At 63.9% G+C, this 56,003-nt stretch carries 53 protein-coding genes and 5 pseudogenes (2 of these 58 only partly in view); 23 read left to right on the top strand and 35 right to left on the bottom strand.

Going from position 1 to position 56,003, the window contains the following annotated elements; genetic code table 11:
- Positions 1-379: the 3' portion of an MAPEG family protein gene (locus AB3L03_RS21770; RefSeq protein ID WP_085361220.1), read on the top strand. Its footprint begins 20 nt before the window's first position; 379 of the gene's 399 nt are visible here — the last part of the coding sequence; its start codon lies beyond the left edge, outside the window; it ends in the stop codon at positions 377-379.
- Positions 380-532: 153 nt separating this feature from the next.
- On the opposite strand, the gene AB3L03_RS21765 is transcribed toward AB3L03_RS21770, so the two are convergent.
- The 3 genes from AB3L03_RS21765 to AB3L03_RS21755 are packed head-to-tail and all read right to left on the bottom strand — an operon-like array spanning position 533 to position 4,334.
- Positions 533-1,624: a nickel/cobalt transporter gene (locus AB3L03_RS21765; RefSeq protein WP_368507021.1), complete on the bottom strand. Its 1,092-nt coding sequence runs from the start codon at positions 1,622-1,624 to the stop codon at positions 533-535.
- Positions 1,615-2,253 (bottom strand): DUF1007 family protein, encoded by a 639-nt coding sequence (locus tag AB3L03_RS21760; protein ID WP_085350701.1) that lies wholly within the window; start codon positions 2,251-2,253, stop codon positions 1,615-1,617. Before AB3L03_RS21760 ends, AB3L03_RS21765 begins: the two co-directional genes overlap by 10 nt.
- Positions 2,253-4,334, bottom strand: coding sequence for a M3 family metallopeptidase (locus AB3L03_RS21755; protein ID WP_018453323.1), 2,082 nt, complete (start codon positions 4,332-4,334; stop codon positions 2,253-2,255). Before AB3L03_RS21755 ends, AB3L03_RS21760 begins: the two co-directional genes overlap by 1 nt.
- A gap of 135 nt (positions 4,335-4,469) precedes the next feature.
- Here AB3L03_RS21755 and AB3L03_RS21750 point away from each other — a divergent pair, with 135 nt between their 5' ends.
- The 5 genes from AB3L03_RS21750 to AB3L03_RS21730 all read left to right on the top strand — a co-directional run bounded on the left by AB3L03_RS21750 (position 4,470) and on the right by AB3L03_RS21730 (position 9,284).
- On the top strand, positions 4,470-4,724 hold the full coding sequence (locus tag AB3L03_RS21750) for a hypothetical protein (protein ID WP_018453322.1): 255 nt from the start codon (positions 4,470-4,472) through the stop codon (positions 4,722-4,724).
- Positions 4,725-5,396: 672 nt separating this feature from the next.
- Complete coding sequence (locus AB3L03_RS21745) at positions 5,397-6,539, top strand: type III PLP-dependent enzyme (RefSeq protein WP_018453321.1); 1,143 nt, start codon at positions 5,397-5,399, stop codon at positions 6,537-6,539.
- Positions 6,540-6,671: 132 nt separating this feature from the next.
- The gene (locus tag AB3L03_RS21740; RefSeq protein ID WP_026232510.1) at positions 6,672-7,259 is read left to right on the top strand and encodes a GNAT family N-acetyltransferase; all 588 of its coding nucleotides are present in this window, start codon (positions 6,672-6,674) and stop codon (positions 7,257-7,259) included.
- A gap of 144 nt (positions 7,260-7,403) precedes the next feature.
- Positions 7,404-7,793 carry a RidA family protein gene (locus AB3L03_RS21735; RefSeq protein ID WP_368507020.1) on the top strand — a complete coding sequence of 130 codons (390 nt, stop codon included), beginning with the start codon at positions 7,404-7,406 and terminating at the stop codon, positions 7,791-7,793.
- A gap of 48 nt (positions 7,794-7,841) precedes the next feature.
- Positions 7,842-9,284 carry a homospermidine synthase gene (locus AB3L03_RS21730; RefSeq protein ID WP_368507019.1) on the top strand — a complete coding sequence of 481 codons (1,443 nt, stop codon included), beginning with the start codon at positions 7,842-7,844 and terminating at the stop codon, positions 9,282-9,284.
- 207 nt (positions 9,285-9,491) lie between these two features.
- On the opposite strand, the gene AB3L03_RS21725 is transcribed toward AB3L03_RS21730, so the two are convergent.
- The 10 genes and pseudogenes from AB3L03_RS21725 to AB3L03_RS21680 form a co-directional block, all read right to left on the bottom strand.
- A complete protein-coding gene (locus AB3L03_RS21725; RefSeq protein WP_026232509.1) occupies positions 9,492-9,827 on the bottom strand; it encodes a hypothetical protein in 336 nt (111 codons plus the stop codon).
- 122 nt (positions 9,828-9,949) lie between these two features.
- A complete protein-coding gene (locus AB3L03_RS21720; RefSeq protein WP_368509065.1) occupies positions 9,950-10,969 on the bottom strand; it encodes a WD40 repeat domain-containing protein in 1,020 nt (339 codons plus the stop codon).
- On the bottom strand, positions 10,969-12,012 hold the full coding sequence (locus AB3L03_RS21715; RefSeq protein ID WP_368507018.1) for a GTP-binding protein: 1,044 nt from the start codon (positions 12,010-12,012) through the stop codon (positions 10,969-10,971). The genes AB3L03_RS21720 and AB3L03_RS21715 overlap by 1 nt, the downstream gene beginning before the upstream one ends.
- A 54-nt stretch (positions 12,013-12,066) precedes the next feature.
- On the bottom strand, positions 12,067-12,930 hold the full coding sequence (locus AB3L03_RS21710; RefSeq protein ID WP_368507017.1) for a metal ABC transporter substrate-binding protein: 864 nt from the start codon (positions 12,928-12,930) through the stop codon (positions 12,067-12,069).
- A 5-nt stretch (positions 12,931-12,935) separates the two neighbouring features.
- Positions 12,936-13,805 carry a metal ABC transporter permease gene (locus AB3L03_RS21705; RefSeq protein WP_007597190.1) on the bottom strand — a complete coding sequence of 290 codons (870 nt, stop codon included), beginning with the start codon at positions 13,803-13,805 and terminating at the stop codon, positions 12,936-12,938.
- Positions 13,806-13,811: 6 nt separating this feature from the next.
- Positions 13,812-14,567, bottom strand: a complete 756-nt coding sequence (locus AB3L03_RS21700) for a metal ABC transporter ATP-binding protein (protein WP_247284733.1) — start codon at positions 14,565-14,567, stop codon at positions 13,812-13,814.
- A 2-nt stretch (positions 14,568-14,569) separates the two neighbouring features.
- Positions 14,570-14,806: a hypothetical protein gene (locus tag AB3L03_RS21695; RefSeq protein WP_039798633.1), complete on the bottom strand. Its 237-nt coding sequence runs from the start codon at positions 14,804-14,806 to the stop codon at positions 14,570-14,572.
- Between the two features lie 43 nt (positions 14,807-14,849).
- Positions 14,850-15,350: a hypothetical protein gene (locus AB3L03_RS21690; RefSeq protein WP_368507016.1), complete on the bottom strand. Its 501-nt coding sequence runs from the start codon at positions 15,348-15,350 to the stop codon at positions 14,850-14,852.
- Positions 15,347-15,956, bottom strand: a pseudogene (locus AB3L03_RS21685) (permease). Before AB3L03_RS21685 ends, AB3L03_RS21690 begins: the two are co-directional and overlap by 4 nt.
- A 228-nt stretch (positions 15,957-16,184) precedes the next feature.
- On the bottom strand, positions 16,185-16,781 hold the full coding sequence (locus AB3L03_RS21680; RefSeq protein WP_007615200.1) for a superoxide dismutase: 597 nt from the start codon (positions 16,779-16,781) through the stop codon (positions 16,185-16,187).
- Positions 16,782-17,019: 238 nt separating this feature from the next.
- On the opposite strand from AB3L03_RS21680, the gene AB3L03_RS21675 reads away from it, so the two are divergent.
- From AB3L03_RS21675 to AB3L03_RS21665, 3 genes and pseudogenes are all read left to right on the top strand, one after another.
- The gene (locus tag AB3L03_RS21675) at positions 17,020-17,547 is read left to right on the top strand and encodes a GNAT family N-acetyltransferase (protein WP_085350708.1); all 528 of its coding nucleotides are present in this window, start codon (positions 17,020-17,022) and stop codon (positions 17,545-17,547) included.
- Positions 17,548-17,629: 82 nt separating this feature from the next.
- A complete protein-coding gene (locus AB3L03_RS21670) occupies positions 17,630-19,015 on the top strand; it encodes an MATE family efflux transporter (protein ID WP_368507015.1) in 1,386 nt (461 codons plus the stop codon).
- Between the two features lie 51 nt (positions 19,016-19,066).
- A pseudogene (locus AB3L03_RS21665) lies at positions 19,067-19,138 on the top strand (DUF2147 domain-containing protein); the annotation flags it as partial.
- A gap of 4 nt (positions 19,139-19,142) precedes the next feature.
- Here AB3L03_RS21665 and AB3L03_RS21660 read toward each other — a convergent pair.
- A complete protein-coding gene (locus AB3L03_RS21660) occupies positions 19,143-20,282 on the bottom strand; it encodes a DUF3095 domain-containing protein (protein WP_368507014.1) in 1,140 nt (379 codons plus the stop codon).
- A gap of 166 nt (positions 20,283-20,448) precedes the next feature.
- Here AB3L03_RS21660 and AB3L03_RS21655 point away from each other — a divergent pair.
- Positions 20,449-20,875: pseudogene (locus tag AB3L03_RS21655) on the top strand (hypothetical protein).
- 4 nt (positions 20,876-20,879) lie between these two features.
- Here AB3L03_RS21655 and AB3L03_RS21650 read toward each other — a convergent pair.
- From AB3L03_RS21650 to AB3L03_RS21630, 5 genes are all read right to left on the bottom strand, one after another.
- Positions 20,880-21,095, bottom strand: a complete 216-nt coding sequence (locus AB3L03_RS21650) for a hypothetical protein (protein WP_085350818.1) — start codon at positions 21,093-21,095, stop codon at positions 20,880-20,882.
- 125 nt (positions 21,096-21,220) lie between these two features.
- Positions 21,221-21,943, bottom strand: a complete 723-nt coding sequence (locus tag AB3L03_RS21645; protein ID WP_085350711.1) for an SDR family NAD(P)-dependent oxidoreductase — start codon at positions 21,941-21,943, stop codon at positions 21,221-21,223.
- Positions 21,936-23,318: a class I adenylate-forming enzyme family protein gene (locus AB3L03_RS21640; RefSeq protein ID WP_368507013.1), complete on the bottom strand. Its 1,383-nt coding sequence runs from the start codon at positions 23,316-23,318 to the stop codon at positions 21,936-21,938. The genes AB3L03_RS21645 and AB3L03_RS21640 overlap by 8 nt, the downstream gene beginning before the upstream one ends.
- A complete protein-coding gene (locus AB3L03_RS21635) occupies positions 23,305-23,550 on the bottom strand; it encodes an acyl carrier protein (RefSeq protein ID WP_018453301.1) in 246 nt (81 codons plus the stop codon). The genes AB3L03_RS21640 and AB3L03_RS21635 overlap by 14 nt, the downstream gene beginning before the upstream one ends.
- A 141-nt stretch (positions 23,551-23,691) precedes the next feature.
- Positions 23,692-25,506: a long-chain-acyl-CoA synthetase gene (locus AB3L03_RS21630; RefSeq protein ID WP_204512449.1), complete on the bottom strand. Its 1,815-nt coding sequence runs from the start codon at positions 25,504-25,506 to the stop codon at positions 23,692-23,694.
- Between the two features lie 257 nt (positions 25,507-25,763).
- Between AB3L03_RS21630 and AB3L03_RS21625 the strand changes: the two genes are divergently transcribed.
- Positions 25,764-26,477 carry an SGNH/GDSL hydrolase family protein gene (locus AB3L03_RS21625; RefSeq protein WP_204512450.1) on the top strand — a complete coding sequence of 238 codons (714 nt, stop codon included), beginning with the start codon at positions 25,764-25,766 and terminating at the stop codon, positions 26,475-26,477.
- A 44-nt stretch (positions 26,478-26,521) separates the two neighbouring features.
- Here AB3L03_RS21625 and AB3L03_RS21620 read toward each other — a convergent pair whose 3' ends face one another.
- The 6 genes and pseudogenes from AB3L03_RS21620 to AB3L03_RS21595 all read right to left on the bottom strand — a co-directional run bounded on the left by AB3L03_RS21620 (position 26,522) and on the right by AB3L03_RS21595 (position 31,476).
- Positions 26,522-26,791 carry a DUF3551 domain-containing protein gene (locus tag AB3L03_RS21620; protein ID WP_007597230.1) on the bottom strand — a complete coding sequence of 90 codons (270 nt, stop codon included), beginning with the start codon at positions 26,789-26,791 and terminating at the stop codon, positions 26,522-26,524.
- 31 nt (positions 26,792-26,822) lie between these two features.
- Positions 26,823-27,104, bottom strand: coding sequence for a DUF3551 domain-containing protein (locus AB3L03_RS21615; RefSeq protein ID WP_018453298.1), 282 nt, complete (start codon positions 27,102-27,104; stop codon positions 26,823-26,825).
- 128 nt (positions 27,105-27,232) lie between these two features.
- Entirely contained in the window at positions 27,233-29,110 is a 1,878-nt protein-coding gene (gene htpG, locus AB3L03_RS21610) for a molecular chaperone HtpG (protein ID WP_204512451.1), read from the bottom strand.
- Positions 29,111-29,232: 122 nt separating this feature from the next.
- Complete coding sequence (locus tag AB3L03_RS21605) at positions 29,233-29,646, bottom strand: hypothetical protein (protein WP_018453296.1); 414 nt, start codon at positions 29,644-29,646, stop codon at positions 29,233-29,235.
- Between the two features lie 262 nt (positions 29,647-29,908).
- The gene (locus AB3L03_RS21600) at positions 29,909-30,508 is read right to left on the bottom strand and encodes a nuclear transport factor 2 family protein (RefSeq protein ID WP_026232506.1); all 600 of its coding nucleotides are present in this window, start codon (positions 30,506-30,508) and stop codon (positions 29,909-29,911) included.
- 162 nt (positions 30,509-30,670) lie between these two features.
- A pseudogene (locus AB3L03_RS21595) lies at positions 30,671-31,476 on the bottom strand (response regulator).
- Positions 31,477-31,697: 221 nt separating this feature from the next.
- Between AB3L03_RS21595 and AB3L03_RS21590 the strand changes: the two are divergent.
- Together AB3L03_RS21590 and AB3L03_RS21585 are read left to right on the top strand one after the other, a co-directional pair.
- Positions 31,698-31,928, top strand: a complete 231-nt coding sequence (locus AB3L03_RS21590; protein ID WP_026232505.1) for a NepR family anti-sigma factor — start codon at positions 31,698-31,700, stop codon at positions 31,926-31,928.
- Positions 31,928-32,476: a sigma-70 family RNA polymerase sigma factor gene (locus AB3L03_RS21585; RefSeq protein WP_007597240.1), complete on the top strand. Its 549-nt coding sequence runs from the start codon at positions 31,928-31,930 to the stop codon at positions 32,474-32,476. The genes AB3L03_RS21590 and AB3L03_RS21585 overlap by 1 nt, the downstream gene beginning before the upstream one ends.
- Before the next feature lie 105 nt (positions 32,477-32,581).
- Here the strand turns inward: AB3L03_RS21585 and AB3L03_RS21580 are convergent, their stop codons facing one another.
- From AB3L03_RS21580 to AB3L03_RS21545, 8 genes are all read right to left on the bottom strand, one after another.
- Positions 32,582-33,280, bottom strand: coding sequence for a nitroreductase (locus AB3L03_RS21580; protein WP_204512453.1), 699 nt, complete (start codon positions 33,278-33,280; stop codon positions 32,582-32,584).
- Positions 33,281-33,414: 134 nt separating this feature from the next.
- Positions 33,415-34,659, bottom strand: a complete 1,245-nt coding sequence (locus tag AB3L03_RS21575) for an acyl-CoA dehydrogenase (protein WP_018453291.1) — start codon at positions 34,657-34,659, stop codon at positions 33,415-33,417.
- Positions 34,660-34,795: 136 nt separating this feature from the next.
- Complete coding sequence (locus AB3L03_RS21570) at positions 34,796-36,043, bottom strand: acyl-CoA dehydrogenase (protein ID WP_018453290.1); 1,248 nt, start codon at positions 36,041-36,043, stop codon at positions 34,796-34,798.
- A 15-nt stretch (positions 36,044-36,058) separates the two neighbouring features.
- Positions 36,059-37,186: an acyl-CoA dehydrogenase family protein gene (locus AB3L03_RS21565; protein WP_204512454.1), complete on the bottom strand. Its 1,128-nt coding sequence runs from the start codon at positions 37,184-37,186 to the stop codon at positions 36,059-36,061.
- A gap of 27 nt (positions 37,187-37,213) precedes the next feature.
- Entirely contained in the window at positions 37,214-39,085 is a 1,872-nt protein-coding gene (locus tag AB3L03_RS21560; protein ID WP_368507012.1) for an AMP-binding protein, read from the bottom strand.
- 43 nt (positions 39,086-39,128) lie between these two features.
- Positions 39,129-39,935 carry an enoyl-CoA hydratase/isomerase family protein gene (locus tag AB3L03_RS21555; RefSeq protein WP_368507011.1) on the bottom strand — a complete coding sequence of 269 codons (807 nt, stop codon included), beginning with the start codon at positions 39,933-39,935 and terminating at the stop codon, positions 39,129-39,131.
- A 201-nt stretch (positions 39,936-40,136) separates the two neighbouring features.
- Positions 40,137-40,895: an SDR family NAD(P)-dependent oxidoreductase gene (locus tag AB3L03_RS21550; RefSeq protein WP_018453286.1), complete on the bottom strand. Its 759-nt coding sequence runs from the start codon at positions 40,893-40,895 to the stop codon at positions 40,137-40,139.
- A gap of 67 nt (positions 40,896-40,962) precedes the next feature.
- Positions 40,963-41,565 (bottom strand): TetR family transcriptional regulator, encoded by a 603-nt coding sequence (locus tag AB3L03_RS21545; RefSeq protein ID WP_018453285.1) that lies wholly within the window; start codon positions 41,563-41,565, stop codon positions 40,963-40,965.
- 210 nt (positions 41,566-41,775) lie between these two features.
- Between AB3L03_RS21545 and AB3L03_RS21540 the strand changes: the two genes are divergently transcribed.
- A complete protein-coding gene (locus tag AB3L03_RS21540) occupies positions 41,776-42,948 on the top strand; it encodes an acetyl-CoA C-acetyltransferase (protein WP_018453284.1) in 1,173 nt (390 codons plus the stop codon).
- 120 nt (positions 42,949-43,068) lie between these two features.
- Entirely contained in the window at positions 43,069-44,613 is a 1,545-nt protein-coding gene (locus AB3L03_RS21535; RefSeq protein WP_026232503.1) for an acyl-CoA synthetase, read from the top strand.
- Between the two features lie 17 nt (positions 44,614-44,630).
- Here the strand turns inward: AB3L03_RS21535 and AB3L03_RS21530 are convergent, their stop codons facing one another.
- Positions 44,631-45,173, bottom strand: coding sequence for a methylated-DNA--[protein]-cysteine S-methyltransferase (locus AB3L03_RS21530; RefSeq protein WP_018453282.1), 543 nt, complete (start codon positions 45,171-45,173; stop codon positions 44,631-44,633).
- A 139-nt stretch (positions 45,174-45,312) separates the two neighbouring features.
- Here AB3L03_RS21530 and AB3L03_RS21525 point away from each other — a divergent pair, with 139 nt between their 5' ends.
- The 7 genes and pseudogenes from AB3L03_RS21525 (at position 45,313) to AB3L03_RS21495 (ending at position 53,707) form a co-directional block, all read left to right on the top strand.
- On the top strand, positions 45,313-46,131 hold the full coding sequence (locus AB3L03_RS21525; RefSeq protein WP_368507010.1) for an alpha/beta fold hydrolase: 819 nt from the start codon (positions 45,313-45,315) through the stop codon (positions 46,129-46,131).
- A gap of 2 nt (positions 46,132-46,133) precedes the next feature.
- Positions 46,134-46,946, top strand: coding sequence for an alpha/beta fold hydrolase (locus tag AB3L03_RS21520; protein WP_247299307.1), 813 nt, complete (start codon positions 46,134-46,136; stop codon positions 46,944-46,946).
- A 188-nt stretch (positions 46,947-47,134) separates the two neighbouring features.
- Positions 47,135-47,809: a GntR family transcriptional regulator gene (locus AB3L03_RS21515; protein WP_018453281.1), complete on the top strand. Its 675-nt coding sequence runs from the start codon at positions 47,135-47,137 to the stop codon at positions 47,807-47,809.
- 71 nt (positions 47,810-47,880) lie between these two features.
- Positions 47,881-48,682: pseudogene (locus AB3L03_RS21510) on the top strand (phytanoyl-CoA dioxygenase family protein).
- A gap of 189 nt (positions 48,683-48,871) precedes the next feature.
- Positions 48,872-50,185, top strand: a complete 1,314-nt coding sequence (locus AB3L03_RS21505) for an NAD(P)H-dependent oxidoreductase (RefSeq protein WP_018453279.1) — start codon at positions 48,872-48,874, stop codon at positions 50,183-50,185.
- 44 nt (positions 50,186-50,229) lie between these two features.
- The gene (locus AB3L03_RS21500; protein WP_368507009.1) at positions 50,230-53,301 is read left to right on the top strand and encodes a winged helix-turn-helix domain-containing protein; all 3,072 of its coding nucleotides are present in this window, start codon (positions 50,230-50,232) and stop codon (positions 53,299-53,301) included.
- 64 nt (positions 53,302-53,365) lie between these two features.
- Positions 53,366-53,707, top strand: a complete 342-nt coding sequence (locus AB3L03_RS21495) for a hypothetical protein (RefSeq protein ID WP_368507008.1) — start codon at positions 53,366-53,368, stop codon at positions 53,705-53,707.
- A 100-nt stretch (positions 53,708-53,807) separates the two neighbouring features.
- Here the strand turns inward: AB3L03_RS21495 and AB3L03_RS21490 are convergent, their stop codons facing one another.
- Entirely contained in the window at positions 53,808-54,893 is a 1,086-nt protein-coding gene (locus AB3L03_RS21490; RefSeq protein WP_368507007.1) for an NAD-dependent epimerase/dehydratase family protein, read from the bottom strand.
- Between the two features lie 287 nt (positions 54,894-55,180).
- Here AB3L03_RS21490 and AB3L03_RS21485 point away from each other — a divergent pair, with 287 nt between their 5' ends.
- On the top strand, positions 55,181-56,003 hold the 5' portion of the coding sequence (locus AB3L03_RS21485; RefSeq protein ID WP_018453275.1) for a TRAP transporter substrate-binding protein. 266 nt of this gene lie beyond the right edge of the window; the window shows 823 of its 1,089 coding nt (coding positions 1-823); the start codon lies at positions 55,181-55,183; the stop codon falls past the right edge of the window.

Raw genomic sequence — 56,003 nt, 5'->3', positions numbered from 1 at the left:
CGTCTTCGGAGCGTTGCTGCTCTATTTGGTGACGATCGTCTCGGTCAAATGGATCAGGTTTCGCGGGTTCGACAATTCACGCCCGCGCGATCCCGCCTTCTACGAAGAGGCCATCGCGCAGCGCGCGCTCGGCGCCCACCAGAATGGTATCGAGACCTTTCCGTTCTTCGCCTTCGCGGTGCTGCTGGCCGAATTCCGGGACTCGCCGCAGCGGATGATCGACGAGCTCGCGGTGCTGTTCCTGATCGTACGGATCGCCTATGTGCTGACCTATCTCGGGAACCGCCCGACGCTGCGCTCCATCCTCTGGAGCATCGGCTTTGCGATCAATCTCGGGATCTTCTTCATGCCGGCGTTGAAGCAGTTCTTGCCGGTGTGACTCTCCCTTTGTGGGAGAAGGTGGCGCGAAGCGCCGGATGAGGAGTTCTATCGGCGAACGCAGCTGCAAGAGGATCGCTCGCGGAGACAACCCCTCACCCGTCTCGCCGCTACGCGGCGAGCCACCCTCGCCCACAAGGGGAGAGGGAAAAACTCAGAAACACGTCGTCCGTTCGGCCGCGATGTAACCCAACAACAGGCCTGCACCGAACAGCAGCACGAGGCCGGCGGCGGCGATTTCGATGCCGCGCATGAACAGCGCGCCGTTGCCGTCGCGTCCGGCGCTCAGGCGGGCGGCGATGTCCTGGGCGGAGACGGCGACCAGGGCAATGACCGCGACGGTGATCGCGGTGCCGAGCCCCATCAGCAGAGTTGCGGCGATGCCGGCCCAGAACAGGCCTTGGGCCAACGCGAACACCAGCACCAGGATCGCGCCCGAACAGGGACGGATGCCGACGGTCAGGATCGCGGTAAAGCCGCGTCCCCAGCCTCCGGGGCCGGCGAGCTCGCTCGGCATGGCGCCGTGGGAATGGCCGCAATGCTCGTCATGAACGTGGTGATGCGCGTGGTGATGATGGGCGTGCGCATGATCGTGACGATGATGGTGGTGACCGTGATCATGATGGTCATGCGGCACGCCCGCGATCGCCGGCACCGGCTGAACCGCCTGCAGCGCACGGATGAAGGTGCGGCCCTTGACCCAGACCAGGCGCAGGCCGAAAAGCGCGATCAGGGCGTAGCTTGCGATCTCGATCGCGCCTTCCGCCTTGCACATGGTCCTGGCGGTCGCATTCAGCACCCAGGCCGAGATGCCGACAATCAGGATCGCCACCAGCGACTGCATCAACGCCGATGCAAACGACAGCACGATGCCGCGCCGGGCGGTCTCGCGATTGGCGACGAGATAGGAGGCGATCACCGCCTTGCCGTGGCCGGGCCCTGCGGCGTGGAAGATGCCGTAGGCAAAGGAGATGAAGAGCAGCGTCCACACCGCCGAGCCGTCGGACTTGGCGGCGCGAATGGTCGCCGACATCTGGCGATAAAATTCCGATTGTTTTGCCAAGAGCCAGCCGATGAGGCCACTGGCCTCAGGCTCGGCCGCCGGGGCTGGCCGCGGCGCGCCGAACGGGTTCTGGGCAAGGAGATCATGCAGCGCGGCATCGGCCACGCCCAGCACGACAATAACGGCGGCGCAGGCGAGAAGCCCGCGGGCAAGCGGCGAACGAAGACGACCGATCAAGGGCAATCCACCGTGATCTTGTTGGCGAACATCATGCCGAAATTGGAGTTCTCGCCGTTCATGAAGGTCTGCTCGTTGAGCTTCTGCGCACTCGCGGTGCCGTCGCTCGGCCGCTCAAGTTTCATCTGGCAGCCGGCGGGCGCGCCGACCAGCTTGATCGGGTTGTCCTTGGCCATCTGGAAGTCGATGAAGAATGAGCGGTCGAACACTTCGAGCATCAATTGCTTGGGCTTGACCGGATTCTTCAGCGGCAGCGTGAAGTGCAGGGTCAGGACCGTATCCTTGTAGTCGAGGAAGTAGTCGACCGGCTCCTGGAATCGCTCCTTCTTGCCGTCGGCTCGCGCGAAGGTGAAGTAGGCATATTCCTTCAGCGACTCGACATTGGTCTGCGCCAGCGGTCCGAGCTCCTCGCGGGTATAGACGCCCTTGGTCTTGCTCTCGAGCCCCTGCACGGCATAGGCCGAGAACATGTCGTCAAACGTCCAGGCGTGGCGCACGCCGGTGATGGTGCCGTCCGCGGCATAGAGCAACTCGCTGGTCGCGGTGATCCAGACATGCGGGTGCGCCTGCGCCGCCCCGGCCACAAAGGTGAGGCCAGCGGCGAGCAGCAGCCCGAGCAGGGCGCGCACGCCCATCAGGCCGCCTTCGGGGCGTCAAGCAGACCTCGGCGACGCAGCAGCGCATCGGGCTCCGGCGGGCGGCCGCGGAAGGCCTCATAGGCGGCTTCCGGATCGACCGATCCGCCGCTCGAGTAGATGTCGTCGTGCAGGCGTTTTGCGACGGCGGGATCGAAGATGTCGCCGGCTTCCTCGAATGCGCCGAAGGCGTCGGCGTCCATCACCTCCGACCACATGTAGCTGTAATAGCCGGCGGCATAATGATCGCCGGTGAAGATGTGACCGAATTGCGTCGGACGGTGACGCAGCGAGATCTCCTCGGGCATGCCGATCTTCTCCAGCTCGCGTCTCTCGAAGGCGCGGACGTCCTGCGCGGCGGAGGCCGGCTGGGTGTGGAATTCGAGATCGATCAGCGCCGAGGAGACGAACTCGACCGTGGCGAAACCCTGGTTGAATTTTCGCGCGGCCAGGAACCGTTGCAGCAGATCGTCCGGCAGCGGCTCGCCGGTCTGGTAGTGGCGGGCAAACTTTTGCAGCACCTCGGGCCGCTCCTGCCAATGCTCGTACAGCTGGGAGGGCAATTCGACGAAGTCGGTGAACACGGAGGTGCCCGACAGCGACGGATAGGTCACGTTGGAGAGCATGCCGTGCAGGCCATGGCCGAACTCGTGGAACAGGGTGCGGGCATCGTCGGGCGACAGCAGCGAGGGTTCCCCGTCCGCGCCCTTGGAGAAGTTGCAGATGTTGAGGATCAGCGGCGCGACCTCGCCGTCGAGCTTCTGCTGGTCGCGCAGCGAGGTCATCCAGGCGCCGGAGCGCTTCGACGGCCGGGCGAAGTAGTCGCCATAGAACAGCGCCTTGTGCTTGCCGTCCCGCCCCTTCATCTCCCAGACCCGGACGTCCGGATGCCAGACCGGCACGTTCTTGCGCTCCTCGAAAGTGACGCCGAACAGGCGCGTGGCACAGTCGAAGGCGGCGGCGATCATGTGATCGAGCGCGAGATACGGCTTGATCGCGGCGTCGTCGAAATTGGCGCGCTGAAGGCGCAGCTTTTCGGCATAGAAGCGCCAGTCCCAGGGGGCGAGCTTGAAATTGCCGCCCTCCTCCGTGATCAGCGCCTGCATGTCGTCGCGGTCGGCGAGCGCCCGCGCCCGGGCCGGCTTCCAGACCCGCTCCAGAAGGCCGCGCACCGCTTCCGGCGTCTTGGCCATGGAATCCTCGAGCCGGTAGGCCGCGAAGGTCGGATAACCCAGGAGATTGGCGCTCTCCTCGCGCAGCTTCAGGACCTCGACGATGGTCGCGTTGTTGTCGTTGGCATTGCCGTTGTCGCCCCGCGCGGTGAAGGCCTTGTAGACCTTCTCGCGCAGGTCACGCCGGGCCGAGCTCTTCAGGAACTGTTCGACCGAGGAGCGCGACAGGGTGACGATGGCCTTGCCGGCCATGCCGCGTTCTTCCGCCGCAGCCTTGGCGCTGGCGACAAAACTCTCCGGCAGGCCCTGGCGGTCGGCTTCGCCGAGCTCCATGAACCATTCCTGCTCGTCGCCGAGCAGATGATGACTGAAGCTGGTGCCGAGCTGGGCGAGTCTCTCGTTGATCTCCGCCATCCGCGTCTTGGCCTCTTCGGAGAGGCCGGCGCCGGAGCGGTGGAAGCGGGTGTAGGTGCGCTCGAGCAGGCGGAGCTGTTCCGGTGTCAGACCGAGATTGGCGCGGTTCTCGTGTAGCTGGGCAATGCGGCCAAACAGCACGGCGTTCATCATGATCGGATTCCAGTGCCGCGCCATCCGCAAGGAAACCTCCTTGTCGATCTCCAGAATGGCCGGGTTGGAATGCGCCGAGACGAGGTCGTAGAAGACCGACGCGACCTTGCTGAGCAGCTTGCCCGAGCGCTCCAGCGCCGTGATGGTGTTGGCGAAGTCGGGCGCGGTCGGGTCGTTGGTGATCGCTGCGATCTCGGCGGAGTGGTCGGCGAAGGCCTGCTCGAAGGCCGGGAGGAAGTGCTCCGGCTTGATTTCGTCGAAGGGCGGGGTCGCAAACGGCGTCACCCACGCCTTCAGCAGCGGGTTGGTCTCGGAGTCCGTAGTTTGGCGGGGTTCTGACATTACAAGTCCCGATTTGTGGCTCGATTGTTGCGGCCAGCTATAGCACGCGATAGGGCTTTTTTGGGCCGTTTGCCCTTGCTCCCGGCTGCCTTTTCGGTGAGATTGCGGCCCTCCAAGCCTAGGACCCCTGAGCTCATGAACGCGACCTCCTCGTCTTCCCGTCGGATCGTCTGGCCGAGCGTCATCACCGTCGTCAGCGCCGCCATCCTGATCGGCGCCGAGGTGTTCGGCGCGGCGTTTGCCGGCGGCTGGGCGCTCGCGATCCTGTTCGGGCTGGGCGAGCAAGGCACGCACATCCTTCAGGCCACGCTGTTTGCGCTCGGCGTGCTCGTGATGACGGCCTTCATCCGCGCCGCTCAACGCGTCGAGCCGTTCACGAAGCGCGGCTGAAGCGCGGACGCTCGCGAGTGACGCGCGCCGCGCAGAAAACTTAACGCGCGTTCATCTTTCGCGTCGCGCGCGCAACACTGCGCAAGCAGATGTTAGGCAATTCTGTTCGCAGCCTAAAAAATCTCTTGCGAAGCAGAGTCAAAACACTTATGTGCGGATTGCCCAATTTCGCACGTGCCTGTGGTCGTGTGTCAGTCGGTAGGTATCCGGACAAGAGGCCGGACAGCCGCCAAGGGGTGAAGAAGCCGAGGGGCTCTTCGGAAGTGTGGAAGTCGGAAGGCTCATCGCCGGAAGACGAAAGCAAACCCGGAGCGTCCAGCATCTCTCTCAAAGAGATGCCTTGTCGAAGGTGACTTTGCTCTTTGCAACCGTGACTGGCAGCCGGAGGCGAACCGGCGCACCCCGCTCTCAACGGGGGACGCGACTTAAAGCAACGACGGATCGGGCTTTTTTGGTCTCTACCGGCAGTCCAACGCCGGCGCGGGCTACTGAAAAGGCTTGTCCTTCATTGCCAGGTGTGCGGGCGGGAACATTCCCAACCAATCCACGGCAGCACAGTCTGATGTGAGTCTTTGGCTCGTCGCGCCTCCATCGCGCGATCTGGCCGGAGCGCTCTTATCCGACGTCATTTTTTGAACGGATCCCCGTCGCTGGGCCGTTTGGGAGAGTGCTATGACCGACCGTATCCAGGAATTCCTGCGCAACCGCCGCAGCGAGGGCCTCGACACCGAGCCGTGCCTCGTCGTCGACCTCGAAGTCGTGCGCGACAATTACCAGACCTTTGCCAAGGCGCTGCCCGACAGCCGCGTGTTCTATGCCGTCAAGGCGAACCCGGCGCCGGAAGTGCTGGCTTTGCTCGCCTCCATGGGCTCCTGCTTCGACACCGCGACGGTCGCCGAGATCGAGATGGCGCTGGCCGCCGGTGCGACGCCCGACCGCATCTCCTTCGGCAACACGATCAAGAAGGAGCGCGACATCGCGCGCGCCTTCGCGCTCGGCATTCGGCTGTTCGCGGTCGATTGCGCCGCCGAAGTCGAGAAGGTCGCCCGTGCCGCGCCCGGCGCAAAGGTGTTCTGCCGCATCCTCTATGACTGCGCCGGCGCCGAATGGCCGCTGTCGCGCAAGTTCGGCTGCGACCCGGAGATGGCCGTCGACGTGCTCGACGTTGCCAAGCGTCTGGGCCTGGAGCCGTGCGGCATCTCCTTCCATGTCGGCTCGCAGCAGCGCAAGGTGAAGGCGTGGGACCGTGCGCTGGCAATGGCCTCGCAGGTGTTCCGCGACTGCGCCGAGCGCGGCATCAACCTGACCATGGTCAACATGGGCGGCGGTTTCCCGACCAAGTACCTGAAGGACGTACCGCCGGTGGTGACCTACGGGCGCTCGATCTTCCGCGCGCTGCGCAAGCACTTCGGCAACCAGATTCCGGAGACCATCATCGAGCCGGGCCGCGGCATGGTGGGCAACGCCGGCATCATCGAGTCCGAAGTCGTGCTCATCTCGAAGAAGAGCGACGAGGACGAGGTGCGCTGGGTTTATCTGGACATCGGCAAGTTCGGCGGTCTCGCCGAGACCATGGACGAGTCGATCCGTTACGCCATCCGCACCCCGCATGACGGCGCGGACATGACGCCGTGCGTGCTCGCGGGCCCGACCTGTGACAGCGCCGACGTGCTGTACGAGAAGAACCCGTATCCGCTTCCGGTGACGCTCGAGATCGGCGACAAGCTGCTGATCGAAGGCACCGGGGCCTATACGTCGACCTACTCGGCGGTGGCTTTCAACGGCATCCCGCCGCTGAAAACCTACCACATCTGATCCGCCTCGCGTCTGAGGCCTGACGAACCCGGGAGCCGGCTTGCCGGCTCCCTCCCTGACATTTCGATTTCTGACGACGCCTTGAACCGGCGTGCTTTGCGCACGTCAGTTTCAAGCGGGGACTGACGCGCCATGACTGCTCTTCGGAAGACACAAATTGACCCCACTTCGAAAGCCGCTCCGTTCGCGATCCGTGCGGAGCGTGCTGTCGACGTTGCGATGCGTGAAGCGCTGCTCGATGCGTCCTTTGGCGAGAACCGCCATGGCCGTACCTGTCAGCGCCTGCGTGACGGACGCGCACCCGCTGCCGGCCTTGCGCTGGCCGCGATGCGCGAGGGGAAGCTCGTGGGAACCGTGCGGCTGTGGCACGTCAGCGCCGGAGGCAGGCCCGCTCTGGTCCTCGGACCGCTGGCAGTGGACCCTGCCTGCCGCGAGCTCGGGATCGGCGCCGCGCTGATGCAACAAGCGCTGGCTGCCGCCCGGGCGCGCGGGCATGCCGCCGTGATCCTGCTCGGCGATGCCCCCTATTACGCCCGCTTCGGCTTCTCGGCCGCCAACACCGGCGAGCTGTCGCTGCCCGGTCCGTTCGAGCGCGACCGCCTGCTGGCGATCGAATTCACAACAGGCGCGCTGGACGGCGCCGCCGGGATGATCGTCCCGACTGGTGCGGCCCTGCCCAAACGAAGGGTAGTTCGCGCCCTCCAGGCGCGCGCGGCTTAAGGGATCGCCATGATGGCGACGACCTAGCCGCGTTAAGCGGCAACGCCCGGCTGTGCCTGCGTTAAGCTCCATTCCTTTGGGGTTGCGCAGGCCGGCAAATTGCGTAAACCCCACGAAATTCCTCTTCAGTCGAGGCCTACGACCATGTCCCGCCGCCTGATTTCCACCGGCTCCCCGTTCGAGAAGACCGCCGGCTACAGCCGCGCCGTGATCGACGGCGAGTTCGCCTTCGTCGCGGGAACCACCGGTTACGACTACACCACCATGACGATGCCGTCCGATGTCACGAGCCAGTCACGCAACTGCTTCAAGACCATCGAAGCTGCCCTGAAGGAGGGTGGCTTCGAGATGGCCGACATCGTCCGCGTGACCTACTACCTCACCAACATCAAGGATGCGGACGCGCATTTCGCGGTCTGCGGCGAAGTCCTCGGCGAGATCCGCCCGGCCGCCACGCTTCTCGTCGTCTCGGCGCTCTACAAGCCCGAGATGAAGGTCGAAATCGAAGCCACCGCCAAGCGCCGCAGCGCCTGAGCCATCCCTCACCATTTGTTCGCCAGCACGTTCCGGAGAAACCATCCCATGAGCCCCGCCTCGCAGATCTACGCGAAGATCACTGGTCCCATCGTCATGGTCGGCTTCGGCTCCATCGGCAAAGGCACGTTGCCGCTGATCGAGCGGCATCTCGATTACGACAAGTCGCGCGTTACCGTGATCGACCCAAAGGACGAGGGTCGCAAGGCTCATTGCGAGAAGCACAATGTGCGCTTCATCCAGAAGGGCGTGACCAAGGACAATTATCGGGAGTTGCTGACCCCGCTGCTCACTGAGGGCGGCGGCCAAGGCTTTTGCGTCAATCTCTCGGTCGACACCGGCTCCACCGACATCATGGAGCTCTGCAACGAGCTCGGCGCTCTCTATATCGACACCGTCAACGAGCCCTGGCTCGGCTTCTATTTCGACTCCTCGAAAGGCCCGGAAGCGCGCTCCAACTACGCCCTTCGCGAAGCGACGCTGGCCGCCAAGAAGGCGCGCCCTGCGGGGTCGACGACGGCCGTCTCCTGCTGTGGTGCCAATCCCGGCATGGTCTCGTTTTTCGTCAAGCAGGCGCTGCTCAACGTCGCCGCCGATCTGAAGCTCAATGCCCCCAAGCCGAAGACAAAAGCCGAATGGGCGGACTTGATGCGACAAGCCGGCATCAAGGGCATCCATATCGCCGAACGCGACACCCAGCGCTCCAAGAAGCCGAAAGAGCCCGATGTCTTCGTCAACACCTGGTCGGTGGAAGGTTTCCTGTCGGAAGGCGTGCAGCCCTCCGAGCTCGGCTGGGGCACCCACGAAAAATGGATGCCCGAGAATGCGCGGACTCACGAAGCCGGCTGCGGCGCTGCCATCTATCTGATGCAGCCCGGCGCCAACACGCGCGTGCGCACCTGGTGCCCGACCCGCGGCGCGCAGTATGGCTTCCTTGTAACCCACAACGAGTCGATCTCGATCGCTGACTATTTCACCGTGCGCGACGCATCGGGCACGGCGGTCTATCGGCCGACCTGCCACTATGCCTATCATCCGGCTGACGATGCCGTGCTGTCGCTGCATGAAATGTTCGGCCGCGCCGCGAAGATGCAGGAAAAGCACCACATCCTCGACGAGAACGAAATCGTCGACGGCATCGACGAACTCGGCGTGCTGCTGTTCGGCCATGACAACAATGCCTACTGGTACGGCTCGCAGCTCTCCATAGAAGAGACCCGCAAGCTCGCGCCCTATCAGAACGCCACCGGCCTGCAAGTGACCTCCGCCGTGCTCGGCGGCATGGTGTGGGCGCTGGAAAACCCGAACGAGGGCATCGTCGAAGCCGACGAGATGGATTTCGATCGTCTGCTGGAAATTCAGCTGCCGTATCTCGGGCCGGTGAAGGGTTTTTATACCGACTGGACGCCGCTGACGGACCGTCCGGGACTGTTCCAGGAGGACATCGACACTAGCGATCCCTGGCAGTTCCGGAATGTTCTGGTGCGGTGAGGCGGCGTCGCGCCACGGCCACTGCTGTCATGCGACCCGGCTACGCCAAGGCTTAGCCGAGGTTGAGGTCCAGGCGCGCCGAACTTTAGCGTAAGCGGCAGGCGGGGCATCCAGTACGCCGCAGCATCTCCGTATCCACGCACAGCCTCTGGAATACTGGATCGTCCGCCTTCGCGGACGATGACAGCACCCGCGTAGATGCAGAACCTACTTCCTCTCGATCGGCGGCGCGATCTTCTCGGCTGGGGCTGGCGGCAATGCTGGTTTCGCCGCGCCGGCAGCGCCCTGCGTCTGCGGTTCGGGCCGCGCGGGCTCTGGGGCGGGCGTGGTCGGCCGGTCGCCGCCGGGCTTGGCTTCCGCGGGCTTATTCTGATCGTCGGACGGCGTGCCCTGAAGGGGTTGCGTCGCTTGGGCTGTCTGCATCCGGGTCTCGGCGCGGATTTGCGCCAGCGACATGCCTGACACCACGACGCCTGCCGCGAACAGCGAGCAGGCGACCATCAAGTCGAGCTTCAGTCTGCGCTTGTCATATTGGCCGGGCATGTCGATCACCGCCTTTGTCTGCGGGATCAACGAAATTGCCGCTCTGCGGTTCCCGCCCGTGGCGGCCGGAACTCGACGGCTGCGCGCCACATGGCCCCATCCACGGTCGGAACGATGACAGATTAAAGCTCGAGCAGGCCGCCATCACCATTTTCGTCGGCGAACGCCAACAGCGTCCCCTTCGCGTTCCAGGCGAGCGCGGCGACTGCGGGCGTGCCGTTGCGGCGGACGAGGATCTCGGCGCCGTCCTCCAGACGGACCATCAGCACGGTGCCGTCGCTGTAGCCGGCGGCGAAGATGTCGTTCCTGGGGTGGCAGGCGACGACCGACACGCGCGCCTGCAGCGGCGCGAGCATCGCTGGCTCCTTGCCCATCGGGCCATCCTTGCCAGCGAACGGCCACAGGATCACCGTGTCGGCGCCCGAGGTCGCCAGCGCCTTGCCGCCCGCGCTCCACGACATCGAGCGGACGCGGCTGGGATAGCCGGTCATGCGCATGTGCCTGTTGTCGGCAAGCCGCCAGCCGTGCAGCGCCGATTCGTGCATCGTGGTGACCAGGAATTTGTTGTCCGGGCTAAAGGTGACGCCGAGATGCGAGCCGGCCCAAGGCAGGAATTCGGCCGACCCCGCCATGTTGGGAAACCACAGCGTCGCGCCGTTGTAATGGGCGATCGCGAGACGCTGGCCCTTCGGCGCAAACGCGAGGCCGCCGACGGTCGAGGGCACCTCGAGCGACTTCTCCTCGCTCTTGCCGCTCTTGAAGAAAGCAGTCTTGCCAGCCGACCAGGCGTAGGCACCGTCCGGATGCAGCGCCACCGCATCGATCCAGCGCCGTTTCGGGTCGGTCGCAAGCAGCGTCACTTCGCCTTCGGCCTCGAGCGACACGACTTTTCCATCGTCGCCGCCCATCACGAGGCGCTTGCCGTCGGAGGCGGCCGAGAGAATGCCGCCGCTGTGCACGGCGATCTTGCTGATCTCACCCTGGCTATCCACGAGCGCGACATTCTCCTCGCCGCCGACGAAGGCGGCGCGGTTGCCAAGGAAATGCACGGAGGTCACGACCATGCCGAGCGCGAGCGGTTTGACGCGCTCGGTGACGGAGACGATCGAGGCGGAATCGGCGGGTGGCGTAAACTCTTTCATCACGAGACGATGCAGCTCTCAAAACCCTGGCGAATTAGGTCTTGCGGCAATTCGCGACCGATGAAGACGAGGCGGCTCTCGCGCGGCTCGCCGTCCTTCCATTTGCGCTGGTGGTTGCCCTCCAGCATCATGTGGACACCCTGAAAGACGTAGCGGTCATCATCGTCGTGGAAAGCAAGGATGCCCTTGGAGCGCAGGATCTTGCCGCCCTCCACCTGCACCAGGTTCTGAAGCCAGGGCATGAACACGTTCGGATCGAGCGGCTTGTCGGTCTTGAGTGACAGCGACTGCATGTCCTCGTCGTGATAGTGCTTCAGGCCGTGGCCGTGATCATGATTGTGATGATGGTCGTGATGGTGATGATCATGGTCGTGGTCATGATCCTCGGCATTCAGGAAGTCCGGCTCGATGTCGAGGATGCGGTCGAGGTCGAAAGCGCCGCGGTCGAGCACGTCCGCCAAAGCCACCGAGCAGCGCTCGGTGCGATGCAGTTTCGCATAGGGATTGATGGCGCGGATGCGGGCCTCGACCTCGGCAAGTTCTCCCTTGGAAACGAGATCGATCTTGTTCAGCACGATGACGTCGGCAAAGGCGATCTGGTTCTTGGCCTCAGGTGCATCCTTGAGGCGGTCGGATAGCCATTTGGCGTCCGCAACCGTGACCACCGCATCGAGGCGCGCGTTCTTCTGCACGTCCTCGTCGACGAAGAAGGTCTGGGCGACGGGGGCCGGATCGGCAAGACCGGTGGTCTCGACGATGATGGCGTCGAACTTGCCCTTGCGCTTCATCAGGCCTTCCATGATGCGCACGAGATCGCCGCGCACGGTGCAGCAGATGCAGCCGTTGTTCATTTCGAACACTTCCTCATCGGCACCGATGATGAGGTCGTTGTCGATGCCGATCTCGCCGAATTCGTTGACGATGACGGCGTATTTCTTGCCGTGGTTTTCCGACAGGATGCGGTTCAACAGCGTGGTCTTGCCCGCACCGAGATAGCCGGTCAGGACGGTCACGGGAATTTTTGGGGCGGTCGCTTCAGACATAACAACTCCGGACTTCGGGCTTTTCGCGCGACGCGAGGCGGGGTGGCCCCTGCCCTAGTGGTCAAGCGCACTGGTCAGGGCCTTTATATTGTGCCTGACCATATCAATGTAAGTGGGTGCAGGCCCCTTTTCGCCGGTCAAACCGTCCGAAATCAGGGTCCCGCCGACTTTTGAGCCGGTCTCCGCCGCGATCCGCCGGATCAGCCGGTCGTCGCTGATATTTTCCAGGAACACGGCGGGGATTTTTTGGGCCTTGATCTGGCCGATGATGGTGGCGATGTCCCGCGCGCTGGGCTCGGTTTCCGTGGAGACGCCCAAGGGCGCGATGAACTGGACGCCGTATTCGGCGGCTAAATAGCCGAAAGCGTCATGGGTCGAAATCACCTTGCGACGCTCCTGCGGGATCTTGGCCACGGCTTCGCGGACCTCGCGGTCGAGCGTTTCGAGCTTTTCCAAATAGGCCTTGGCCTGGGCGCGGAAGAACTCCGCATCGTCAGGGTCGACCGCGGCCAGCGCATTGGCGATGTCGGTGACGTAGATTTTGGCGTTGGGGACCGACTGCCAGCCATGCGGATCTGCGGCCGAGCCGAGCTTGAGCGGCGCGATGCCGGCGCTCACGATGACCACCTGCGCCTTGCTGCCCGAGGACTGCACGAGCCGTGGCAGCCAGCCCTCGAGACCAAGCCCGTTGACGATGACCAGCTTTGCGTCCGCGATCCGCTTCGCATCGCTTGGCGCGGGCGCGTAGACATGGACGTCGCTGTCGGCCCCGACCAACGTCGTCAGATTGATCCGGTCGCCGCCGACATTACGGACGAAGTCGGCCAGGATCGAGAAGCTCGCGACGACCTTCAGTTGCTCAGCGGCGTGCAGCGGCGAGGCGATCAGCATAAGCACACAAAGCAGGATGCGCCGCATCGCTATCACGCTTCCAAATGCCGGCCGGGAAACAGCTGCCTAACGACGCCGCCGACCCGGCCGAACAGGACGGAGACGGTGTAGAGCGCGCTCGCCACCAGAATGATCGCAGGGCCCGACGGCACACGGGTCTGGAACGACAGCACGAGACCTGCATAGCCGGACACGGCGGCAGCGACGACCGCGATGCAGATCATGACGGTGAGATCGCGCGACCAGAACCGCGCGATGCCGGCCGGCAGGATCATCAGGCCGACCGCGAGCAGCGTGCCGAGCGCCTGAAAGCCGTTGACGAGGTTGATCACGACCAGCGCGAGGAAAGCGAGATGCGCAGGCCCGCCGGCCCGGCTGACGGTGCGCAAAAACAGCGGATCGACGCTTTCGATCACCAGCGGACGGTAGATCACGGCGAGCACCAGCAGCGTGACCGTGGCGTTGAATGCGACGACCAGCAGCGTCTGGTCGTCCATCGCGAGAATATTGCCGAACAGCACGTGTAGCAGGTCGATATTGGTGCCCTTGATCGAGACGATGGTGACGCCGAGCGCCAGCGAGGCCAGATAGAAGGTCGCGAGCGAGGCATCCTCCTTCAACCCGGTCGAGCGCGCGACGAGGCCTGCGAGGATTGCGACGGCAAAACCTGCGATCAGGCCTCCGGCCGTCATCGCGAACAGATTGAGACCGGAGAGCAGGAAACCGACAGCGGCGCCGGGGAGGATTGCATGTGCCATGGCGTCGCCGACCAGGCTCATCCGCCGCAACATCAGGAACACGCCGATCGGCGCACCCGCGAGCGACAGCGCGATAACGGCCGCGAGCGCACGTCGCATGAACTCGAATTCGGTGAACGGGCCGATCAACGCGTCATAGAGCATCGGATATCAAGCCGCCCGTGAGCGGGCATCATCGGCCGAGCAGGCGGCGGCGCTGTCGTCGAAGGCTTCGCACATCCGCATCGCCACCATCAGGTTTTCCGGCGTCAGCACCTCCGCCGTCGGGCCCCACGCCACGGGGCCGCGCGCCAGCACCAGCGTCTCGCTGAAATGGGTGCGCACCATCTCCATGTCGTGCAGTGCGGCGAGCACTGTGCGGCCCTCGCCATGCCAGTGCTTCACCAGCGTCAGCAGATCAGCCGTGGTCTTGCTGTCGATGGCGTTGAAGGGCTCGTCCAGCACGATCAGCCGCGCGTCCTGGAGCAGTACGCGCGCGAACAGCACGCGCTGCATCTGGCCGCCCGAGAGCGTGCCGATTGGGCGGTTTTCGAAACCGTTGAGGCCAACGGAAGCGATCGCGCGGAGGATCTTTTCGCGCGCCGCCTTGCCGATGCCGCCGAACAGGCCGGTCCCACGCCACAGCCCGGTGGCGACGAAGTCCAGCACCGAGATCGGGAAGCTGCGGTCGATCTCCGCACTCTGCGGCAGATAGGCGATATCGCGGCTGTCGAGCCCGCCGAGATGGATGCTGCCGTCGAGCGGCCTGAGGATGCCGACGATGCCCCGCAGCAGCGTCGACTTGCCGGCGCCGTTCGGGCCGATCACGGCCAGCAGCGCGCCCGGCGCGACCTCCCCATTGAGGTGGTGCACGGCCGGATGGCGGTCATAGCCGAGCGTAACGTTGTGGAAATGCAGCGCCGCCATGGTCACCTCATCGCCAGGAAGACCACGCCCCAAAGCACGGCGCAGACCGCGAGCGCGGCCGCGAGACGGGCGGCCATCGTCATGCGCAGGATCGACCAGTGCGCCGCCTGAGCCGGATGCGGAGAGGCCGCACCGTGGACATGTGCGTGGGTGTGATCGTGTCCATGCGAATGCCCGTCGTCATGGGAATGGCTATGAGCATGATCGCTATGATGGGCTTGGGACGCGGCGGGAACCATTCCTGGATGTTATATTATAACATTACAGCTGTCCATGCCGGGCTCAGGGTTTGCCGATCAGCATGGCGATGGCGGCGGCGACGAACGGGAACGGCACCGAAACCGCGCAGCGGAACCAGACGAAACGGGCCGGCATGAACGGAACTTCCCACAAAATCACCCGTTGGAAGGCAAATAGCGCCCAAGCGACGACATAGGCGACCACCTGCGGCACCCCACCACCCGATTTCAGGGCCACCGTCCCGATCGAGAACCCGATTACCGGGCCACCGGGCGTCGCGGCCCCGGCGACCACGGCAGTCGCGACCCCCAGCCAGCCGCTGTCCGGGCCGAGCCAGCCGCTGATCACCTCCTGTGGGATGATAGCGGCGATGTAGCCGGAGCCGATCACCCCCAGCGCGATCCGCGGCACGATGTTGATGAAGTCCATCGAGCCTTCGCGCAGCGAGGCCTTGAACACCGGTGGGCCACGGCGAAAGGCGATCAGGCCAACGCCGAACACCGAACCCCACAACAGGATGTCGATCAGGAGCGCGGCGCTCATGTCTCGTCGTCCTTCATGGCCGGCTTCGGACAAAGCCGGACATAGACGAAGCGGCCGAGCGCGCCTGCGAGCACCGGCAACGGCAGCGAGATGAGGATGCGCCACAGCGTGAAGTCGGTGCCCATAATCGGGATTTCCCAGGCGACCGCCCGGCCATAGCCGATCAAGGTCCAACTCACGACCATGGCGATGGTGGCACCGAAATCGGCGCCGACCGCCAGCAGCGCACTCGCCACGGGATAGGCGGTGAAGGGACCGCCGGGCAGGATCGCGCCGAAGGCGGTGCCGATCAGAAGGCCTTTCAGGCCCGATTTCGGCCCGAGCGCGCGAGACTTTTTCGTGCGGCAGGATCTCGGAGATGAACGCACCGAGCAGGCAGCCGGCCAGCACGCGGGGCAGGATGCCGCCGAACAGCGAGAGATCGTGGGTCAGTATCTCGAGAACACCGTCGGTGCCATCACGCCGCCAGACCAGACCTGCGCTCACCGCCACAAGGGCTGCGATGATGATGGTCGACCAGCCGATCGGCTTGCGCACGCGACCCGGCCGCGGCTCGGATTCCGCGTCCTCGGCGGATGCCGGGTCTTTCGAGGAAGGATCTGACAACGGGCGCGTTCGGCTCGAGGGTGATGCCCGTCCTGCTTAAGGGCGCCGCAGATGCGATGCAAACAGTACGATGACGGGAGCGATGCGCACCTCGCGCAGGGCCATGCGAGGCGAAGTGCGAATTCCGCACAACAAAAAGGCGGCCGCGCCTGCGACCGCCTTTCAATTCCGTCATTCCGGAGCGGCAAAGCCGGCCCCGGAATGCGTGAAGCCCAGGCCTCGTCGAACTCAGGCCTTGTCGAACAGCGACTCGACGTATTCCCAGTTCACGAGGTTCTCGACAAACGCCTTCAGATAGTCGGGACGGCGGTTGCGGTAGTCGATGTAGTAGGAGTGCTCCCAGACGTCGCAGCCGAGGATCGGGGTGGCGCCGTGCACCAGCGGATTCTCGCCGTTCGGGGTCTTGGCAATCTCGAGCTTGCCGTTCTTGACTTGGAGCCAGCACCAGCCGGAGCCGAACTGGCCGACGCCGGCCGCCTGGAAGTCCGTCTTGAACTTCTCGAAGCCGCCGAGGTCCTCGTTGATCTTCTTCTCGATCTTGCCCGGCAGCTTGGTGCCGCCGCCATTGGGCTTCATCCAGCTCCAGAAATGGATGTGGTTGTAGTGCTGGCCGGCATTGTTGAACACCGCGGGGTTCTTGCCGAACGAGCCCTTGACGATCTCCTCAAGGGACTTGCCTTCCCATTCGGTGCCCTTGAGCGCGTTGTTGCCGTTGGTGACATAGGCCTGATGATGCTTGTCGTGGTGGAATTCGAGCGTTTCCTTCGACATGAATTGTCCGAGGGCGTCATAGGCGTAGGGGAGTGGGGGCAGCGTAAAGGTCATGGGTGTTGTCCGCGACTGATGGGGGAACGAGACTTAACGGTCACCCCTTATAGAAGGTTCCGTGGCCGTTAAATACCGCGAATTTTCCAAAAGGCGTGGTGCGGCGGCTTGGCCGGATTGCATAAAATCGTCGCAAGGATGTAGGGCGTTTCAACCAGGCCATAAAATATCATTGCCTTTGAGGTGCTTATGGCAGAACGACACGCACCGACGGCGCGGAGACGCGAAAGAGAGAGCCATGAGCATCGAGATCGACATTTTGAACGGCGACGCCTCCTGGCGGATCGCGGAGCCGCTGCACCAGGCGGTCTTCGGACCTGATATCGTCGGGAAGCAGCCCTGGGCCCACGTCAAATGGGCCAATGCCGACCTGCGCGTTCTGATCGAGACGCCCGAGGATGGTCTCGTCTGCCATGTCGGCATCTATTTTCGCACCGTCACCTGGAACGGGCAGAAGGTTCACATCGGCGGCATCGGCGGCGTCTGCACGCGGGAGGACCGGCGCGGCCGCGGCTATGCGACCATGGCGATCGATGCCGCGGTGCATACCATGCGCGCCAACGAGGCGGTCCGCTTCGCGCTGCTGTTCTGCGAGCCGCACAATGTCGCGTTCTACGAGGCCCGCAGCTGGCTCCCCTTCAAGGGCGAGGTCTATTGCGAGCAGCCGGAGGGGCGGATCCGCTTCACCCACATGGCGCCCTATGTCTGCAACATCGTCAGCGCGCCGACACTCGGCACTATCGACCTCTGCGGCCTGCCCTGGTGAGCCCTGCGTGAGGCGCGGCTGGTGCCGGCGCTGCGCGCCATATAATATGTCGATCATCATCCAATATTCCGCGCGGTGACACATGACGATCGACGCCTCGATAGACGCCATGCCGCCGCCTGCCCCGGTCGCCTCGCCCATCGCCAGCTTGCTGACGGCCCCGATCCTGCCGACGCTGCTGCGGCTCGCGATCCCCAACATGATCGCGATGGTCGGCAGCACGCTGGTCGCGGTCGCCGAGACCTCCTATATCGGCCGGCTCGGCACCATTCCGCTCGCAGCGATCGCGCTGGTGTTTCCATTCGCCATGCTGACGCAGATGATGAGCGCGGGCGCGATGGGCGGCGGCGTCTCGTCTGCGATCAGCCGCGCGCTCGGCGCAGGCGACCGGAACCGTGCGGCGACGCTGGCGCTGCATGCCGCCATCATCGGCCTCTGCGGCGGGCTTTTCTTCACGGTGACGATGCTCGTCTTCGGCCGCTCGTTCTTCGCGCTGCTGGGCGGGCGCGAGCGTGTGCTCGAGGAAGCCAGCGGCTATTCGCAAATGCTGTTCTCCGGCGCGGTCGCGATCTGGCTCGTCAACACGCTGGCCTCGGTGATCCGCGGCACCGGCGACATGCGTCTGCCCTCGATGGCGCTGATCGGGACGAGCGTGCTCCAGATCGCGCTCGGCGGCACGCTGGGGCTCGGCCTGTTCGGCGTGCCGCAATTCGGCATGCCCGGAGTGGCCGCCGGTCAGTTGATCGCATTCACCTGCGCTGCGATCTTCTTCCTCTGGTATCTCTGGTCCGGCCGCAGCCGGCTGCCGCTGGATTTCGGCGCCTTCCATTTTGATCGCGCGTTGTTCTTCGACATCCTCAAGGTCGGCGCGGTCGCCTGCCTGTCGCCGCTCCAGACCGTGCTCACCATTTTGATCTTCACCAAGATCCTGGCGACCTTCGGCACCGGGATGCTGGCCGGTTACGGCATCGGCTCGCGACTGGAATTCTTGCTGATCCCGATCACCTTCGCCTTCGGCATCGCATCGGTGCCGATGGTCGGCATGGCGATGGGCGCCGGACAGGTGAAGCGCGCGCGGCGCGTGGCCTGGACCGCGGCCGGGGCCTCGGGACTTACCGTCGGCCTGATCGGCCTCATCATCGCGCTCGATCCATCCCTGTGGGTTTCGCTCTTCACCAGGGATCCCGGCGTTGCCGCCGCCGCGCACAGCTACTTCCACTGGGCAGGCCCGACCTTCGTGTTCTTCGGCGTGGGCGTGTCGCTGTATTTCTCCTCGCAAGGCGCGGCGCGGGTCGGCGGTCCCGTGCTCGCCTCCACCGCGCGGCTGCTGATCGTCGCGATCGGCGGCGGCGGCCTCATGATGGCGCAGGCTCCGGCCTGGACCCTGTTCGCGCTGGTCGGCGGCGCCATGGCGGTATTCGGGCTGTCGACCGCGGCCTCGGTCGCCTTCGTGCGCTGGGTCAAATAAGCGCAGGTCATTGCACGCAGGCAAATAAACGCGGGAATGTGATTCCATCCGGATTCGCTGCGGGTCGAAGGCTGCGTCGGCGCGCTCTGCGGCGGCGAAACCTGGACGCGGGCGGGGCGCTAGCGCTTCACGCCGTCATCGCCTTCAGCGCCGTCGCCGCCGAGGCGTAGCCGCCCCGCGCGCCGTCGATAAAATGGACGTGATCGCTGCGCAACGCCGACGGGGTGAAGCAGGTCATCATCGCAGCGTCCTGCTGATAGAGGCCGTAACGCACGATGCCGTCGCGCGCGGCAATCGCGAGGCGATCGCTGAGGGCGCGTTCGAGCTCCGGCGTACAGTCGAGGATCATGCGCAGGCCGTCGTCATATTTTCGGAAGTCGGAGTTCTCCACGACCTGCCGTGTATAAAGCTTCGGCACAAAGCCGCCGACTTTGAGATCGAAGCGCATGATCAGATAGACGAAAAGGGTGTAGGCCAGCACGCTGGCGCGGCGTGCGAGCAACGGACCTCCGCGCTTGGTGCGCGCCTCATATTCCAGCCCTTGCGGCGGCCATGTCAGCGGCGGCCCTTGTGGCGGCACGGGACGACCGGCATCCGGGCTGCGCTCGACGAGATGGATGATGTCCTCGATCACGTTGCGGAATGCCGAGGGATCGGCGCCTTGGGCCGGCATGACCAGCACGGACAGGATCAGGCCGCGCGCAGCCGGAATCACCTCGAAGCGGCAGGACAGGCCGGAGAGATCGGGCTGCGTCCCCGCGGGCGCTTCGGTGATCGCAAACTCGCCGCGCTTCATCGCTGCGTCCGCCCAGGCGAGCCCGCCGCCAGAAAACATCGCATAGGACAAATTGGCCGACGGTCCGAAGCGCGCGACGCGCACGTCTAGGCCATGCGCGCGAATGACGCTCACCGGCACCAGCGCGACGCGCATCCGCAAGTCGAGATCTTCCCGCACCCAGGTCGCGGTCGCAGCCAAAGCCTCGCGGGCCAGTTCGAGATCATTAGGCGCGACCGCAAAACTCGCGCCGTCGCCGCCGAACACGAAGGGAAATTCGCGTCCCTCCAATGCATTCGTCACGGCCGCGATCACGGCGGCACCGGCCATGTTCACCGCCTTGTAGCGCTGCGCCGCGATGGCCTTGGTCAGATCCACGATGTCGGCAACGCCGACGCTCCAGTCGTCGGGCAGCGGCGAATACAAAGCGGGGTCCATCAGACTGGTGAAGCCGCGAAAGACCGGAATGCCGCTATAGAACGCTGATGTCATCGGATGATGCCGGATGGTTGGGACGCACGTCCAAAGGGACATACGTAGAAGAATCGATTCGGTTCGCCAGGCGCGCGCCCTTGCAACCATTGGCCGAAATGGACCCGGACAACAAGATGAGGGCGCACTGCAATGCCACAGAAGGTCATTAAACGGTTGACCGTAAATGGCGTCTAGTCTCGATGATCTGACATGGTTGCGCGGGAACATCGACGTGTCCGACTTCGACAGGAAGGACTCCATCGCTCCGGCAAGCCGGCGCACTGGGCATAATCCGATCAGCGCGGTGAAGACGCCGGAAAGCCTGACCGCGGCCGTGGATAGCTGGGCCGAAACCCATCACCTGTAGCGCTCGGAAGCCATCCGTAAGCTGGTCGAGCTCGGCCTGAAGGTCGCGCCCCCGGCACTCCCGCCAGGGCACCCGCTCGCTTCGGATGCCACCAGGATCGAAGAGCTTGCGGTGCGTGAACTCGAGGGACTGCTCGATCCTGCGCTGTCTGGAAGACGAACGCGAGCGCCGGATCCGCCGCCTGACCGAGGGCCCGCCGGAGTTCTCACACGAACGGATTGACCTGCCGAAGCATCGGACCTGAATGTCTAGTGCAGCTTTTCGCCCACGCGCTTGCGTAGCGCGGAGGCGGGAACGTCATGGCAGCCGACAAGACGCACGAATTTCTGCGGATACATTTCGTAACCGTGGTCACCGGAATTTTGGTGAGACATCGGCTCGCAGTGAACGGGCTCGCAGTGAACGTCGCTTTGCTGTGCGCAAGATGGCTTTACCGACGCCTTGCCCGGGCTCGAAGCGGTCATGGACTGCTCCCTATCGATTAGGGCAGATCGATTGACGTAACCCAATCGATTGCGCGGGATCTTACGACCCAATCCGGATGATGTCATTGCGCCGGATCAATGCAATTGTGGCGATGGAGTTCCGCCTACGCCGTGTTGCCCGCGTCGACCGTAAACACGGTACCCGTCACATTGCGACCGCCCTCTCCCAGCAAATACTCCACCATCCGCGCGACGTCGTCGGTCTCCGGCAGGCGGCGCAGCGCGCTACGGCCGGCGATGCGCTTGCGGCTGTCGTCGGACAGATTGTGCGTCAGCTCGGTGTCGATGAAACCGGGCGCGATCGCGTTCACGGTGATGCCGAGCTTGCCGACCTCGCGCGCGAGCGAACGGGTGAAGCCGGTGGCGGCGGCCTTGGTCGCACCGTAAACCGAGAGGCCGTTATAGCCGGTCGTCGCGATAATCGAGGAGATGTTGATGATGCGGCCGGCACCGTCGGCCATCATCTGCCGCGCGACATATTTGGTGAGAATGATCGGCGACAGCACGTTGAGCTGCACCAGCGCCTCGATCTCGGAATTGTGCATGGTCGCGAGCAGGCCTTCGGTGCCGAGGCCGGCATTGTTGACGAGGCCGTAGATCGGTCCGAATTCGTCGCGCACGAGTTTTGCATAGGCAGGGATCGCGTCGATCACGGCGAGGTCGCAGGCGCGGAAATGCAGGCGCCCCTCCGACCCGGCAATCGCCGCCTTGAGCTCGTCGCTCTCGCGCCGCGCCGCCGCGATCACGTTGTAGCCGCCATCAACAAGCCGCTGGCCGATCGCAAGGCCGATACCGCGGCTACCGCCGGTGACGAGAACATTATGCATCGGTGCGCGCCAGTTTGCCGGCCGGGGTGACGTCGAGCGCCTCGACGAAGCGGATCACCGCCGGCACCTTGTGGGAGGCGAGCTGAGCGCGGCACTGATCCAGAATCTGGTCGCGGATCTCTTTCGCGCGCGCCGGATCGGTGCCGTCGGCGAGGATCACGTCGGCGACGACGATGCCGCCGGTGATCGGGCTCTTGCGTGACTTCGCCCGCGACATCCGCACATCGAGATGACGGTTGATCACCGCCTCGATCTCTTCGGGGTGAACCTTCAGCCCACCGATATTGATGATGCCGCCGCGGCGGCCGACGAAATAGTAGCGGTCGCCGCGCAATTCGACGATATCGCCGCTATCGACATACCCGTCTGCATCGGTGAGCGCAGCCGCGTCGCGACCGATATAGGCGTGCGCCGTGCGCGTCGAACGGATACGTAGCGAGCCGTCGACGACCTTCATTTCGACGCCGTTGCGGTTGCCGAGATAGTCCGCCGGAAAGCCTTCCAGCCCGTCATTGACGGCAAAGCCGACGCCGGCCTCGGTTGACGCATAGGCATGGCCGACGGAGGAATTCGGGAACGCCGCTTTCAGGCCGTCCAGCACCGCCTGGTCGGCGATCTCGCCGGAGAGGCGGACATAGCGCGGCGCGAACTGCGCGGCCGAGCCGCTCATCAACAGCTTGCGCCAGTGCGAGGGCGTGCCGGAGATGTGGGAGACGCCCCGCGCGTTCAGCCGCGTGACGTGATCGGCGAGCGCCTCATGCGGATCGGACAGCACCATCGAGCCGCCCGAGAGGACGGCGCGGAGGAATATCTGCAGGCCGCCATAGCGGCGGATGTCGTAGAACGTCGCCCATACCGGCGCGGGTCCGCGCGCCGGGCCTTCGGCGACGATGGCGCCGGTGAGTGCTTCCAGCGTATGGCCGACGATTTTCGGCACGCCCGACGTGCCCGAAGTGAGCATCAGCCATTCCGTGGCGCGCTCGGTCCTGGCCGGCGCTGTGGCTTGAAGCGGCAGTTGTGCGGTGACGACCAGCGGCACGCCAGTCTCGGCCCAGCGATCGGGCTCGTCGGTGACGACGGCATCGATCCCGGCATCCGCCGTCAGCGCGTCGAGATGCGCCGGGTTGAGATCCGGCGGGCACAGCAGCATGCGGCGGGCAATACCGTCGAGCTCGATCATGGCAAGACCCGATCGGAGCTGGTCGGACAATTTCAGCAGCACCGCGCGGCCGGACAGCTCGCCCAGGCGGCCACCCAGGACCGTCTGCGACAGGATATCCGTCAGCGACACGACATCGTGCGCGTCCGACAGCGTGCGGCCGGTCAGCTCCGCGCCAAGATGGTCGCGGAGCGCAAAGATCTCACGCGGGGACATTTTCGTAGGCCCGCACGAAATCGCCCACGGTGGCGGGGAACGCTGCGTCCTCGGAAATGGTGAAAGGGTCGACGCCAGTCTCGTCCTCGAGGCGCGCCACCAGGATGGCGAAGGCGAGCGAGTCGAAGCCCGTCTCGTGCAGGGACAGCTCGTCCGAGAGTGCGGGAAGCGCGACGTGCTGCTCCTTGGCGATCTGCTGGATCGCTTCAATGACCTTAGACCGTACCGACATGGCTGGCTCGCTTCTGTTGTCGTTCGTGTTGCGGCGGTTCTTGATGACCGCCTCCCTTGCCCGTTTGTTTACCCGACAGAAGTAAATGGCTTCTTGGACAATTCGGATAAAATTGGACCTATCTGGCGGATTTTCGCGTGGCTAGAGCCGGATCGTACCCTCGTTGATTTGCGCATACGTCTCCGCATCCAGCGCGACATAGGCGCCGGTCTTCGGGTCCAGCATGAACAGCGGATCGGAGATCGCGCCCGGATCAAATCCCTCGCGCGCGAGCTCGCCCTTCTTCTGCTTGAAGGTCTCGGTCGCGTCGAGCTCGCGCGAGATGCGTATGAAGACGGGGCGAGCATAGGCCGGCAGGCGCTGTGCGAGATGGGCGGGCAGCGCCTCGACGGCGAAGCCCTCGTTCACCACGATCGCGCTCATGCCGGCGCGGCCGTCGGTGCCGGGAATGCCGACGCCGTAGGTGGTGGCGTCGATCACGCCGGTGAAATCGCGCACGGCGTCATTGACCTCCGAAGTCGCGACGTTCTCGCCCTTCCAGCGAAAGGTGTCGCCGATGCGGTCGACGAAGTGGAAGAAGCCCTTCTCGTCGAGCCGCATCAGGTCGCCGGTGCGGAACCAGGAATCGCCCTTGGCAAAGACATCGCGCAGGATCTTCTTCTGGGTCTCGCTCGCCTCGGTGTAGCCCTCGAAGCGACCGCCGCCCTCATCCGCAGTGCCGATGCGGCCTATGGCTTCGCCGGCCTCGCCGCGCGCGCAGGGGATACAAAACCCCTCCGCATTGCGCAGCGGCGCGCCGTTATCGGGCTCGAGCTTGACGAGACCTGCAGGGAAACGATGCGCAAGCAACGGTGGAACGCGGCCGATCGCGCCGGGCTGGCCCTCGACATTGAACAGCGAGAAATTGCCTTCCGTCGCCGCGTAGAATTCAAGGATGCGGGGAATGGCGAAACGCGCCTGAAAATCGTCCCAGATGTCACCGCGCAGGCCGTTGCCGCAGACGAGCCGGAGGCGATGCCGGTTCTCGTATTCCGACGGCGGCGCCTTGAGCAGATAGCGGCAGAGCTCGCCGATATACTGAAACAGCGTACAGTCGTGACGCACGAGGTCGGGCCAGAAATTCGAGGCCGAGAATTTTTCCGCGATCACCACGGAGCCGCCGGCAGCGAGCATGCTGCATGGCGCGACGATGCCGCCAACCGAGTGGAATAGCGGCAGGCAATCGTAGAGCCGATCCTGCGGCGTCGCGCCGGTGAGGCCGGCGAACCAAAAGCCCCAATTGAGGATGCGGCGATGGCTGATGCTTGCGGCTTTCGGCAGGCCGGTCGTCCCGGACGTGTAGATCAGCAGGGCCCGGTCGTCGATGGTGACGTCGCCACGCTCGTCCGGCGAAAGCGGCCGGTCATCGAGGGCGTCGAGCGCGACATCGATCGGACGCTCGCTGCGGGCATCGCCGTGGGTCCAGACCTTTGCTTCCGTCTTCAAGTGCGGCAACGCGCCGGCCAGCTCCGCTGCAAGCTCATGCGCAACAATGATGTGAGCGGGCTTTGCGACTCCGACGCAATGCGCGAGCGACTGCCCGACGAGCTTGGTGTTGATCAGCGCGACCACGCCGCCGACGCGGCTGATGCCGAGCCAGGCCGCGACATAATCGATGCCGTTCGGAATGATCAGCGCGACAGTGACGCCCTTGGCCACACCGGCCGAGCGTGCCCAGCGCGCATAACGATTGATGCATTTCGAAAGCCCCTCATAATCGAGGCTCGCGTCATTGGTGGCCAGCGCAATGCGATTGGGCTGGCGCTGCGCCCAATCGTCGACGACATCGGCGAACAGCCGGCCCGGCAACGTCTCGATCCGTGCGGTGAGCTCGATCGCCTTCAGCCAGATTTTCGAAGCCGAAGGTGCGCGCGCGGCTTTCGGTTGCTCGATGACGCCGGTTGTCATGCCGTTCATTCTTTCGGAACGTGTCTGCGGGTTTCCGGCAGCTTAGCTCGCACGCCCTGCCCAGATGTTAAGAGACAAGGTAAAACCGGGTTAGTGCACGATTAACTCTAGTGATCCTTTACCAAACCGGAGGCGATCGAGGTGCGCCGCCTGGCAGTTCTTGCAATAGCAAAGCCAGTTGTCGGGGCGTGAGGCTAGGCGGCTCCGGGCAAACGGGTTAGCCTTTTTGACCCTGCATTGTCCCGGTTGCGAAAGGGAGACGACCTGTGGCTCTCGGCTCGTCTGAATTTCCCGTCCAGGCCGCGCCGTTCGAGCAGCCGCTGACCAATTTTGCCAATGGCCTGAGGCGCGGACAGGTCAAGGTGGTCGCGATCGGCTCGTCGACCACGGCGGGCGAAGGAGGCATCGCGCCCTATCCGCAACGATTGCTGGCGGACCTTCGGAGCATATTTCCGAAGCCCGGGATCGATGTCATCAACCGGGGCGTCGGCGGCGAAGAGGCTCCCAAGGAGCTTTTGCGGTTCAAGCACGACGTCTTCGACCAGAAGCCGGATCTCGTGATCTGGCAGGTCGGCACCAATGCGGTGTGGCAATCCGCCGATCAGAATCCACCGACCTTCGACGAGACCAGGAGGGCCATCGCTGACGGCGTCGATCAGCTGCTTGTGGACGGAGGGATCGACGTCATCCTAATGGACCTGCAATATGTGCCGGCGGTGCTGACGCCGGCCAAGGCCGACAAGGCGAACGCGATGGTCGCAGCGATCAGCGAGATCGCGCATGCAAAGCGGGTCAACGTCTTTCGCCGCTTCGCGCTGATGAAGGGCTGGCACGATGTTGCAAGAATTTCGTTCGACCGCATCGTCGACCCGGGCGACGACAGCAGGCTGCACGCAAGCGACTGGACCACGGACAAGATGACCTGGCAGTTGACCGACGCGATCGTCACCGCGGCCAACGAGGCGCCCCACGGCAGCTAGCCCTGCATACTCCGTCTGATTGACGGCCGAACGGGCGGTGGGCCCTAGCCGCCTCGCTGATGGCGCAAGCGCTGCGGGGGTGCGTTGAACGGATAATACGGATTGAGATCGCAGCTGGCGGAGCGGCCGGAAGCCGTAGCTCGGCACTGCGGCACTGAGGTGAAGGAGCAATCGTACCACTCCCCGCCACCGCCGTTTGCACCGGAATAGACGTGCATGCAGACGGGATAGCGCGGATCGAAGGTCTGTGCATGCGACGGCGCGGCCGTGAGCAGGGCACCGACGGTCATGATCAGTCCGAACAAGCGATGCATGAAAATTCCCCCTGAAGGCCGTTGCGGACCGCTAGTGCACGTTCTTGTGGCGCCGGCGCGGCGGCGGCGGGGGTTGGTCGAACGCATAGTAGGGATTGACGTCGCAGCTTGCCGAGCGGCCCGAGGCCGTGGCGCGGCACTGCGGCAGCGAGGTGAAGGAGCAATCGAAATAATCGCCGCCGCCCCCACCAAAACTACCGGGCGTATAGACGTGCATGCACACCGGGTAACGCGGATCGTAGGTCTGGGCGCTGGCATCTGCCGCCACGAACAGCGTGGCAATTGCGGTCAGGGTCAGGATCGGCAAACGCATGGAGAAATCCTCGAATCTGTCATGTCGGCGGCCCGGATACCGGCTACCTCGTATGGCATAACACCATGGCAGAGGCGACCGTTCCTGCGCGCAGTTGACGGCAAGGTGAGTGCGGTGCACTGCGCCCGCTACGCGCCGAGCCCTTGCAACACCAGCCGGTTCAACCTTGCCGCAAACGCCGCAGGGTCCTCCGGCAGCTCGCCGTCCAGGATCTGCGCCTGTTCGAGCAGGAGCAGGCTGAGATCGTCAACCGTCTTGGAGCCGGCCTGAGCCTTCGTGATCGCCGTCACCAGCGGATGGCGCAGGTTGATCTCAAGGATCGGCTTGGTGCGCATGCCACGGTTCTGCTGAGACAGGATGCGCTCGAGCTCGCGGCTCGGGCCCTGGCTGTCGGCGACGAGGCAGGACGCGGAGCTGGTAAGACGCGTCGAGGCCTTGACGTCGCTGACGCGCTCGCCGAGCGCGGCCTTGATCACCGCGATGGTGGCGGCCTCGTCGGCGGGCGGCTCGTCCTTTTTCGCCTCGTCGGCTTCGTCGACGCGCGGGATCAGGTCGAGATTGAGATCGCCCTGGCTCAGCGACTTCAGCGGCTTGCCGTCGAATTCCGAGGGCATCGAGGTCCAGAAGGCGTCGACGGGATCGGACAGCAGCAGAACTTCGATGCCGCGCGCAGTCGCCGCCTCGAGCCGGGGGTTCGACTTCAGCCGGTCGATGCTGTCGCCGACGAGATAATAGATCTCGGTCTGGTTCGGCTTGAAACCGGCGACGACGTCCTTGAGCGAGCGCTTCTCGCCCGAGGTCGTGGTGAAACGCGACAGCGCGAGCAGCTTTTCTCGGCGTTCGAAATCCTCGTAGATACCTTCCTTCAGCACCGCGCCGAAGGCCTCCCAGATCTTCGCGAAGTTCTCCGGATCCTTCTCCGCCAGGCTTTCGAGCTCGGACAGCACGCGGGTCGCCACGGCCTTGCGGATCTGCGCGAGCTGCGGATTGTTCTGAAGCATCTCGCGGGAAATGTTGAGCGGGAGATCCTCGCTGTCGACGACGCCGCGGATGAAGCGGAGATAGCCCGGCAGCAGATCGGCATCGTCAGTGATGAACACGCGGCGGACATAGAGCTTGACGCGCCCCTTGCGGTTCGGTTCGAACAGGTCGAACGGCTTCGTCGAGGGCGCGAACAGCAGCACGGCGTAGGAGTAACGTCCCTCCGCGCGATAATGCAGCGTCATCGCGGGATCGTCGAAGGCGGAGGCGATCTGCTGATAGGACTTCTTGTAGTCTTCCGGCGTGAGCTCGGATTTCGAGCGCTGCCACAGCGCGCTCGCAGAATTGATCTGACGCGGTTCGCCCCCTTCAGGCACGAGCTCGATGGGGAAGAGGATGTTGTCGGAATAAGCGCCGACGATACGTTCGATCTCGTAAGCTTCGAGATATTTCTTCGCATCGTCCTTGAGATGCAGGACGATCTCGGTGCCGCGCTGCACGCGGCCCGCATCCTCCTCGCTGGCACGCGCGATCTCGAAGCCCGAGCCGCCCGAGGACGTCCAGGTCCAGACGTCGCTCTCGCCGGCGCGGCGGCTCACCACGACGATCTTGTCGGCTACCATGAAGGCGGAATAGAAGCCGACGCCGAACTGGCCGATCAGGCCGAGACCATCCTTGGCCTCCTTGAGCTTCGACACGAAGGCCTTGGTGCCCGAGCGGGCGATGGTGCCGAGGTGGTCGATCAGCTCCTGCCGCTCCATGCCAATGCCATTGTCGGCGATCGCAAGCGTTCCGGCCGTCTTGTTCGGAATGATCCGGATCTTGAGCGCGTCGCCTTCGCCCAGCAGCGCCGGATTCGCGATGGCCTCATAGCGCAGCTTGTCGCAGGCGTCAGAGGCATTGGAGACGAGCTCGCGCAGGAAGATATCGGTCTCGGAATAGACGGAATGCACCATCAGGTGCAGAAGCTCGGAAACCTCGGCCTGGAAGGGCTGCGTATGCACAGCCGTGTCTGACGTCGTCATGCGTTTACCCGGTCAATCCAAAGAGGAAGAAACCCGGGATATAACGCGAGGGGGCAGGGGATCAAGTAGACGTCAGCAATCGCCCTCCGGGCGGAGGGCGACTTGTCCGTGGCCAAAGCCGATCAAGTCACACAGCGGCCGGGTTGGAGCAGCTTTGCGACCTCGGTCAGGGAGCTGACCATCGGCTCGCAGGCGATCGTCGGCTTTTTGCGGCTCTGCTTCTGGTCCGGGAGCAACACCGGCGGCTTGGCGTTGCCGGTCTCGATCACCGCGGGGACCCGCAGCAGCACCGACGTGTCGGCCAGATCGTTCAGCCGCATCGACACGGTGCGGGTCGGAACCTCAGCCTGCTTGATGTCGGCCAGCCGGTCCGCTTTGCTGGAGCGATTGACGTTATGGCCCGGCTTGTCAGCGACCGCCTGCCAGCGGTCGGCCGGATCATGGCCGGAGGCCAGCTGCACGGCGCCGACCTGGACGGCGCCAAGCGTCGCGGCGATCGCGACGGCGCCTAAAAATACCTTTTGAATCTGTGACATGGCTGTCGGTCCCTCGCCCCATGGCGATCGCGGGAACAACGCGAGGAGAGGACCCAGAGTTCTCAGGCGTTAAGATCACTTAACCGTGTGCGAAAAGGCAGGGTGCGAAAAGGATGGCCCCACGAAAAATTTTGCAACCCCCTGGAACGACTTTCAGGGACGGGAGTCGTATCAACAGCCGGCTATTCCCCCCTGCCCCATAAGCCGGCGACGTAGGGCGCGACTGTGGTGATGCCAGTCGCGCCTTACTTTTGTCTGGCGTTCAGTTCGCCTTCCCCGCAAGCCACTCCCGCCCCTCCGCATAGAGCTTCTCAACCTCGGGCCCGGTGAGGCCTGGCATGTCGCGCTTGACCTTGTAGCCGATCAGCTCCTGCATGTAGGCGAGGTGGCGGTAGCCTTCGGGCAGCGCGGCAAGGGCTTTCTGGTCGAGCTGAAGCGTCGCGGAGGGATCAACCGGGTCGATCCGGTCCTTCTCGTAGATCGGCTGGCGGCGGACGATGCCCCATTTTCCCTGCCGCTTCTCCAGGAAATCGTAGAAGCGCCCGGTGCAGACGACGTCGCAGGGCACGTCGTGCACCGGTGCGCGCTGCGAGATGGTCATCTTGGTCTGCGCGATGGCGCGCGCCCCCTCGAGATCGATGCTGCAGCCACCGAGGAAATGCAGGATGCGCACGCCCTTGGCGAACCCCTCCTGGCTGACCCGCATGAAATCCCGCGCCGGCCCCTGAAACCAGGTGGCGGACATCCAGCCTTCCTCGTGCCAGACGGTGGCAAAGCGCTCCCAATCGCCGGCATCGCGCCACACCGCCCAGTTCTCGACGAGGTCGCGGATGGCGAGGCGATCGAGGAGTTGCTGGTCCATGAACACGTCTCCGATGGCACCGCGGCTGCAACGGCCGCTGCGCGAGGTATGAGCGGCGAATTCGATGGCCGTCAAGCGTGACAACCGGATCAACAAAAATCCGGCGCACCTTGCGGCACGCCGGATCGGATTTCGTCAAAATGCCGGGCGCTGGCGCCTTCGTTACGCCGCCGGTACCTTCGGCGCGCGGTTGCGGGAGTTGCGCTGGAAGAACAGCGCCTGGCTCGCCACCGCCGACACCATCGCCGGCTGGAACGGTTTCGAGATCAGGAAGGCCGGCTCCGGTCGCTCGCCGGTGAGGAAGCGCTCGGGGTATGCGGTGATGAACACCACCGGCACCTCGAAGGTGCGGAGCAGCTCGTTGACGGCGTCGAGGCCCGACGAGCCGTCGGCGAGCTGGATGTCGGCGAGGATCAGGCCCGGTCGCTTGTTCTTTGCCAGCGCGACCGCATCGGCGTGGGTGCGGGCGACGCCGACGACATTGTGGCCGAGGTTCTTCACCAGGCTCTCGAGATCCATGGCGATGAAGGTCTCATCCTCGATGATCAGCACGTCGGTGGCGATCTCGGCTGCCATCTCACGCCCTGCGGCATCCGCAAGCCGGCGCGTCTCACCGACGTCGGTGCCGAGAATGTAGCCGACCTCTTCTTCCGAAAATCCCTCGAGCGAGAGCAGCAGGAAGGCTTGCCGCGGCAAGGGCGTGATGTTGGACAGCCGCCGCTCCGGCGGCATCGGCAGGTTCGTCACCTCGAATCGTCGTTGACGGAAACGGAATTCCAGATTTGGGTGAACAGCCGGAACAGGCCGGCGCGCGGCCCGTGGCTCTCGTCGAGCACCGACGGATCTCCCAGCATGGCTTCCAACATGGCTGCGACATAGGCGTCACCGGAGGACTGGCTGCCGGTCAGGGCGCGTGCGTACCGGCGCAACAACGGCAAGTGTTCAGCAACAAGCTGTGAACGGGACATCCCCACTCCATATCATCATCGGGCCGACCTTGACGTGCAGGCGTTAGGCGGGGGGCCCGGGTTCCCCTGCTGGGCTGATTACGCCTCAGCCTGAGAAAAGTTCCGCATGGGGGCGGAACTTTTTCTCGCAGCTCGCATTGAGCCTATCCAGGGAACGGCTCCCGGTTGAGAGAACTTCTCGATTTTACAGTTACTTAACTCGGGGAAACGTGGAACAGGTCATGAAAGATCTCAAGTCTCAAGCCAGCAAAAGCACGACCCCCGGCAAGGGAGGGCTCACTCCGGAGATCCAGTCCCGGATCGGGCACCAGCTGCGCGCCATGTACGACGACGTGGTGCGGCAGGGGGTTCCGGACCGGTTCGCGGAACTGATCAAGAAACTTGATGCGCCGGGAGCGACCCCCCAAGTGGAAAATGGTGGCGGCTCTAACGACAACAATGGGAGGGATTGATGCCTCTCACGGATTCCCTGCGTAACGACATCCTGGCGGCCGTGCCCAGTCTGCGCGCGTTTGCCATCTCGCTCAGCGGCAATGCGGACCGCGCCGACGATCTGGTCCAGGAGACGCTGTTGCGGGCGCTCGCCAACATCGACTCGTTCCAGCCCGGCTCCAATCTGCCGGCATGGCTGTTCACGATCCTGCGCAACCTGTTCCGCTCCGACTATCGCAAGCGGCGGCGGGAAGTCGAGGATGCCGAAGGCAATTATGCTAAGACGCTGAAGACGCAGCCCTCGCAGAACGCCCATCTTGAGTTCGAGGAATTCCGCACGGCGCTCGACAAGCTTCCGCAGGACCAGCGTGAAGCGCTGATCCTCGTCGGCGCCTCCGGCTTCTCCTATGAGGACGCGGCTTCGATCTGCGGCTGCGCAGTCGGCACGATCAAGAGCCGCGTCAACCGTGCGCGCTCCAAGCTCGCGGCGCTGCTCTATGTCGACGGCGCCGAGGATTTCGGGCCCGACGAGACCATTCGCGCCGTGATCGGCGGCAGCGGCGGCTGACGGCCGGCGTCAATCGAACTGAGACCGCGATGAAGGCGGCCGCATCCGCGGCCGTCTTTTCGCGCGAACGGGATCACGTCCAATACGGAGCGTGCATCGCCTCGATCACTCGTCCACGAAGGTCACGGTCTCGGCCAGGCTCGCACGCGACGTCCGGTAGCTGTTGACCTTGTGGGCATTGTCGGCATAGCCGAACGAGATACCGCAAACGATGCGGCGATCATCAGGCAAATTGAAATGGCGGCGGATCAGGCCGGAGTGGCGCGCGAGCGCCGCCTGCGGAATTGTGCCGAGCCCGAGCGCCTGCGCGGCCAGCATGAAGTTCGAGACATAGGCGCCGCAATCGATCGCACCGTAGATGCCGAGCGGCTCGTCGGTATGGATGACGGCCACATGCGGCGCGCCGAAGAAATTGTAGTTCTCCAGCGCCTGCTTGGCATAGGCCATCTTGTCTCCGCGCGCGATGCCGAGCGTGTTGTAGAGCTGAAAACCGCTCTCGCGGCGGCGTTCGAGATAGGCGCCGAGATATTCGCGCGGCGGCGTGAAATCATAGTCGTCCCCGAGCCCGCCCGAAGCCTCCTTGTAGATCAGCTTGCGGAAACGCTCCTTGGCCTCGCCGCTGGCGATGACGACCTGCCAGGGCTGGCTGTTGCACCAGGACGCCGTGCGCTGCGCGGTGGTCAGCACGTGCTCGATCGTCGCGCGATCGACTTCCTTGGCCAGGAAGGCGCGCACCGAGTAGCGCTCGTTGAGCAGCTCTTCGAGCACGCCGATGCGGTTGTTATGATTGACTGCAGCGTCCATTGCTTAAGCTCGCTTTCGTGCCCCGGACGCGACGCAGCACGAAGTGATGCGGCGCTGAGGCGGGGCCCATTGTGGCCTGTCTGTTACGGCTCCTGGGTCCCGGCTCGCGCTTCGCGCGTCCGGGACACGAGATGTCAACGCCCCTTGGTCGGAATCTTGTTGTACGGCACGTCCTTGTCCACGCGGATGTCGCCCGGCAATCCCAGCACGCGCTCGGCGATGATGTTGCGCAAGATCTCGTCGGTGCCGCCCGCGATGCGCATCGAAGGCGAGGACAGCAGCATCTGCTGGAACTGGCCCTGCACGGTCTCCTCGTCCGTGCCGGTGAGAACGCCGGCCGCGCCCTGGAGGTCCATGGCATAGGTCGCGATGTCCTGTAGCATCATGCCGGAGACGAGCTTGCCGATCGAATTTTCCGGTCCCGGCCGCTCGCCCTTGGACAGCGCCGAGATCGCGCGGTAGCTGGTGTATTTCAGCCCGCTCGACTTCACCGCCCAGCTCGCGAGTTTTGAGCGCACGGCGGGATCGTCGATGGCGAGGCCATCCTCCAGCATCAGGTTGGAGCAGAACTCGAACATCTCCGGGACGCCGGTCGCAAGCCGCGAGCCGATCGACATGCGCTCGTTCATCAGCGTGGTCAGCGACACGCTCCAGCCCTCGCCGATGGCGCCAAGACGCTGGCTGTCGGGAATGACGACGTCGGTGAAATAGACCTCGTTGAACTCCTGCATGCCGTTGGCCTGCTTGATCGGGCGCACCTCGACGCCGGGGCTCTTCATGTCCAGGAAGAACATGGTGAGACCTTTGTGCTTGGGCACATTGGGATCGGTGCGCGCGATCAAAAGTCCGTAGTCGGAATAGTGCGCACCCGAGGTCCAGATCTTCTGGCCGTTGACGACCCAATTGTCGCCCTTCTTCTCCGCGCGCGTGCGCAAGCCCGCGACGTCAGAGCCCGCTGATGGCTCGGAGAACAGCTGGCACCAGATCTCCTCGCCCGCGGCCAGCTTCGGCAAATGGCGCCGCTTGGCCTCCTCGCTGCCAAAAGCCATCACGGTTGGCCCGCACATGCCCTCGCCGATCTGGAACGGCTGCGTCAGCTTGCCATAGACGCCTTCCTCCTGCTGCCAGATCACGCGCTCGATCGGCGTCGCACCGCGGCCGCCATATTCCTTGGGCCAATGCAGGCAGGCCCAATTGCCTTCGGCCTTCTTCTTCTGCCAGGCCTTGCCGACATCGACGATGTCGTGGTTGGCCAGCCGGATGCGGCCGAGCGAGGATTTTGACAGCTCAGCCAAAAACTCCTTCGGCGCGTTGGCCTCGACCCATTTGCGCGCGGTCTCGCGGAAGGCGGCTTCCTGCGGGGTGTCGTCGAAATTCATGGCGGACCTCTTCGTTCTTGCTCTGTCTTAGTCCCTCATGGTGAGTGGCGCGCAGCGCCGTCTCGACCCACGAGGCCCCAGTTGGGCCTGCATCCTTCGAGACGCCGCGCTCCGCGGCTCCTCAGGATGAGGATCATCAGCCTCTTCCCTTCGTCAGGATCCTGTTGAACGGCACGTCCTTGTCGACACGGATGTCGCCGGGCAGGCCCAGCACCCGCTCGGCGATGATGTTGCGCATGATCTCGTCAGTGCCGCCTTCGACACGGGTTCCCGGCGCGCGCAGCAGCATCGCCTGGAAGCGGCCGGCGAGTTCGGAATCTTCGGCACCGCTGATCACACCGGCGGCGCCTTGCAGATCCAGCGCATAGGTCGCGACATCCTGGATCATGGAGCCCGCGACCAGCTTGCCAATGGAGTTCTCCGGTCCCGGACGCTCGCCCTTCGACAGCGCCGAGATCGCGCGCATGCTGGTGTATTTCAGTCCGCTCGCTTTCGCCGCCCAGCTCGCCAGCTTCGCGCGCACCGCGCGGTCCTCGATTGCCGGGCCATCGTCCAGCATCAGGCTGGAGCAATATTCGAACAGCTCGGGGAAGCCGGTCGAGACGGCCGCGCCGATCGCGCTGCGCTCGTTCATCAGCGTGGTCAGCGAGACGTTCCAGCCGTCACCGACCTCGCCGAGGCGCTGGTGATCGGGAATGCGGACGTTGGTGAAATAGACTTCGTTGAAGTCGGAAGCGCCGCTCGCCTGCTTGATCGGCCGCACCTCGACGCCAGGGCTCTTCATGTCCAGGAAGAACATGGTAAGGCCCTTGTGCTTGGGCACGGTCGGATCGGTGCGGGTGAGCAGAATGCCGTAATCGGAATAGTGCGCGCCCGACGTCCAGATCTTCTGGCCGTTGATCACCCAGTCATCGCCATCCTTCTCGGCGCGCGTGCGTAGGCCCGCAACGTCGGAGCCGCCGGCGGGCTCGGAGAACAGCTGGCACCAGACCTTTTCGCCGGAGGCGAGTGGCGGCAAATAGGCGCGCTTATGCTCCTCGCGCGCGAACGCCATCATGGTCGGCCCGCACATGCCGTGGCCGATGATGAACATGCGGGATAGCTGGCCGAACGGCCCTTCTTCCTGCTGCCAGATCACACGTTCGATCGGCGACGAACCGCGGCCACCATACTCCTTCGGCCAATGCAGGCAGGCCCAGCCGGCATCTGCCTTCTTCTTCTGCCAGGCCTTTGCCACTTCCAGAATGTTGGCGTTCTTCAATTGCGTGCGGCCGAGCGAGGACTTGCGAAGCTCCTCCTCGTACTGCTTGGGCGCATTTGCCGCGATCCAGGCGCGAGCCGTGGCGCGAAATTCGGCTTCTTGCAGAGTGTCGTCGAAGTTCATGACGTTGCCTTTCGCCTACGCCGCGTTCTTCTTGCGCATGCGGTCGATCAACTGGTCTTCCCAATAGGACAGGCTGCCGAGCCCGAGCGCCATCGCGTTGGCGCGGCGGTAGTACATGTGGCAGTCGAACTCCCAGGTGAAACCCATGCCGCCGTGAACCTGGATGTTGTTCTTGGCGCAGTGCTGGAACGCCTGCGTCGCGCTGATGCGGGCCGCGGCGGCGGCTTCCGGCAGCTCCGCGGCGTTGGTCGAGAGCGCCCAGGCGCCGTAATAGCTGTTGGAACGCGCCAGCGTCGCCGACACGTACATGTCCGCCAGCATGTGCTTGACGGCCTGGAACGAGCCGATCTGTCGCCCGAAGGCGATGCGGTCGAGCGCGTAGTCGCGGCCCATCTCCAGCGCGCGGTCGGAGCCGCCCACCTGCTCGAATGCGCAGAGCACCGCGGCGCGATCGAGCACTTGAGTCAAGATGCTCCAGCCTTCGCCGGCCGCGCCCAGCGGCTCGGCCTTGCAATCCCTGAAAGTGATCTCGGCCTGTCCGCGGGTCGGATCGAGATTGGTCAGGCTTTTCACCTCGACTCCGCCGGCCCTGAGATCGACAATGAACAAGGAGATGTCGCCGTCGCGCCCGCTCGATCCCGTGCGTGCCGCGACCACCGCGAAGTCCGCGATCGCGCCATCGGCGACCGGCTTCTTGACACCGTTGAGCATGCCATTCGCAGCCGTCAGCTTGATGGTCTTCGGTGACGGATTGCCTTTTCCCTCGAACAGCGCCAGCGTTCCGATCGCCTCGCCCGAGGCAATCGCCAGCAACCATTTCTTCTTCTGCGCGTCACTGCCGGCGATCAGCAGCGCCTCGGCAGCCAGATAGACGGTGGAGGAAAACGGCACCGGCGCGTTCGCCCGGCCCATTTCTTCGGCGATCACGCAAAGTTCGAGATGACCGGCGCCCGCGCCGCCGAATTCCTCCGGGATTGCGACACCGAGAAAACCCATCTCGGCGAGGCCTTTCCACAGGTCCTTGTCGTACGGCGCCTTGCCGTCGAGAACTGCGCGCACCGCCTTCGGTGGGCACTTCTCGGTGAGGAATTTGCGCGCCTGGTCGCGGAGCTGCTTCTGGTCGTCGGAGAAATCGAAGTTCATGGCGCGTACCCGTGTTGATGATGTCGATTACTTGAGAATGATGACGTCCCGATCAGGATTCTCCGCATAAAGGCGCTCCACCAGCCCGGCGCGGCGCTCCAGGCCGGCGCGCTGGTTGATGTAACCCTTGTCGGTGAGCTCGTTACCGTCGATCGATGGCGGTTCCGCCATCAGCATGGCGCGCGCGATGATACGGCTGCTGGCGCCTTCGCACTCCTTGTTGTGAGCCTCCAGCCCGCGCCTGAAGCAAGCGATCACCTCGGGATGCTTCACTGCATCCTCGAAGCTGAGATCGGGATTGCCGACGAGCTGGCGGCAGGCATGCAGGTTCGGCCACGCCAGCAGGCCGATGAAGGCACGATCCTGCCCCGCGACCAGCGCGTCATGCACGACGGGCGTCGCGGCGGCGATCGCATCCGTACGGAGCGAACCGACATGGACGAAGGTGCCGGTGGTCAGCTTGAAATCCTCGACGACGCGCCCGGCAAAGATGATGCCCTTCACCGGATCGGTGTCGTCGACGAAGATTCCGGCGTCGCCGATGCAATAAAAGCCTTCCTCGTCGAACATCTTCTTCGTCAGGTCAGGCTGGCCGAAATAGCCCGGCGTGACGTTGACGCCGCGCAGACGCAGCTCGTATTTCGAGCCGCAGGGCACCATCTTCAACTCGACGCCGGGGAACGGCAGGCCGATCAGGCCGACGCGTTCGGTGTCCCAATAGGTACCGGTCGATGTCGGCGCGGTCTCGGTCGAGCCCCACCCGGTGTAGAACACGATGCGCTCACCGGTGGTCTTCACGGCGAGGGCCTGCATGCGGTCGTAGAGATCATCCGGCAGTCGCGCGCCGCCATAAGCCATGATCGAGAGGTTCTTGAAGAAGGATCGGCACAGCGCGTCGTCCTTTTCCATGGCGGCGGCGAGCGCGGCATAGCCCGCGGGGACGTTGGCGTAATAGGTCGGCGAGATCTCGCGCAGATTGCGCAGCGTCTCATCGAACTGGCCCGGCATCGGCCGGCCGTCATCGATATAGAGCGTGCCGCCATCGACCAGGATCGGATGGAACGCCGCATTGCCGCCCATGGTGTGGTTCCAGGGCATCCAGTCCAGCATGGTCGAGATCGGACCGCCGGGATCGCGCGGCCGTACCTGCATCATCATCGCCGCATTGGCGCACATCATCGCTTGCGTGTTGATGACGGCCTTGGGCATGCCGGTCGAACCTGACGTGAACAGCAGTTTGCCGACGGTCTCAGGCGTGATCTTCGCGATCGACACTTCGACATCGGCGGTCACGGCTGTCGCCGCGAGCTCGGCGAAGCTGACGCTCTCGATACCCTCGCAGGGCCGCGAGACGTGAACGACGGTGACGCCGGTGAGATCGAGCGCTTTCAGCGCCTTCTCGAAGGTTGGGCCGTCCTGCACCATCACCACGCCGGGCTTGATGAGGTCGAACAGGTATTTCAGCGTGACGTGATCATGGCTCATCAATGAGTAGGCCGGCGAGACCGGCGCGGCAGGGACGCGCGCCTGCATCGCGGCCTGCGTCATCAACGCGTGCTCGATCGAATTGCCGGAGAGGATCGCGACCGGGCGGCCATCGAGCGCGAGATTGAGCAGGCCCTGCGTCAGCGCATCCACGGTGCGCTTGGCTTCGCCATAGGACAATTTGCGCCATTCGCGGTTCGGGCCACCGCGCTGGGCAAGCCAGATCCGCTCTGGCGCTTCCTTCGCCCATTTTGCCAGCGAAGCCGGAATATGCTTCTCGTAGGTCTGCAGCGGGATGCGCGACTTCAGCACCACCGTGCCGTCGTCGCGGCGCTCGACGTCGATGTCGCGCGCAAGCCACTTGACCTTGCGAAAGGTGGGTTTCGTCATCACCGCCGCCGCGCTTCCACTCATAGTGCGTCTCCCGGAATTTCTCGTCCTTTACGGATCTTCATTGTCAGCGCCTGATATAGACAGGCTTTCGCTTCTCAAGGAAGGCCCTGATGCCTTCCGAAAATTCCTCGGAGCGGCTGCACAGGACCTGGTTGCGATCCTCCATCGCGATTACGGCTTCCAGCGATCCGGCATCGACGCTCATGTTGAGACATTCTTTGGACAGGCGTAGGCCCACGGGCGAGGCCGTGATCATCGCGTCGACATAGGGTTCGGCGGCCTCAGCGAGCTTGTCCTCGTCGACGACCTCGGAGACCAGCCCGACCGCGAGTGCGCGTTCGGCCCCGATGAAGCGTCCGGTGAGGATCAGCTCCGATGCCACGGAGACACCGACAAGGCGTGGCAGGAAATAGCTGGTGCCAATGTCGCAGCCGCCAAGGCCGAGCTTGATGAAGGCGCAGTTCATCCGCGCCGATCTCGTCGCGATGCGGATATCGGAGGCGAGCGCGAGTGCAAAGCCGCCGCCGGCGGCCGCGCCCTGTACCAGCGCGAGGATCGGCTGCGGACAGCGCCGCATCAGCATCACGATGTCGGCGATGCGTCGCTGCAGATCCAGCGACTCGGTGACATCAGGCGGCTCCTGCTGCCCGGCACGACGCTGCATTGCAGCCTTGAGGTCGAGGCCCGCACAGAAATTCTTGCCAGCGCCCTTCAGCACCACGACGCGCGTGTCGCGGTTGCGCTGGAGGCCCTGGAAGTAGACATTGAGCGCGTCGATCAGCGCAGGATCGAGCGCGTTGAGGTGTTCCGGACGATTGAGCGTCACGGTATCGACGCCGTCATTGTGCTCGATCAGCAGCGGTTGGGACATGCGCGCGACTTCCTTCATCCGCAACGATGGTGCCGATTACTGCGCCCTCTCCCCTTGTGGGAGAGGGCATGTACGTCACGCGCCGCGCATTCGCTCGGGTGAGGGGTCTGCCTCCACAGGTGAGATCGTGGAGAGAACCCCTCATCCGGCGCGCTCAGGAGCGCGCCACCTTCTCCCACAAGGAGAGAAGGAAAAAGAGCTCTACCGCGGCGCCATGCGGATCGCGCCGTCGAGGCGAATGGTTTCGCCATTGAGCATTGGGTTCTCGACGATGTGCACGGCCAGCGACCCGTATTCATTGGCGTCGCCGAGACGCGCGGGATGCGGCACCTGGGCACCGAGGCTCTTGCGGGCCTCTTCGTTCAAGCCCATCAGCAGCGGCGTCAGAAATAGCCCGGGGGCGATGGTGTTGACGCGGATCTTCTGGCTCGCGAGGTCGCGCGCGGCCGGCAGCGTGAGACCGACGACGCCGCCCTTCGACGCTGCATAGGCGATCTGGCCGATCTGGCCTTCGTAAGCCGCGACCGAAGCAGTGTTGACGATGACGCCGCGCTCTTCACCGACCGGCTCGATCGTGACCAAGCGCTCGGCGAACAGACGCAGGCAGTTGAACGTGCCGATCAAATTGACGTTGATGATGCGCGCGAACTTTTCCAGCGGGTAGACTCCATCGCGGCCGACGATGCGCTGCGAGCCGCCGATGCCGGCGCAGTTCATCAGCACGCGCGCGACGCCGTGCGCGGCTTCCGCATTGGCGATCGCCGCCTTGATCTGCTCCTCGCTGGTGACGTCGGCATGAAGCGCGATGCCCTTCACTTCGGCGGCGACCTTCTCGGCGTTTTCCTTGCTCTGGTCGATCACGCCGATCTTGGCGCCCTTGGCGGCCATGGCGCGGGCGGTCGCGGCACCAAGGCCCGACCCGCCGCCGGTGATGAGAACGGCTACGTCTTTCAACTGCATCGCTTGTACCTTTCCTCGAACCTTTTCCTTGGGCGTTTCTTCTCTAGACTTCTGCGTTCTGGCCGGATCATCCGGCCGCGGCGGCTTCCTCGATATTCGTGAGAATGCCGCCGCAGATCAGCGTTTCCATGTGCTTGATATATTGCCGGCAGACGTCGTCGGTGACCGGGCCGACGCCGGTCGCGCGTGACATCGCGTGCCGGCCGAAGAACAAATGATCGCAGGCGCCGATCAGGCTGGTGTAGAACAGCACGGGATCGGTGGCGCGGAATTCGCCCTGACTGACGCCTTCGGCGAGCAGGCGGCGATGGAAATCCAGCAGCGGTGCGACGAAGAATTTCGAGACTTCGTCCGCGGAGCCCGCGACGCTCTCGTGCAGCAGATAGTGAATCAACCGGTTCATGTAGGGAAACCGGTGATAGGCGCGGATGATGCCGCCGATGTGCAGCTTCAGCTTCGCGGTCGGCGTGATCGGCTGCGCCAGCAGATATTCCAGGTTGGACAGTTCCGTTCCTGCGTCGCGCTCGAGCAGCGCCAGCAGCAGGCCGTCCTTGTTGCCGAAGTGATATTTGACCAGCGCGGCGTTGGCGCCGGACTTCTGGGCGATGTCGCTCAGGGAAATCTCGATCGAGGAGCGTTCGATCATCAGCTCGCTCGCGGCCACGAGCAATTTCTCTGCCGTGGAATTCTTTCCGCTGGGGAGCCTGTTCGGTACGCTGGTAGTCACGGAGATCCCTGATTTTGGCGGAAGAGCGGCCGCAGATAAGCCCAAGCAGCGCCTCCCCACAAGAGTTAATTGATCGATTGACTAAACAACCGGTCGCCCCTTAAATCCCGCCCCGACAACCAACCGTTCAAAATAATCCAGGGAGAAACCGACATGGCCGAGGCTTATATCGTCGCCGCTGCGCGTACCGCCGGTGGGCGCAAGGGGGGCCGCCTCGCCGGATGGCATCCGGCCGATCTCGCCGCGAAGGTGCTGGACGAGTTGGTCGACCGCACCAAGGTCGATCCCGCGCTGGTCGAGGATGTGATCATGGGCTGCGTCATGCAGGTCGGCGAGCAGTCCAACAACGTGGCGCGCAACGCCATCATGGCCTCGAAACTGCCGGAGAGCGTGCCGGGCACCTCGATCGACCGCCAATGCGGCTCGTCGCAGCAGGCGCTGCATTTTGCTGCGCAGGCCGTTATGTCGGGCGCGATGGACGTGGTGATCGCCGCCGGCGTGGAATCGATGACGCGCGTGCCGATGGGCCTGTCGTCGCAGCTTCCCGCCAAGAACGGCTTTGGCAATTACAAGAGCCCGGGTATCGAGCAGCGTTATCCCAACATCGTGTTCAGCCAGTTCACCGGCGCCGAGATGATGGCCGAGAAGTACGGCCTCTCCAAGGATGAGCTCGACGAGTACTCCTACAACAGTCATCAGCGCGCGATCGCGGCGACGCAGGCCGGCCGTTTCAAGACGGAGATCGTGCCGCTTGAGATCACCCGCGCCGACGGCTCCAAGGACACCCACCACATCGACGAGGGCATCCGCTTCGACGCCACACTCGACGGCATCAAGGGCGTCAAGCTGATCGCCGAGAATGGCAAGCTCTCCGCGGCCAGCGCCAGCCAGATCTGCGACGGCGCTTCCGGCGTGATGGTGGTGAACGAGCGTGGCCTGAAGCAGCTCGGCGTGAAGCCGCTGGCGCGCGTCCACCACATGACCATGATGGGTGGCGATCCCGTGATCATGCTCGACGCACCGCTGCACGCCACCAAGCGCGCGCTGGAGAAGGCCGGCATGGCGATCGACGACATCGACCTGTTCGAGGTCAACGAGGCCTTTGCCTCGGTGCCGACCGCGTGGCTGAAGACCACCGGCGCCGATTCGGAACGTCTCAATGTCAATGGCGGCGCCATCGCGCTCGGCCATCCGCTCGGCGGCTCCGGCACCAAGCTGATGACGACGCTGGTGCATGCCTTGCATCAGCGCGGCAAACGCTATGGCCTGCAGACCATGTGCGAAGGCGGCGGCATGGCGAATGTGACGATCGTGGAGCGGCTGTAAGCCCTCTCGTGTCCCGGACGCGCTGCAGCGTGAAAGGCTGCGGCGCAGAGCCGGGACCCATGCCTCACAATGGACCCCGGATATCCGGGGAACGTTACTCCCAGCCGCGTAAACAGAGACATGACACACCCCTCCATCCACGCCCGCGCCACACCCGACAAGATCGCCTATCAAATGGCCGGGACCGGCAAGGCGATTACCTATCGCGAGCTCGACGAGCTCTCGAACCAGGGCGCGCACCTGTTCCGCTCGCTCGGGCTGAAGGCCGGCGACCACATCGCGCTGCTGATGGAGAACCGCCTCGCCTTTATGGAGATCTGCTGGGCTGCGCAACGCAGCGGGCTCTATTACACCGCGATCAGCCGCTATTTAAAGCAGGACGAGATCGACTACATCATCGCCGATTGCGGCGCCAAGGTCGTGATCACGACACCGAAATGTGCCGACCAGATCAAGACGCTGATCAAGGGTGCGCCCGGCGAGCCGGTCTTCTACATGATGGACGAGCCGCAAGCCGGCTTCCGCTCCTACGACAAGGAAGCCGCCGCACAGCCGACAACCCCGATTGCCGACGAGGTTGCCGGCTATGACATGCTGTATTCGTCGGGCACCACGGGCCGGCCCAAGGGTATCAAGAAGGCTTTCGAGGGCAAGCCGATCGACGAGCCGAACGCGTTTCTGCGCGTGCTCTGCGCCAGCATGTGCGGCATGAACGCCGAGACTATTTATCTCTCACCGGCACCGCTCTATCACGCCGCTCCCTTGCGCTTCAACATGATGGCGGTCCTGCTCGGCGGCACCTCCATCATCATGGAGCACTTTGACGCCGAAGATTTCCTGAAACTGGTCGAAAAGTACAAGGTGACCCAGGCGCAGCTGGTGCCGACCATGTTCGTGCGCATGCTGAAGCTGCCGAACGAGGTCCGTAACCGCTACGAAGTCTCGACACTGAAGGGCGCGATCCACGCCGCCGCCCCCTGCCCGGTCGAGGTCAAGGCCAAGATGATCGAATGGTGGGGGCCGATCCTGATCGAATATTACGCGGGCTCCGAAGGCAACGGCGTCACCGTCTGCAACTCGAAAGAATGGCTGGAGCACCGCGGCAGCGTCGGCCGCGCCGTGGTCGGCAAGATCAAGATTCTGGACGAGAACGATGAGGAGCTGCCGACGGGCGAGATCGGCACGGTCTATTTCGCCGATGCGCCGGTTTTCGCCTATCACAACGATCCCGAGAAGACGAAGAAGGCCTATAACGCAAAAGGCTGGTCGACGCTCGGCGACGTCGGCTATCTCGACAGGGATGGCTTTCTCTTTCTCACCGACCGCAAGTCCTACATGATCATCTCGGGCGGCGTGAACATTTACCCGCAGGAGACCGAGGACGTGCTCATCACCCACCCCGAGGTCGCCGACGTCGCCGTGTTCGGTGTGCCGAACGAGGAGATGGGCGAAGAGGTCAAGGCGGTGGTGCAGCCGCACGATCCCAAGCGCGCCGGCAAGGAGCTCGAGGCCGACCTGATCGCCTATTGCAGGAGCCGCCTCTCGACGATCAAATGCCCGCGCTCGATCGATTTCGAAGCCGAGCTGCCGCGCACGCCCACTGGGAAGCTGGTGAAGCGGCATTTGCGCGACAAATATTGGCCGATGGCGGCGGCGAAGATCTAGCCAGCGGCGTCATCGCCTCAATCAAACAAGCTCGGCGTGTGGTTCACCAGCGCGCCTTCGATCTCCAGCATCTTCAGCTTCGTCACCACGCCGCCATTCGCGGAGAAGCCGCCGGGCTTGTTGCCGGCCGCCAGCACGCGATGGCAGGGCACGACGATCGGGCACGGGTTGCGGCCGAGCGCCTGGCCCACGTCGCGCGACAGCTCGACACCGCCGAGTTGCTTGGCGATGTCGCCATAGGTGACGGTCTTGCCCGGCGGAATGGTGCGGGCGATCGCGTAGACCCCGCGGTTGAAGTCGGGCACGCCATCGAGATCGAGCGGGATGTCGGTGAGGTCATCCGGCTCGCCCGCGAGCAGTTTTGTGATGCGGTCGATCGCCTGCTGTACTTCGGCGGTCGGCGCGGCTTCGCTGGCATCGGCATGGCGCTGGCTGATGCGGGTGCGGATCTTCTGCTCACCGCCCATCGGCAGTTGCGTGCCGTTGATGCCGCGCGGACCCCAGGCAATGGCGCAAAGGCCGATCTTGCTGTCGAAGAGGGCAAAATGCTGGTCGGTCATAACTTCGTCCTTGGCTTGCGTTCCCCTCGCATGCCCCAATGTGAACTGAGCTCAAATCTAGACTTGGAAATAGTTGCGATCCACCCGGTTTCCGGGAATCTTGCACAGGAGTTCCGCCTTCCCTGTTTGCGAGCCCAGAATGCAAAGCCTCCACGTCAACGGATACGACATGCCCTATCTCGACGTGGGCGAAGACCGAGGGCGGCCGCCGCTGGTCTGCGTGCATGGTTCGCTCAACGACTTTCGTGTCTGGGGCTGCGTGCTCGGTCCGCTGTCCCAGCGGCACCGGCTGATGGCCGTCAGCCTGCGGCACTTCTTCCCCGATCGCTGGGATGGCGTTGGCGACACCTATTCGATCGCCCAGCATGTCGACGACGTCATCGCCTTCATCGAGGAGCTCGACCTCGGCCCGGTTGATTTGATGGGCCATTCCCGCGGCGGGCACATCTGCTTCCGCGTGGCGCAGGGGCGGCCGGACCTGCTCCGGCGGCTGGTGCTGGCCGAGCCCGGCGGGGAGCTCGACGCGAGCCTCGATCCAGACTATGCCGGCGGCCCCTCGCCGTTGCTGGCGCGGTTCACGGCCTCGGCCGAGAAGATCGCGGCCGGCGACATCGACGGCGGCCTTGCAGTCTTCGTCGACACGCTGGAAGGGCCCGGCACCTGGCCGCGGCTGCCGGCCCTGGTGAAGCAGAATCTGCGTGACAACGCCTTCACGCTGATCGGCCAGGTCCGCGACAACCGCCCGCCGTTCTCGAGGGCCGACGCGGAGTCCATCAGGATGCCGACGCTGTTCATCCTGGGCGCGCGGACCAAGGGCCTGCTGCCGAAAGTGCTGCATGCGCTCGCGGCGCATGTGCCGTATTCCAGGACGGCGGTCATCCCAAACGCAACGCACCCGATGTTCGAGCAGGCGCCGCAGAAATTCTCCGAACTGGTGCTGGATTTTCTGGCGGGCTGATCATGCAGACACTTCGCGTCAATGGTTACGACATGGCCTATCTCGAAGTGGGCGAGGGGCCGCCGCTGGTCTGCGTGCACGGCACGCTCGGCGATTTCCGCACCTGGTACTCCGTGCTCGGTCCGCTGTCGAAATCGCATCGCGTGATCTCGGTCAGCCTGCGGCATTTCTTTCCCGAACATTGGGATGCCGTCGGCGACGATTACAAGATGGCCCAGCACGTCGCTGACGTGATCGCTTTCATCGAGCAGGTCGAACCCGCGCCGGTCGATCTGATGGGCCATTCGCGCGGCGGTCACATCGCCTTTCGCGTGGCGCAGGCGCGGCCCGATCTGTTGCGAAAGCTGGTGCTTGCAGAACCCGGCGGCGATCTCGATGCGAGCCTGCCGGTGCCCGCAGGCACGCCCGCGCACCCGCCGCTGGCGGCGCGCACGGCGCGCTCGGTCGAGATGATCCGCGCCGGCGACATCGAGGGCGCGCTGCAGAACTTCTACGAAGGCATCGAAGGCGACGGCTCGTGGCGGCGCGTGCCGGCGGCGGCGAAGCAGCAATTGCGCGACAACGCGATCACCTTCCTCGGCCAGATCAACGAGCAGCGCAGGCCCTACACGCTCGCGGACGCGCAGGCGATCACGACCCCGACACTCCTGATCGGCGGCGGGGCGACGACAGGGAGCCTGTCGGTGATGTGGCGTGTGCTGGCCGAGCACATCACCGGGGCGAAGACAGCCGTGATCCCCAATGCCGGCCACTGGATGTTCGAGCAGGCGCCCCTGGAGTTCGGCGAGGCGGTGGACGCGTTTTTGGCGGAGTAAGTGGCCTCACACTCTTTTTTCCTCAAAAACAACCCCATGCACAGTAGCTGAGCCCAGCAATATCAATGACTTAGGTGGCGCGAAATGAGGCTGGACGCCCCCTTGGCCGCGCTTGACGCCCTTATCCCCTCGCCGTATCCTTGAATACGGAATTCCGTATTCCCTCTCATGGTCTCGGAGCTGCCGGCGTGATCCCTCTCGACCCGCTTCCGAACTTGATCGACCAGGTCTATGCGCGGATCCTGGAGGCGATCTCCGACCGCACGCTGCAGCCCGGCCAGCGCATCCGGCAGAACGAGCTCGCCGACAGGCTCGGCGTATCGCGCCAGCCGGTGTCGCATGCGCTGCACCTGTTGCACCGGCAGGGACTTGTCGCCGAGAGCGGCCGGCGCGGCTTTGAAGTCACCCAGCTCGATCCCGCACGCATCCGCCAGCTCTACGAGGTGCGCGGCGCAATCGATGCCTTGGCGGCGCGGCTGGCAGCGGAGCGCGCAGGCGATGCGGCGGGACGCGCGCGGCTGGAGGCGGCGCTCGCCGCCGGACGCGGGATCGATGGCAAGACCACGCTCGCCGAGCTGATCGCGCTCGACGTCGCGTTTCATCGCGCGATCTATCGGCTCGCCGGCAATCCCGTGATCGAGGAGACGATTACGCCGCAATGGCCCCATATGCGCCGCTCGATGGCGACGGTGCTGTCGGAGCTCGATTATCGCGGCAGCGCCTGGGCCGAGCATGCCGACATTGCCGGACATATTCTCGCAGGAGATGCGAAGGCGGCCGAACGTGCGGCGCTTGCGCACGCGCAGACGGCGGGACGGATGACTGAGGAGAGATTGAGGGCGACGGAAGAGGCGGCGGCGTAGCGACCGCCACTGCCAAGACGTGGATGGCCGGCCAAGACGAGCGACAACAAATCAAAACAGGAGGACGCGCCGTGAAACTGTCCCAGGAGCAATTGGAGTTCTTCCACCACGAGGGCTGGCTGTTCCTGCCCGAACTGTTCAGTCCGGAGGAGGTCGATCTCCTCGCGCGCGAGGCGGTCGGCATCTATGACACGAACCGGCCGGAAGTCTGGCGCGAGAAGAGCGGCGCGCCACGCACCGCCTTTGCCGCGCATCTCTACAACGAGGCGTTCGGCATTCTGGGTGCTCATCCGCGCATGATCGGCCCGGTCGAGCAGCTGTTCGGCGAGCAGGTCTACATGCACCAGTTCAAGATCAACGCGAAATCCGCCTTCACCGGCGATGTCTGGCAATGGCACCAGGATTACGGCACCTGGAAGCGCGACGACGGCATGCCCGAGCCGCGCGCGATGAACATCGCGATCTTCCTGGACGAGGTGATGCCGATCAACGGCCCGCTGATGCTGGTACCGCAGAGCCAGAACGCCGGCGACCTCAAGGCCTCGCATGACCTCGCGACGACCTCCCTATCCGCTGTGGACGCTGGACGAGGAGACCGTGACGCGGCTGGTCAAGCAGGGCGGCATCGTTGCGCCGACGGGAAAGCCCGGCGGCATGCTGATGTTCCACGGCAATCTCGTGCACGGCTCGGCCGGCAACATCACGCCCTATCCGCGCAAGATCGTGTACCTGACGCTGAACGCGGTTTCGAATTACATCCGTACCCCGACGCGGCCGGAGTACATCGCGCATCGCGATTTTGCGCCGATCAAGACGGTGGAGGACGACGCACTGGTGCGGCTCGCCCGTGCGCCGCGGCAGGCGGCGGAGTAGGACACTCTCGTGCCCCGGACGCAGCGCAGCGCGAAGCGGTGCGCTGCAGAGCCGGGCCCATACCACACGGATAGTTTTCTTTCTGGGTGCCGGCTCTGCGGAGTAGCGCCATAGTGCGTCGAAGACGCGCGTGAACGCGCTTATGGCGCTGCACCGCGTCCGGACCACCATACTTGATCGGGTAACAACATGAACCTCTTCCGCCTCCTCCAGGCCCGCGCTGCCGCCGGCAAGCCCGTCCGTGTGGCGCTGATCGGCGCCGGCAAATTCGGCTCGATGTTCCTGGCGCAGGTGCCGCACACGACGGGGCTGGAGGTACCCATCATCGTCGACATCGATCGCGACCGCGCGCGCGAGGCCTGCCGCACGGTGGGCTGGAGCGCCGAGCGGATCGCCGCCACCGTCTTCACCGATGATGGCGCGCGCGCCATCGCCGGCGGCGCGATGGACGTGGTGGTGGAGGCGACCGGCAATCCCGCCGTCGGCATCAAACACGCCCGCGCGGCGATCGCGGCCGGCAAGCATATCGTGATGGTCAATGTCGAGGCCGACGTGCTTGCCGGTCCGCTGCTCGCCCAGGAAGCCCGCAAGGCCGGCGTGGTCTACTCGCTCGCCTATGGCGACCAGCCGGCGCTGACCGCGGAAATGGTGGATTGGGCGCGCGCCACCGGTTTTCATGTGGTTGCCGCCGGCAAAGGCACAAAATATCTGCCGGCCTATCACGACGTGACGCCCGACAGCGTCTGGCAGCATTACGGGTTGACCGCGGGCGAGGCGCAATCGGCCGGGATGAATCCGCAGATGTTCAACTCGTTCCTCGACGGTACCAAATCGGCGATCGAGATGGCCGCGATTGCGAACGCCTGCGGACTGGACGTGCCTGCGGAGGGCCTGCTGTTTCCACCCTGCGGCGTCGACGACCTGCCGCATATCATGCGGCCGGGCAGCAAGGGCGGCGTGCTGGAGCGATCGGGCGTCGTGGAGGTGGTCTCCTCGCTCGAGCGCGATGGAAGGCCGGTGTTTCGCGATCTGCGCTGGGGCGTCTACGTCGTGCTGGAGGCGCCGAACGACTACGCCGCCGACTGCTTCAGGCAATACGGCCTCAAGACCGACGGCAGCGGACGGTACGCGGCGATGTACAAGCCCTACCATTTGATCGGCCTCGAGCTGAACATCTCGGTGCTGTCGGCCGCGCTGCGGGGCGAGCCGACCGGGCAGCCCCATGGTTTCCGCGGCGACGTCGCCGCCGTGGCAAAACGCAATCTGCGCGCCGGCGAGATGTTGGACGGCGAAGGCGGCTACACGGTGTGGGGCAAGCTGTTGCCGGCGGCCGCGAGCCTCAAGGCCGGCGCGCTGCCTATCGGGCTGGCGCATCGCGTGAGGCTGAAGCACGACGTCGCCCATGGCGAGATCGTGCGCTGGAGCGATGTCGAGTTCGACGCGGGCAACGAGACGATCAGGACGCGGAAGGCCATGGAAGCGGCGTTCATTAGCGCAGAGTAGGCCCTGTACTCATAAAATCGAGATTTATTGGTGCGGACTGAGCGATGTCCGCTGGCCGCCACATGTGCGCGACAGAGGGGCGAACATGCTCTGCTGAGTTCCGCCGCCTTCACCAGTCCATTGATTTCAGTGGCAACCATGGCAAGGTAGCTCGCGCGGCACAACCAGTTGGACGCATGATGATGGTGGGCTCGGTCGTCAATGAAGATCGGCTCGCGAAAGAAAGTTTTTCTTTTGGGCCCTTTGAATTAATCCCGGAGCGGAGACGTCTAGAAAAATCGGGTGTACCACTTCAGTTGGGCGCCCGTAGCTTGGACATCCTTACAGTTCTTGTCGAGCATGCTGGCGAAGTTGTCAGCAAGAAGACTCTGCTAGCTCGGGTTTGGGCCGGCGTCACCGTCGACGAGGGTAGCCTTAGATTTCATATGGCGGGCTTGCGCAAGGTGCTCGGCGATGGAGAGGCCGGAGCGACGTATGTCACGACCGTGCCAGGACAAGGGTATAGCTTCGTGGCGCCTGTCTCACGAACGCTCAAGCCTGTTGCTGAAATCGCAAAATCGGGTCGACGCTCAACATTTCCGAATCGCCTTGGCAGGATGATTGGCAGGGACGACGCCGTGCAAACGATCTCCTCGCATCTTATGGCCGAACGATTCGTGTCCATTGTCGGTCCGGGCGGGATCGGAAAAACAACTCTGGCAATATCTGTCGGCCACCAACTCACTACAGAGTTTGCCGATCTGGTTCACCTTATTGACCTGGGCTCACTTTCTGATCCGCATCTCGTGGCGGGTACGATCGGCTCGGCGCTCGGACTTGCCGTTGACGATCGCGATCCTATCCCCGGCCTTCTGGCCGCACTGCGAGACATCCGAGTTTTGCTGGTGCTCGATAGCTGCGAGCGTGTGATTGAGGCGGCTTCTGCGCTGGCAGAAACCATCTTCGAGGAAACGCCGCAAGTTTACATCTTGGCAACAAGCCGTGAAACCTTGCGGGTCAGAGGCGAGCACGTTCATTGGATAGCTCCCCTCGAGTTTCCGCCTGAGGGTCCCAATGCACGAGAGGCGATGGCATACGCTGCAGTACAGCTTTTTGTCGAACGCGTTACAGCAAGTCAGCCTCAGTTCATACTCAACGACGTCGATGCACCGGTCGTGGCCGAGATCTGCCGAAAGCTCGACGGAATCCCCCTCGCAATCGAACTCGCAGCTGGTCGTGTGGGCGCTTACGGAGTCCATGACGTTTTGCGGCTCCTCGACCACAAGTTCGAGCTCTGGCGAGGCCGGCGAACGGCGTTGCCGCGACACCAGACTCTGGCTGCAACGCTCGACTGGAGCTACGATCTTTTGCCGGAGCTTGAGCAGATTATCCTGCGCCGACTATCTGTTTTCGTTGGGCCGTTTACGATCGAGGCTGCCTTCGCGATCGCGGCCGGAGATGATTTGGACGATTCGCAGGTGATCGAGTCCGTTGCCAGTCTTGCCGCCAAGTCACTTCTGACAGCGAACGCTCGTCTCGCCATCCCGCTATACCGATTGCTGGATACCACCCGCGGGTATGTGCAGGAAAAGTTGGCCAGAAGCGATGATGCAAACCTCGTTGCTCGCCGTCATGCTGTCTATCATTTAACTTTATTCGAGCGGATTGGGGTCGAGCTGTCCGGTTTCCGGAAGAGCGAAAATGCGTCTGTCTCCAAGCTCGTTCGGTCCCTGAAAGGGGCAGGAAGCAACAATCTGACCGAAGCATCGGTTGCCACTAATGGTCGGCCGATCGATGAGATCCGCGTTGCCCTCGACTGGGCGCATGGCAAGTCTGGTGATTCGCTGCTAGCGCTCGACCTCACGGCCGCTGCCGCACCGGTCTGGATTCATCATATGCTCATAGACGAATGTCGGGAGCGGACAGAGCAAGCGGTTTTCCAAATCGACGAAAAGCTGGGTCGTGACGCGCGCCGGGAGCTCCGCCTCTTCTTCACTTTGGCGGTTGCGCATATGGAATCGACCGGGGACGCTGCGATCATCGACGATGCGTGGTTGCGTGTATCCCGATTGGCTGAAGAACTGGAGGACAACGAATATCAGCTGAGGAGCTTATGGGGTCTCTGGATAGGGCGATACCTAAGAGGCGATTTCCCCGGTGCACTGCAGATCGCCGAAAAATTCGTCAACCTGCCTGATGGCGCTATCGATGTCGCTGATCGTTTCGTCGGAGAGCGGATTTTGGGAGTGACGCGGCACATTCTAGGGGACCAAGCCGGCGCCCGGCGACATCTGGAAAAAATGCTGGCAGGCTACGTCGCGCCGCCAGGGCAAATGCACGCCCTGCGATATCAGTTTGATCAACATGTGGCTGCCCGAACGTACTACAGCCAAACGCTTTGGTTGTTGGGTTTTCCGGACCAGGCAGCCGCGGTCGGCAAACACGCCTTCGATCATGCGACGGCACTTGGACACGATTTTTCTCTTCTCTATGCGATTGCCTTCGGCGCTTGCCCTCTAGCGCTTGAGATCGGCAATTTTGATGCTGCGGAAGCGCTCATCTCAACTATGCTTCATCGAGAAGCGACGTTCAGAGCAATGGGAGTATGGGGCCGCTGTTATGCGGGTATTCTGGAGATGAAGGGTGGCCACACCGCTGCGGGCCTTGCCCTGCTTCGCGAAGGCTTGAATGGCTTCCCCCCGACCGGCTTTCAAAGCCGCTATTTATTCCTTCTGGGCAATCTCGCACTCGGTGAGTCTGATATCGGCGATCACCGCGGAGCCAATACAACGATCGAAAGGGCGCTGGCTCAATCGGAAAGGAACGAGGACCGCTGGTTCGTCGCTGAACTGCTGCGCATCAAGGGTATCCTGGCGCTCAATCAAGGTGGCGCGGAGGCGCTCGTGTCGGCCGAAGCGCACCTCAATCACTCTCTCGAGTGGTCACGCCGCCAAGGCGCAATATCCTGGGAGCTCAGGACGGCGACAACTCTGGCATCCCTGATGCAGAAGCAGTCGCGTATCGGTGAGGCACGGGAGCTGCTAGCGCCCCTTTACGTTCGTTTCTCCGAGGGACTTGCCACTGCAGATTTAGTCAAAGCTCGTTCTCTGCTGACATTGTTGAACGAGCCAACCTAGCTTGGATCAATAAGGATTCGCAGCGTGATAGAGCCAATGCACGCCAGCCGCTACGAGAAAGAAGATGCTACGCCCACTCACCCCCGCAGAGCGTGATCTGGTTGCCTTTATTCTAGGTCAGCATTCGCCCTTGCAGGACCATTTTGGGCTCGTCGAGGAAATGAACGACGGTGGGATGGGTAGCCTTCTCTTTGTCGGCGCGGCAGATCGGCGTTTCGGCCGATGTATTGGCGAATGCGAATTCGACGATGCCGATGGAGTGCTGGTGTCGGTCGCGCTGAACCTCGGCCAGCGCGACGAGTTGTTTGAACTTGATCTGTGGAAAGTCGACTTTTCGCCGCTACAGAGGATCGCCGTCCTAGGTGATGTCCGTCCCTCACGGTGGTTGCGACACACGCTCAGATAAGCCAGATCTGAAGCCGTTCGAACCGGCTCGGCCAGCGGACCGCTCCGGGTCACAGTCTGACCTGGGCAACGATCCCGGACGTATCCGCTTTGGCTCTCGGTCAGGGAAGCAGTCGCTCTTGCTTTGCCTGCCTGAACCACTTCCGGAACATGTCTTCCGTATCCATTATCTCGGTGAAGCCGGCGCGGTTGATCTTCACGGTCGAGACGATCGAGGGCGGACCGGATTCGGTGTGGCCATAGCGCAGGCTGTAATCGGCGTATTGGAACGAGAGGCCGACGAATTCGGCCAGCGCAGGCGATGCTAGGTCGTGCTTGCGCCGCAGCGCATCCCAGGGAGCGACCCAGCTCGGGAATTCCCTCGCGAGCGACAGCGGGACCGGCCTGCCCGGCTTCATCTCCAGTGCATCGGCGACCGCAGGCCAGATGTTCTCCCAGGTAAAGACGTCGCCATTGGTCACATTGAAGGCCTCGTTGCGCGCGGCCTCGGCCTCGCCCGACCAGGCGATGGCGCGGGCGAGAAGATCGACGTCGACGGCCTGCCCCACCCGCGGAGCGCCGCCGGGGTAGTCGAGCGGCCTGCCCTGCTCGCGCAGCATCGCGGCATAGACGCCGAGCGGCGGGATCAGGTCCATGGCGCCGCCCATGGCGAGACCGACGATCAGCACCGGCCGCAGGATGCTCCAATGCCAAGCCTTGCCGGTTTGGAGGTCGCGCAAGAAGTTTTCCTGCGCCCAGTAGAAGTTGGGCTGCTCGTACATTTCGGAGCGGCCTTCGCGGGCCGGCACGGTCAAGGGGCGAACGTGGACACCATAGGCCTTGGTGCCCTGCAGCAGGGCGACGTGCCTGAGGCCGGGCGCCACAGGCTCGAGCGCACCCATCAAATTGCGCAGCATCAAATCGTTGGTCTTGATTTGCTGCGGGTCGCGCCAGCCGTCGACGAGCTGCGGCGCCTCGTAGAGCGCGGCGTAGATCAGATGCGTTGCGCCGCTCAGTTCCGAGGCGGCACGCCCGCAATCCGCTGCGCTGGTCAGGTCGATCGGTACATGACGGGCACCGTAGAGGTCGCGCGGCTTCCGCCGGGACAGGGCAATGACATCGCACCCGCCCGAGACGCCGAAGTGTCGCAACGCGGCATTGCCGACGAGACCGCTCGCTCCGGCGACCACGATTTTCTTGCCCGTCATGCGCGAGCCTCCCTAGTTTTTGAATGACCGAATAGCAGATCGCTTGCAGGCCCGACTTGCGTCAGGCCGGCGTTCGCACCTGCGAGGCGCCCATGAGACTTGATTCCGGCGAAGCGCCCGGTCATCCTCGCCGCGGAACCGCAACGATCGGAATTCCATCTTCGAGTGCCCGCAAGGGCCGTTCGGAAACGCCACAACGTCTCAACAGACAACGTCGAGCGTCGACGAAGACAAGACGACACCAAGATCGGTCCTGGTCGAAGCATCGACTTAACGGAGGGAAGCGCATGGAACGTCGTAAATTCCTGACGGCAGGCGGATTGGGCCTCGCCGCCAGTGCCGTCGCTGCGCCGGCGATCGCGCAGTCGATGCCCGAGATCAAATGGCGATACGCCGCGAGCTGGCCGAAGGCGCTGGATACGCTCTACGGCGGCTGCGAGTATTTCGCCAAGCGCGTTGCCGAGATCACCGACAATCGTTTCCAGATCCAGCCATTCGCCGCCGGCGAGATCGTGCCGGGCCTGCAGGTGCTCGACGCCGTCGCCAACGGAACGGTGGAGATGGGCAACACCGCGCTGTATTATTACTGGGGCAAGAACCCCGCCTTCACGTTCGGCACGTCGCTGCCGTTCGGCTTGAACACGCGCCAGCATATTTCATGGCTGCAGTGGGGCGGCGGCCAGGACCTGATCAACAACCTGCTGAAGGAATACAACGCCATCGGCATTCCGACCGGATCCACCGGCGCGCAGATGGGTGGCTGGTTCCGGAAGGAGATCAAGTCGATCGACGATCTCAAAGGGCTGAAATTCCGGGTCGGCGGCTTTGCCGGCACGATCATCGCCAAGGTCGGCGGCGTACCGCAGCAGATCGCGGCGGGCGACATCTATCCGGCGCTGGAGAAGGGCACGCTCGATGCCGCCGAATGGGTCGGGCCCTATGACGACGAGAAGCTCGGCTTCGTGAAGGTCGCGAAGTACTATTACTATCCGGGTTGGTGGGAAGGCACCGGCCAGGGTCACAACATCATCAATCTGGACAAATGGAACACGCTGCCGAAGCACTACCAGGCCGCGGTCGATGCCGCGTCGCGCGATACCTTCACTTGGG

The organism is Bradyrhizobium lupini, assembly GCF_040939785.1.
Taxonomy (GTDB): domain Bacteria; phylum Pseudomonadota; class Alphaproteobacteria; order Rhizobiales; family Xanthobacteraceae; genus Bradyrhizobium; species Bradyrhizobium canariense_D.
The sequence above is the reverse complement of the archived record's forward strand: the minus strand, read 5'-3'. Positions and strand labels throughout refer to the sequence as shown.

Coding starts and splice junctions, on each gene's coding strand:
- AB3L03_RS21760 (WP_085350701.1), bottom strand. CDS start 2,253: ATGGGCGTGCGCGCCCTGCTCGGGCTGCTGCTCGCCGCTGGCCTCACC.
- AB3L03_RS21755 (WP_018453323.1), bottom strand. CDS start 4,334: ATGTCAGAACCCCGCCAAACTACGGACTCCGAGACCAACCCGCTGCTG.
- AB3L03_RS21750 (WP_018453322.1), top strand. CDS start 4,470: ATGAACGCGACCTCCTCGTCTTCCCGTCGGATCGTCTGGCCGAGCGTC.
- AB3L03_RS21745 (WP_018453321.1), top strand. CDS start 5,397: ATGACCGACCGTATCCAGGAATTCCTGCGCAACCGCCGCAGCGAGGGC.
- AB3L03_RS21740 (WP_026232510.1), top strand. CDS start 6,672: ATGACTGCTCTTCGGAAGACACAAATTGACCCCACTTCGAAAGCCGCT.
- AB3L03_RS21735 (WP_368507020.1), top strand. CDS start 7,404: ATGTCCCGCCGCCTGATTTCCACCGGCTCCCCGTTCGAGAAGACCGCC.
- AB3L03_RS21730 (WP_368507019.1), top strand. CDS start 7,842: ATGAGCCCCGCCTCGCAGATCTACGCGAAGATCACTGGTCCCATCGTC.
- AB3L03_RS21725 (WP_026232509.1), bottom strand. CDS start 9,827: ATGCCCGGCCAATATGACAAGCGCAGACTGAAGCTCGACTTGATGGTC.
- AB3L03_RS21720 (WP_368509065.1), bottom strand. CDS start 10,969: ATGAAAGAGTTTACGCCACCCGCCGATTCCGCCTCGATCGTCTCCGTC.
- AB3L03_RS21715 (WP_368507018.1), bottom strand. CDS start 12,012: ATGTCTGAAGCGACCGCCCCAAAAATTCCCGTGACCGTCCTGACCGGC.
- AB3L03_RS21710 (WP_368507017.1), bottom strand. CDS start 12,930: ATGCGGCGCATCCTGCTTTGTGTGCTTATGCTGATCGCCTCGCCGCTG.
- AB3L03_RS21705 (WP_007597190.1), bottom strand. CDS start 13,805: ATGCTCTATGACGCGTTGATCGGCCCGTTCACCGAATTCGAGTTCATG.
- AB3L03_RS21700 (WP_247284733.1), bottom strand. CDS start 14,567: ATGGCGGCGCTGCATTTCCACAACGTTACGCTCGGCTATGACCGCCAT.
- AB3L03_RS21695 (WP_039798633.1), bottom strand. CDS start 14,806: ATGGTTCCCGCCGCGTCCCAAGCCCATCATAGCGATCATGCTCATAGC.
- AB3L03_RS21690 (WP_368507016.1), bottom strand. CDS start 15,350: ATGAGCGCCGCGCTCCTGATCGACATCCTGTTGTGGGGTTCGGTGTTC.
- AB3L03_RS21680 (WP_007615200.1), bottom strand. CDS start 16,781: ATGACCTTTACGCTGCCCCCACTCCCCTACGCCTATGACGCCCTCGGA.
- AB3L03_RS21675 (WP_085350708.1), top strand. CDS start 17,020: ATGAGCATCGAGATCGACATTTTGAACGGCGACGCCTCCTGGCGGATC.
- AB3L03_RS21670 (WP_368507015.1), top strand. CDS start 17,630: ATGACGATCGACGCCTCGATAGACGCCATGCCGCCGCCTGCCCCGGTC.
- AB3L03_RS21660 (WP_368507014.1), bottom strand. CDS start 20,282: ATGACATCAGCGTTCTATAGCGGCATTCCGGTCTTTCGCGGCTTCACC.
- AB3L03_RS21650 (WP_085350818.1), bottom strand. CDS start 21,095: ATGACCGCTTCGAGCCCGGGCAAGGCGTCGGTAAAGCCATCTTGCGCA.
- AB3L03_RS21645 (WP_085350711.1), bottom strand. CDS start 21,943: ATGCATAATGTTCTCGTCACCGGCGGTAGCCGCGGTATCGGCCTTGCG.
- AB3L03_RS21640 (WP_368507013.1), bottom strand. CDS start 23,318: ATGTCCCCGCGTGAGATCTTTGCGCTCCGCGACCATCTTGGCGCGGAG.
- AB3L03_RS21635 (WP_018453301.1), bottom strand. CDS start 23,550: ATGTCGGTACGGTCTAAGGTCATTGAAGCGATCCAGCAGATCGCCAAG.
- AB3L03_RS21630 (WP_204512449.1), bottom strand. CDS start 25,506: ATGAACGGCATGACAACCGGCGTCATCGAGCAACCGAAAGCCGCGCGC.
- AB3L03_RS21620 (WP_007597230.1), bottom strand. CDS start 26,791: ATGCATCGCTTGTTCGGACTGATCATGACCGTCGGTGCCCTGCTCACG.
- AB3L03_RS21615 (WP_018453298.1), bottom strand. CDS start 27,104: ATGCGTTTGCCGATCCTGACCCTGACCGCAATTGCCACGCTGTTCGTG.
- htpG (WP_204512451.1), bottom strand. CDS start 29,110: ATGACGACGTCAGACACGGCTGTGCATACGCAGCCCTTCCAGGCCGAG.
- AB3L03_RS21605 (WP_018453296.1), bottom strand. CDS start 29,646: ATGTCACAGATTCAAAAGGTATTTTTAGGCGCCGTCGCGATCGCCGCG.
- AB3L03_RS21600 (WP_026232506.1), bottom strand. CDS start 30,508: ATGGACCAGCAACTCCTCGATCGCCTCGCCATCCGCGACCTCGTCGAG.
- AB3L03_RS21590 (WP_026232505.1), top strand. CDS start 31,698: ATGAAAGATCTCAAGTCTCAAGCCAGCAAAAGCACGACCCCCGGCAAG.
- AB3L03_RS21585 (WP_007597240.1), top strand. CDS start 31,928: ATGCCTCTCACGGATTCCCTGCGTAACGACATCCTGGCGGCCGTGCCC.
- AB3L03_RS21580 (WP_204512453.1), bottom strand. CDS start 33,280: ATGGACGCTGCAGTCAATCATAACAACCGCATCGGCGTGCTCGAAGAG.
- AB3L03_RS21575 (WP_018453291.1), bottom strand. CDS start 34,659: ATGAATTTCGACGACACCCCGCAGGAAGCCGCCTTCCGCGAGACCGCG.
- AB3L03_RS21570 (WP_018453290.1), bottom strand. CDS start 36,043: ATGAACTTCGACGACACTCTGCAAGAAGCCGAATTTCGCGCCACGGCT.
- AB3L03_RS21565 (WP_204512454.1), bottom strand. CDS start 37,186: ATGAACTTCGATTTCTCCGACGACCAGAAGCAGCTCCGCGACCAGGCG.
- AB3L03_RS21560 (WP_368507012.1), bottom strand. CDS start 39,085: ATGAGTGGAAGCGCGGCGGCGGTGATGACGAAACCCACCTTTCGCAAG.
- AB3L03_RS21555 (WP_368507011.1), bottom strand. CDS start 39,935: ATGTCCCAACCGCTGCTGATCGAGCACAATGACGGCGTCGATACCGTG.
- AB3L03_RS21550 (WP_018453286.1), bottom strand. CDS start 40,895: ATGCAGTTGAAAGACGTAGCCGTTCTCATCACCGGCGGCGGGTCGGGC.
- AB3L03_RS21540 (WP_018453284.1), top strand. CDS start 41,776: ATGGCCGAGGCTTATATCGTCGCCGCTGCGCGTACCGCCGGTGGGCGC.
- AB3L03_RS21535 (WP_026232503.1), top strand. CDS start 43,069: ATGACACACCCCTCCATCCACGCCCGCGCCACACCCGACAAGATCGCC.
- AB3L03_RS21530 (WP_018453282.1), bottom strand. CDS start 45,173: ATGACCGACCAGCATTTTGCCCTCTTCGACAGCAAGATCGGCCTTTGC.
- AB3L03_RS21525 (WP_368507010.1), top strand. CDS start 45,313: ATGCAAAGCCTCCACGTCAACGGATACGACATGCCCTATCTCGACGTG.
- AB3L03_RS21520 (WP_247299307.1), top strand. CDS start 46,134: ATGCAGACACTTCGCGTCAATGGTTACGACATGGCCTATCTCGAAGTG.
- AB3L03_RS21505 (WP_018453279.1), top strand. CDS start 48,872: ATGAACCTCTTCCGCCTCCTCCAGGCCCGCGCTGCCGCCGGCAAGCCC.
- AB3L03_RS21500 (WP_368507009.1), top strand. CDS start 50,230: ATGTCCGCTGGCCGCCACATGTGCGCGACAGAGGGGCGAACATGCTCT.
- AB3L03_RS21495 (WP_368507008.1), top strand. CDS start 53,366: ATGCTACGCCCACTCACCCCCGCAGAGCGTGATCTGGTTGCCTTTATT.
- AB3L03_RS21490 (WP_368507007.1), bottom strand. CDS start 54,893: ATGACGGGCAAGAAAATCGTGGTCGCCGGAGCGAGCGGTCTCGTCGGC.